This is a genomic window from Leptolyngbya boryana PCC 6306, from assembly GCF_000353285.1.
In the GTDB taxonomy this organism is placed as follows: domain Bacteria; phylum Cyanobacteriota; class Cyanobacteriia; order Leptolyngbyales; family Leptolyngbyaceae; genus Leptolyngbya; species Leptolyngbya boryana.
Window position 1 is genome coordinate 5734727 of record NZ_KB731324.1, and the last position, 57671, is coordinate 5792397.

A 57671-nucleotide genomic window follows, 5' to 3' on the forward strand; every position below is an offset into this window, starting at 1 on the left:
AGTGTCCGGAGGGTTTCATCCACGCTGCGACCGAACGAAAGGTTGTTAATCGTGGAGTGCTGGATTACACCATCTTTGTCGATGATGAACAAGCCGCGCAGTGCAATTCCTTCATTCGGATCAAGCACGTTGTAAGCGGTGCTGATTTCTTTCTTGATGTCCGAAACCAACGGATAGGTCAAATCGCCAACTCCACCCGATTTACGATCGGTTTGAATCCAAGCCAAGTGTGAGAAGGGGCTATCGACCGATACGCCAAGGATTTCAGTGTTGATCGATTTGAATTCTTCGTAGCGATCGCTGAATGCGGTAATTTCAGTCGGGCAAACAAAGGTAAAATCGAGCGGGTAGAAAAACAGCACCACATATTTGCCGCGATAGTCGGACAATTTGATGTCTTTGAATTCCTGGTCGATCACAGCAGTCGCTGCAAAATCAGGAGCCGTTTGACCAACGCGCAAGCATCCTTCTTGGGTCATGGGATTTTTTCTCCTTGCAAGAGTAGCAATTCGTAGTAAAGATTACGAAACAGTTACAACTATATCATAGTCATTACGATTTTGACCTGCGATATGTTTTCCTCTGAAATTGACGCTGCAATTGCGAGACTCGAATCCCAGAAATCCGCTTGGCTAAACGTCGGAACTCAAGCCCGAATCGATTATCTGAAGCGCTGTATGACAGGCATGATGGCAGTCGCAGAGGATTGGGCGATCGCGGCTTGCGAGGCGAAGGGGACAGATTCAGTCGGAGAAGAATGGCTGACGGGATCGGTGACAACGTTAATGACGTTGCGGGCGTTGATCAGAACGTTGGAAGGACGAAAGGCGAAGATTGGGCAGGGAATTGCCAAAGTCTTTCCGGATAATTTGCTCGATCGATTTCTTTGGCTCGGATTTCGGGGAGAAGTTTTGACGGAAAGCAGCCCCCTAAATCCTCCACAATTTGAACCAGGAATTTCTCTGGTCTTAGGAGCCGGAAATGTTGGCTCGACTCCTCCAATGGATTTACTCTATAAGCTATTTGCAGAGAATCAAGTCGTTCTGCTCAAAATGAATCCTGTCAATGAGTATGTCGGGAAATTTTTAGAGCAAGCGTTTGAGCCATTAATTTCAGATGGATTTCTACAAATTGTCTATGGTGGTTCTGATGTCGGAAGTTATCTCTGTCAGCATCCCAAAATTGATTCCATTCATATCACTGGCTCGCATCATACGTATTACGCGATCGCGCAATCTCTCCCCCAACCGAAACCAATCACCTCTGAGCTAGGCTGTGTCACACCAGTTCTCATCGTTCCAGGAGAGTGGTCTGAATCAGATCTCAGATTTCAAGCGCGTCATGTTGCGAGCATGGTGTCTCATAATGCCAGCTTCAATTGTGTCGCTGCGAAATTGTTAGTAACCGCGAAGGGGTGGAAATTGCGCGATCGCTTCCTCACACTGCTCCGCCAAGAATTTGCGAAAATTCCGAGCCGGAAAGCTTACTATCCAGGCGCACAGCAACGATATCAAGCATTTCTCGATCGCTATCCTCAAGCTGAAATTTTCGGAACTCGAACCGAGGAAATTGTCCCTTGGACATTGATTCCAAACGTCGAAGATGACTATGCTCTGAGGATAGAAGCTTTTTGTGGAGTGCTAGCAGAAGTGAGTTTGGACGCGGCAACTGCAACCGAATTTCTCGATCGAGCCGTTCCATTTGTGAATGAGCAAGTCTGGGGCAATTTGTCGTGTGTGATTTTGACGAAAACAAAGGTCGATTCAGCGATCGCAGAGTTGAACTATGGTGCGATCGGAGTCAATGTGTGGACAGGTGTGATCTATGCCTTGCCTGATTTTGCTTGGGGTGCTTATCCCGGCAATACTTCAGATGATATCCAATCGGGTCAGGGCTTTGTCCATAATGGCTATTTTCTTGAGTATCCTCAAAAATCGGTCTTATATGCACCGTTCCGCATTATTCCAACGCCATTTTGGTTTGCCGATCATCGCAATCTAGCAAATTTTGCCAAACGAGCCGCAGAACTCCAACTCACGCCAACCTGGAGTAAATTTGCTCAAGTGATATTTGAAGCGTTACGGGGATAGTTTTCGATAATGATTGCTCAAGTATTGATTATTCTGTTTAGTTTTGTTAGCTTCTTCGTTTCACTTTGGGTTGTTGTTCCTGCTCCAATTTTTTCGCTATTACCATTAAGCGTTGGCGCACCAGAGATTAGTCACTGGTTAATTGTGACGAATGCGATCGCAGCTTTCCTAGTATTTGTTCGCCTCAAATCTCTGCCCATTTTTATCGCAATGTTGTTTGCTTTAAGCTTAAGCTTACTGCCCGCGTTGCAATTTCCCTCTACTGCGGAACGCGCCGAAATTGCAATGCAATCAAAGCTAGGCGACATTCCATCTTCACCCAATTTTCGATCGTCACCCTTCAATGTTTTAGATGCTTTTCAAGGAATTCCCCGCTCTCAAGTCCGTCGCACACTCGATATTCCGGTTGCAAAGCTTGATAATGTGCAACTGACGATGAATGTTTATCGCCCAATTAAAACAGGCAAAAATCCAGCGATCGTCATGATTTATGGAGGAGCCTGGAGATCAGGTAGCCCAAATTCTAATGAACAGTTCAGCCAATATATTGCAGCACAAGGATATACAGTTTTAGCAATCGATTATCGTCACGCTCCAGGATATAAATTTCCGACCCAAATTGAAGATATTAAAACCGCATTAAAATTCATTCAACAACATGCCGATGAATACGAGGTGAATCTCGATCGTATGGCAATCATGGGGCGTTCTGCGGGCGGACATCTAGCGATGTTAACGGCTTTTGCACTCGATGCTTTTCCGTTCCGCGCCGTCGTCAATTACTATAGCCCCGTCGATCTGACCGATGGCTATAACAATCCTCCATTTCCTGACCCAATTGATAGTAGAACTGTTTTACGAAATTTTCTCGGCGGCACACCCCAAGAATTTTCGGATCTCTATCGTCAAGCATCGCCTTATCAAAATGTGCGATCGCATCTCCCCCCGACTTTACTCATTTACGGTGGACGCGATCACATCGTGCAATCAAAATTCGGACGTGCAATGTATGAAAAGTTAAACCAAAATGGCAACATTGCCGTATTCATTGAAATACCCTGGGCAGAACATGCTTTTGATGCAGTTTTCAATGGTATTAGCAATCAATTAGCGCTGTATCACACTGAACGCTTCCTAGCGTCTTGGCTGAAGTAGAAATTCAAGATCAACTTTGGTGAGACGCGATCGCCTTCTAACAATATGCTGAACTCTATGGAAATTGGCGACTGAGATTTGTATTTTGACACCCAATCAATCGGTCAGTAGGGCAAAAGAAGATCGCTTCTGTTGATCTTAATCTACAGACCTCGATCGCTTGGTAAGATCAGCAAACTGCCATTTTTTAAGAAGGGTTTTATGTCTTCTGTGATTCCTGTCTCGCTGCCGCAAAATTCTTATGACATCGCGATCGCATCGATTGCTGAACTCGGAGATCGTATCCAGCCGCTTTCCAAACTGGGTAAAAAAGCGCTGATTGTCTCGAATGCAGCAATTTTTAAGCAGTACGGGCAAACGGTGACAGATTCCCTGACACAAGCAGGTTTTACCGTCAGTTCTTGCTTATTGCCCGCAGGAGAACGGTATAAAACACCCGCCACCTTGCAAAAGATTTATGACGCAGCTCTGGAAAATCGATTAGAGCGATCGTCGGTGATGATTGCCCTCGGCGGTGGCGTGATCGGAGATATGACTGGATTTGCAGCAGCGACTTGGCTAAGAGGAATTAATGTCGTACAAGTGCCGACATCGTTACTCGCAATGGTAGATGCGGCAATTGGTGGCAAAACGGGTGTGAATCATCCTAGAGGGAAGAATCTAATTGGCGCATTTCATCAGCCAAGATTGGTGTTAATCGATCCAGAAGTGCTGAAAACACTGCCTGCCCGGGAATTTCGAGCGGCGATCGCGGAAGTCATCAAATACGGCATCATCTGGGATGCAGAATTGTTTGAAATGCTGGAACAGGCAAAACGATTAGATCAAATCCGTGCCGTTGGAGATGAACTGGTTCGAGAAATGTTAGTGCGATCGGCGAAAGCAAAAGCACATGTCGTTAGCAAAGATGAGAAAGAATCAGGATTACGAGAAATTCTTAACTATGGGCATACGATTGGACATGCGATCGAAAGTCTGACGAATTACAAAGTGATCAATCACGGTGAAGGAGTTGCAATCGGAATGATGGCAGCCGGATTGATTGCGGTAGAAATGGGATTGTGGGATCGAGCAGAATGCGATCGTCAGAAAGCTTTAATCGAAAAAGCAGGATTGCCCACTCAGATTCCAGGAGGATTCGATCGTTCAGAAATTGTGCCGACTTTACAGGCAGATAAGAAAGTAAAAGACGGAAAAGTTCGATTCGTCTTGCCGCGCCAAATCGGGACGGTTATTGTCACAGATCAAGTTGCACCCGATACGATCGAAAAAGTACTGAATTCAATAGACCTTTTGCGTGATCCGTGAAATTAAAAATGAGCACTTCGATGCTCTTCGAGTTTGTGTTGAGGTAGGGCGGCTCTCGCGGCGCAGGTTAACCAACCCTGCCTCAATATTCAGACTATGCGATTGGTTCTTCGCCCACAGCAACCCAGCGATATGATGACTGGATTGCTGTGCAAAAAAAGGTAACAGCTTCCACGTAAAACCAAACCATTCAAGACATTTTGTTCCCCTACAACGAGGTGTTACAGAAAGGCCTGAACGTCTCAATAAACAGGATGACTTAGAAATGGAATGGAATCATAAACAACGGCAGAAGCACGATCGATAATCCCATCCACACAAAATAGCTCTGCGGTTCCTCACTCTCTGCCTCATCTAGCAAAGCATCGATTCGCTCATCCAGACGTGTTCCGCTCAACGCTGCAATCCAAGGTTCAGTCTGCATTTGAGAAGCAGAAACGATAGAGAACAATGCTTCAGCGAGTAACAAACCATCCGTCTGCCGAGCTGCCCAACGATCTGCCCGTAGCTCTCGCAGCAAAATCAATTCTTGCCACAGCGCTTCCGTATTCGGGAGCCATGCGGTTAACCGACGCAATCCACCCAACCAAAAGAACCAAAATGTATCCCGATAATGTCGATGCGCCTGTTCATGAGTCAGCGTGACTTGCAAATGCGATTCGTCTAGCGTTTCTAATAAGCTATCACTCACAACTAACTCAGGATTCCAGAATCCGATCTGAGCAATGTACGGTGTCGAATGCTCTAGTAATCGAACGGGTATTTCTAAAACCGTTTCTTCTGGCATTTGCTTCACTTGCTGAAACGATTTCCGAGCTTGCCAAGCTAACTGAGCAAAGAGAAAAACGGCTACCATGAGAAACCCGATCGCAATTCCATAACTTCCCCATCCTTCGTGCCAGCGCATCATCTGACCGCGCGGTCCCATACACAGAATCGCGATCGCACTTGTAATCAACAACAAAGGCGGAAACAGAAAGGCACCTAGTGTCGTCTGCCAGCGGGTATTCCAGCTTTCCGTTCGAGCGCGCCAAGCCCATCGAACCGCGATCGCCAAACTGAGCGCAACGAGTAGCAACATCAAATGCATTATCGTTCCTCCCGTTTTTGACGAGCCGCTTTCAGCCGTTGTGCGATCGCGTCTAGCTGATCGCAACTCGCTTGATCCAAACTATCCGCAAACGCTGCCACAATATCTGGATTCGTTACGGCTAGAAACTGATTTAATTGTTCCATCGCTTGCAGCGCTTTTGCCTCAGATTGAGACACGATCGCCGTCCAAGTGAACGAGCGATTCTGTTTATTGCAGGCAAGCCAGCCTTTCTTCACTAATCGATTGAGAACGGTTGTCACTGAAGTGTAGGCAAGTTCGCGATCAGGATCGGTCAAAATGCGATCGTGAACATCCTTCACAGTCACCGTTTCAAGTTCCCAAACGATGCGAAGAATCTCAGCTTCTAAAGGACCGAGCGAGAGTTGTTTCGGGCGATAGTCTGGAAGCGAAGCCATCTGTGACAATTCGAGAAGTTCAAAAAGAATCATACCTTGAGATCACGAGATCGAGAAAGCTCTGCCTGCTGTAAGAAACTGGCTTCGACTTTCTGCTAAACGAGTCCCTGACTGATTTACGCGATTTTTTGACAACGGTATTGCATCGGCAAATTGTAAGGTTTGCTTAACCAAGAGTGGGGAGTAGGGAGTGGGGAGAACCCAAACTTAGATTTCTCCCTATCTTCCTATCAGATTCATTGTGGTGAACGAGTACGCGAGACTTAAACCACGATCGCAAACTTTGCTGCTAATTCCCGCATTGCCGAACTTAGTACAGGCTTGTGATTTAACCACTGGTAAAACGCTTCTTGGCTCTTCGCGATCGACACCCCTAAGCCGAGTTGCCCATTCAGCACTACCAACCGTTCTAACCGCCGAATCTGAGGCTCTACCGTTTTCAGATCAGCCTCATTTAGCACCATCCACAACGATCGCTCAATCAAGCGCTGCAAAATCTCGCGGGCTTCCGGTTGCTGCATCTGACACCGTAAATGCGCCGCCTCAGTTGAGATCGCTTCCAACTGCCCCAAATGCATCAGACTGGCATTCCACTCATCCATATCTTGTTCGAGCGATCGCAGGGTTAGCAACAAGCGATGCCCGATCGCAATTTCTGCTGCAACCTGCAACTCTCGTGGCACAGGTAATTCATCGCGATGAAACGCCATGAGCACTCCATAGTTATCGCGATATACCTGTGTGTAAAGCTGATCCAACCGCGTCAGAGTCTCCTGGCTGAGCAACTGCATCATCCGATGCCGCTCCTCTGCAAAAAGATCTTGCAGACTGTAGGCAGCTTCTCCAAATGTCTGATTCATCTTCAGAATCGTCTGAGCCGCACTGCCTTGAGCCAGCGTTTCAAACACCTGCTCTTTCACCTGCGTATAGCTTCGTCGTCCAGTAAACGGCTGAATACAGCAATAAAAATCCCATCCGCAAAGATGCAGCACCGCAAAAATGAAATGCCGACTTTCACGAGTAATTTCTGAAGTTAATTGCAACTGCCCGATCGCTAAAGTCACAGCTCCCATCCGTTGAGCCTGATAATCTAACTGATTCGCCGTATAGCAGTAAACCCGCTCCTCACGTGCATAAGACGTAAACAGTGAACTGATCGCATAGTGTGCCGCCACTTGTTCAAACGAAATCTGGGCTGGAATCACTAACTGTCGATAAACTTCCGCTCCATTTTTGAAACAGTCAACATTACTCGGAGCCGATGTCAACCGCTTGGTAAATCCTTTCTCAAGCTGAACCCCAGACACATCTCCAGCAAGTTCTAACGCGCGCGCCGCATAGCGTAAAATCTGCGTTCCTTCTGGTCGAGAAAGCTCCTCAAAAAACCAACCACAACTGGTATACATCAACAGCGCATGTCGCTGCATTTCGAGTAAGCGGACAGCATCTAATCGCTCACCATTGCCCAATTTCTGAACCTGATGCTTGGCAAGAAATTTAGATAAGTTGCCGCGATCGCGGATCACTTGAATATATTCATCCCGCGCTGCCCAAGGATCATTAAACAGCTTTTTGCCTTCTTCTTCGTAAACTCGAATCAACTGATCCCGCAACCAATCGAGTGAATCTCGTAGCGGTCGTCTCCAGTGTTGATGCCATTCCCCACCCCCACCACAGCCACAATTCTCTTGCCAACGATCGACGCCATGCGCGCAGCTCCAAGCGGTCACAGGCTTCAATTCCACTTCCCAAGTCGGTGGATTAAGACTGAGATAATGTGCGAAATTCGTCACTGTCCAATCTCGACGCGGAAATTCCTCGATAAACGCATACGCTAAACATTTCTCAGTTCCGCCTTTGTGATGTCCAAATGTTTCGCCATCGGTCGCCACTGAGATCAACTGAGTCGGACGATGATCCCCACGCACAGCCTGTCCTAAGCGTCCTGCAAGATGATGCGAACTACTCAGCGCGGTATCAAATCCCATATCGCGAGAAATGGGACCGTCATAAAAGAAGATATCTAAATAAGGAGAACTGTGATCCCCAGGATTGAGAAAACAGCGATAAGGACGGGTCGGATCAATCTGTCCACCCCCAACTTCTTGCCAATCTGCATCGGAGAACGCTCGACATCGTTCTGCCTGAGAGGGAGCGAGAATCGTAAACTTAATTCCCTCTTCAATTAAGGCTTTGACGGTGGGGTAATCGATCGCGGTTTCTGCCAACCACATGCCTTCGGGATCGCGTCCAAAGTGCGATCGAAAATCTGCTTTCCCCCAGCGAATCTGAGTTCGCTTATCGCGCTCATTTGCCAAGGGCAAAATAATGTGGTTATAGACTTGAGCGATCGCATTTCCATGCCCGTTCAATCGCTCACAGCTTTTGCGATCGGCTTCGACAATCCGTTGATACACCTCAACGTCATGCCGCTCAATCCAACTCATCAGCGTCGCGCCAATGTTAAAGCTCAAATACTCAAAATTATTGACGATCCCCAGTAACTCACCAGACTCGTTTAGCACTCTGGCAAATGCATTGGGGCGATAGCATTCGTAGTGAATCCGCTCATTCCAATCGTGAAACGGTGCAGCACTGGGTTGCCGCTCGATCGCATCAAGATAAGGATTCTCGCGGGGGGGCTGATAAAAGTGACCGTGAACCGTGACGTAAACCCCAATTGCAGTTTCTAGGGGATCCGTCGATCCATCAGACAAACGAGTTGAAACATCAAATGAAGTCATTGAATCAATTTCCACATTAAAAGTGCGTTTACGCTGCATCCGAACAAGGGCGTAAACAGAACGGGTCAAACTTAGAAAACTTAGTGAGGTGGAGGCAGCCTTGCATAGAGATTCAGGAATGCGCTCGATCGCAAATTTCCCTGCTTCAACAATAACAAGCCTAAAAAAACACAATCTAACTCATCACCAACGTCTATTCTGACCAAAATGGGTGCTCAGAGCTAGATTGTGATAACGCTGATGTGACAGCGGAACGACAAATCGAATGGCTGCGACCCATCATTCTGCAATCATCTGTATCGATTCAACCGCATTTTGCACTCCATTTCACAATTTTTTAAGATCCCCGCACGGGAGTTAACATCTTCGCGACGAATCTCAACGCTTCGTTACCTCTCCCCATCTCCCTACTCCCCATCTCCCCACTCCCCACCCTCAATTCCTCGATCAAAGAAGAAGAATCGTGAGTATCCTATTGAGAGAAATTTCTCATTCTGGAACCCGAATGTCAGTCAAAAACATCATTTTTACAGTGCTACTGGTGATGATCCCGGTTTCGATCGCAGCCCACTACCTCGAATGGGGATCGCTGATCGTTTTCGCCACTGCTGCTGCTGCAATTTTGCCACTCGCAGCCTGGATGGGGACAGCAACAGAAGAAATCGCTGTTGTGGTCGGTCCCACGTTAGGTGGCTTGATGAATGCCACATTTGGCAATGCTACCGAATTGATTATTGCGCTCGTTGCCCTGAATGCAGGGCTGATCGATGTGGTCAAAGCCAGCCTCACAGGCTCAATTATCGGGAATCTGCTGCTGGTCATGGGTTTATCGATGTTGCTCGGCGGACTCCGTTACAAAGAGCAAGAGTTTCAACCGATCGTCGCTCGCGTGAATGCGTCTTCGATGAATTTGGCTGTGATCGCGATGCTGCTTCCTACTGCGATGAATATTACGTCTGCCGGGATTTCAGGAGATGTTTTACAAAAACTGTCGATCGCAGTCGCGATCGTGCTGATCACGGTCTATGCCCTGACCTTGCTCTTTTCCATGAAGACTCATACTTATCTCTATGATGTCGGCGTTGCTGAGAACGAAGGCGCTGCTGAGGCAGAGTCGCCCCACAAAGAACAGCACGAAAAGCCCAATCTTGTGTTGTGGTCGATCGTGCTTTTGGTCTGTACCGTCCTAGTCGCGATCGAGTCTGAACTGCTTGTCGATAGCTTGGAAGAAGCAACCGCAAAATTAGGATTAACCGCGCTCTTTACTGGGGTCATCTTGCTCCCGATCGTGGGAAATGCCGCAGAACATGCCACAGCAGTCACAGTCGCAATGAAAGACAAAATGGATCTGTCTGTCTCAGTTGCCGTAGGCTCAAGTTTGCAGATTGCGCTATTTGTGGCTCCAGTGCTAGTGATTGCAGGCTGGTTTATGGGTCAGCCGATGGATTTGGACTTTAATCCTTTTGAATTAGTTGCCGTTGCCGTTGCGGTTCTAATTACGAACTCGATTAGTTCGGATGGGCGATCAAATTGGCTCGAAGGCACGTTATTACTGGCAGCGTATTTAGTGCTTGGATTAGCATTCTACTTCCATCCGGTCATAGTTTAGGTGTGATGGCACAACGCATTCGATTGGGCGGATCGATTGAATGCGTTGTAGCAGAACAAAATCTGTCACAGAACAAATTCATCTCTTGAACAATCTCATCCACTCTTTTTTAAGCCTGTATAAATTAACCAGGTTGATCCGGATCACAATCTAGCACCCCGGAAAGAAACCAATAAGTCTGGTAGTAAAAAATATGTGAAGCACACACCGTATTTCTGTATGAAATCCGTGTGAAGTGACTCAAATTACACTGAGCTTTCACGGATTTCGTTACCATAAACCATACTTTGACCTTGCCCCGGTCGAGTTTACTGAAAAATCACATGACGCATTTTGTTCCTGAAAACTGGGGTTGAGGGCTACGGAAGTTATGAATACTGGGTCAATCTATCACGGTCGCAGCATTTCGCAAGAAGAAGAACGACTTTATCATCATCTTTTACACCTTGTTCAAACTGAGCCGCCGCATCGCCTGATTGAAAGATTTCGGCTCTTATTTATCGAAGGCACCGGATATCCTGATCCAGAACTTCAAAAAACCGTCGATCTCTTAATCCAATCTCCAAGCGCAGCGCAAAATTTCCGCTTCGTTCTCAATCGCTGCTGTCACATTTTGATCAACCGGTGGCAATCTCGCCCGCATCAGTACGAAAAAGTGGCGGAACTGATCAGCTTGTTCGAGTCTAAACCGAGCCGCCCGATTGCAGGAGATTTTTCGCGATCGCGCTTAATCAATCGACAACGACAAATCACTCAGGCTTTCCAGCATACCGAGCAATACCTGACCCTGAAACGGCTATCGAGCGTTCTTCTCCCCGAACTGACTCCTGCTGAATCGCAACCTTTCGGAACCCTAATTCGCCGTTACCCATATCTCTACGAGCATTGTCTTGTCACTGAAGGAACCCCAAACGTCCAAAAAGCCTCGATTCGCCAGCTTCAAGCCGAACGCCAGAAGCAGTTTGAACTAGATTTATCCAAATATGTCACGTACCAAGTGCGTCGAGCATCGAGCAACCGCGTGATTCATCCCGTCGAAAATCCAACGTTGTTAGATGATCGATCGCTCAGTTCAGCGTTACATCAATTCACGGGGAAAATTGACGGAAACTATACCTGTAAAGACGTTGCGAAGCGGTTTTCCGTGCACTGTCAGCAAGCCAAATCCTACAAGCATTTCAAAGCTGACCTGTACCACTATCTGACTGATGCAGTCAATCCAGCTTATGGAAATCGTCACTTCAATCAACAACTTGGGCAGTTTCTCAAACAGACCTATTCAGAAAGTGAAAACCAGCCGCTGAGCGATTTTCTGATGACGCGGACTTGTAGCCAATTGCTGAATTTCCTCGTCATTGACAGTCTGCAGCAACCGCAGCATTTTGTCTTCATCGATCTGCTCTCCAATCTGGGCGCAACTGCAACAACTCGTCTGCTGCTGCAAATTGTTTTACTCTGTCAGCGCGTCAAACCTTATCTCGAAAAGCGATTTTCAGTGTTATTCCATCACTATGAAGGCTACAGCCGCGATCGCGTTCAATGGCTGGTCGCGGCAATGGAAAACTTACAATTGGCACTGAGTACGAACTTCAGCGATTTAAATTTATGTCTTGTTCATCAACTCGTGCGCTGAAGACGAGAATTTGTGTTAACCTGCTCAATGGTAGGTAACTCATTCTGTCGGATGCTGTGCATACTCTGGTGTGGACAGTCATTTTTCGTCTGAGTCCGTTCAAAAAAGAACCATCACTTTCAAGAATTATTCTACTGGAGGAACAGCATGACCCAAGTGGTTTTAGGAGAAAACGAAGGCATTGATTCAGCGTTGCGCCGCTTTAAGCGCCAAGTCTCAAAGGCAGGGATCTTAGCAGATCTCAGATCTCACCGTCATTTTGAAACTCCGCTCGAAAAGCGCAAGCGCAAAGCGATCGTGGCTCGCCGTAATCGCCGTTACCGCTAAAGACCGGGGTCGATTCTTGCTTTTGAGAATCGATTTTTAATGGGCAAAGTTCGTTTCTAAACGGCGTTGCTAGGATGGAGAGAAGTGAGGATACTTCTCTGTGAATTTATGACTGACTCCATTTCCGATACGGGCAAATCTTTGGATCAGGAACTAGACGAAGCGATTTCAGGCTTTGATCAGATCCAGACCGAGTTAAATTATCGACAGGCTCAAGCAACGCTACGCGAGTTAGTTGAGAATCTAGATTTAACCGCCCAAGAGCGATCGGGTTTGGAGTCAGAAATTCACGGACTAGAGACGATGCTCGAAAAGCTTGATCGACTCGTCGTTCAAATCGCAGCTTTTGGTATGGTCGGGCGTGGCAAGTCCTCGCTCCTGAATGCTCTACTGGGGCAACAGATTTTTGAAACGGGCGCGATTCATGGTGTGACTCGATCGCAGCAGTCCGCGAATTGGAGTATTGAAAGTGAAGCGATCGCGGGCAGTGATCAAGAGATTCTGCGCGTGACGCTTCCAAGCGTAAATCGCTCTCAGATCGAACTGATTGACACACCCGGCATCGATGAAGTGCAGGGTGAAGCGAGAGAGGCGCTAGCGCGTCAGGCGGCTCAGCAAGCCGATCTTTTGCTGTTTATTGTGTCAGGCGATATTACAAAAGTCGAATTTCAGGCACTTTCTGAACTGCGGAATTTTGGGAAGCCCATGATTTTGGTGTTTAACAAGATCGATCAGTATCCCGATGCCGATCGTATGAGTATTTATCAAAAAATCCGAGATGAGCGCGTCAAAGAATTGCTTTCACCGGATGAGATTGTCATGGCTGCGGCTTCTCCCATGGTCGCTCGTGCGGTGAAACGTCCTGATGGTCGGATGTCGGCACAGATGATCCGACTTGATCCGCAGGTTCAAGATCTCAAACTCAAAATTCTAGAAGTCTTGCATCGAGAGGGGAAATCTCTGGTTGCCTTAAATTCGATGTTATTTGCCGATCAGATCAACGATCGCTTACTCCAACGAAAACTCGACATTCGTGAGCAGACGGCAAATCGCACGATCTGGAATGGCGTCATGACGAAAGCGATCGCCACGGCAGTTAATCCAGTCATGGTTCTCGATTTAATTAGCAGTGCCGCGATCGATGTGGCGATGATTATGAGTTTGTCAAAACTCTATGGGATTAGCATGACGCAGCAAGGCGCGATTAAACTGCTGCAACGAATTGCGATCGCGATGGGTGGCATTACAGCAAGCGAGCTTTTAGCCAATTTAGGACTCAGTTCGCTGAAAAGCCTACTGGGCTTATCGGCTCCCGCAACAGGCGGATTATCTCTCGCGCCTTATCTCTCGGTTGCAGTGACGCAAGGAGCAGTTGCAGGCGTTTCGACTTATGCGATCGGTCAAATCGCCAAAGTTTACCTCGCGAATGATGCCTCATGGGGTGCAGAAAGCCCGAAAGCGGTCGTGACGAAAATTCTCTCCTCATTAGACGAAGATTCGATTCTGAATCGAATTAAAGATGAACTCCGAGCCAAATTAGATCTGTCTGCCCGACAACCTGCAAAGTAGCCAGTGACAGGAACAAGTGAAATCAACGATGACGGGAGTCTCGATCGCTCAGTTACGATGTTCTGAGTTCTTTTTTGATCCTTTGCATGATTCGACTCAATCAAATGATGATGGGTGTTTCCGTCGCTACTGGCTGTCTAATTGTCGGCATGCAAACGACACCTCAACTGTGGCATCAGTTCCAACTCTGGCGCAATCAAGGCGTATCTTGCGAACGATCCACAGACGACGGTAAAGCGACCTTTTACGGGCAAGACTGTCTCTAAATCTCTTGCATGGCTTCTGTCACTTGGCGAGCCACAAACGGCACAATCTCTTCATTATTGCTATGGGCTGTGCCTTCGGTAAAGACGACCAATAAATAAGGCTGCAAGCTTGGAACTTCTACATAAGCAGCATCATGACGCACTCGGCTCATCAAGCCTGCTTTTGACCACACTCCAGCATTTTGAGGCACACCGCCACCAATAAATCCAACGACTTGATTTTCCGGATCAGCTTCGAGATCAGCAGGATTGAGCGATCGCTTCAGCAGATCCATCATTTGTTGCGATCGTTCTGCTGTGACAGCAACACCGCCCACAATACTATGCAACAACCGTGCAGACGCGATCGTCGTTAACATATTCCGATTCTCAAAATTCTCGCCGTAAAAGGCTCTTTCTCGTCCATAAGGACCATCACACCACGTCTTCTGATTCACATTAATCGTCGTGAACTCCGACCAATTCAGCGATTGCAAATAGCGATTAACAATATTGCGCTGATATTTCCAGGTTTCAAAGGGTGCAGCAGGTAATTCAGGACCGCCTGTCGTCCCACTCAGCACATCGACGACTAATCCGGTCGCATCATTGCTGGAATCGACGATCATATCGCGCATGGCTCGATCGAGTTCCGCAGACGATGGGATCATGCCTCGTTCTAACCATTCATGGGCTGCGACTAAGTAGAATAATTTGACGACGCTTGCCGGATAAATATTCTCAACGCCCCGATAGGCAAATCCTCTAGGAGAGCGCTGCCAAAATTCTTCAGGACGAATTGCACCGCCAGTATTGACGAACACAGGCGAGTCATACACAATCCAAGTGATTGCGATCTGGTTGGGAGCAAGCGTCGGAAATGCTGCCCAAGTCGCTTGCAATACGCGATCGCCCAATGTTTCTAACCGTTCGTCTTTGTGGAAGAAAGTCATAGTCAGTGAAATTTTCGTCTTATGCAATATCGCACGATCGCGAATCTCAATCTCTACGATTCACCAGATTTAACGCGTCTGGCAACTCAAGCGGCTCAAGGTCGTTACCTGCAAATTTTGTCGGAATCACCGCTCAAAGTCATGACCTGTGAGGATGAGTATCCAGGGTGGCTCGATCCGAATGATTTACAATTTTTAGAAGCCGTTGAAACGCCCTATCAAGCCCCCGTTTGGACAGAAGGGGAAATCCGAGATTGTATTCCTGAAGTGATTGCCTTTACTCAAGCAGCAATGGCTGTACCCAATGAGTATCTTTGGGGTGGAACTGTTGCTCCAAATTACGATTGTTCAGGATTAATGCAAGCTGCTTTTGCTTCGGTTGGCATTCGCTTACCCAGAGATGCTTATCAACAAGAGGCGTTTCTGCAACCTGTTGAAGATTTGATTCCAGGAGATTTAGTCTTCTTTGGAACGCCTGAGAAAGCGACGCATGTTGGGCTTTACTTGGGTGAGCAGCGCTATATTCACAGTTCTGGTAAAGATCAGGGGCGTAATGGAATTGGAATTGATGTGCTTTCGGCAGAGGGCGATCGAGTGAGCCAGACTTACTTCGCTCAGTATCGAGGTGCAGCCAGAGTGATTCAAAGCTACATTCCCTAAATCAAAAACTCCGGGCTTGGCCAAGCCCGGAGTTGTGAGATCTGGTTAACAGACAAAACGCTTGAATATCATCTTGACTGCGTTTCTGTCCCGCACCGGATTCAAAACCCGGTACTAACTGTGCGAACTCCCTCAAGGGACTCCCGAACCTAGCCAATGGCTCAGAAAGACAGTCTCTTCAGAGACTTTGTCCGACGATCACGGGGTTTCAACTCGTGCGGACTCGTGCAGGCTATTCAGTTTCCGAAATGGCTTCTACTTTCGCTTCTACTTTTTCAGGTTCAGGTAGCGATTCAACAACATCCGGATTCCGTTTGGAAAATCCCCAAGCAAAGACGAGCGCGACGAGTGTAATCATCAACCATTCCGGTGGGACAAGCTGATCGTTCACCACCCGCAGAAGCAAGCGAATGCCCACAAACGAAACTGTGATATAGCCTGCATCTTCCAAATGCGTGAATTCTTCCAGCCAACCAATAAACAAGCCTGCCATAAATCGCAGTGCCACAATCCCGATCGTGCCACCGAGCAGAATCAGCCAAGTCTCTTGAGAAACCGCGATCGCAGTAGTCACACTGTCAAGCGAAAAGGCTAAATCCGTCAACGCAATCAACGGAATCGCCTGCCAAAGTGAAGTAAAGCGCGGCCCATGATGCGCGTGTTCCTCATCTTCTTGAGACGTGAAATACTGAAATACCAACCACAACAGATAGAGCGCTCCCGCCAACTCAAACTGCCAGTAGCCAATCACCCAAGACGCAGCCAAAATCAGCGACATCCGCAAAACATAGGCAAAGACCAAGCCAATGTTTAAAGCTTGACGCTCCAACTTGAGATTTTGCAATCCCTGAGTCAAGGCTGCAAGTGCGATCGCATTATCAGCCGAAAGCACACATTCCAAAGCTACTAAAACGAGCAGCACCAGAAATGTTTGCGGGCTAAGTTGATCCGGAAAGTTCAGGTCTATCATGTCGAGAATTTCGTGCCAAATTGGCAAAGTAGACACTTCATTATCTACTTAAGTGTTTCAGTTTGCGACGATTCTGAGAGGTACGGAAGTCCGATCTAGGTGGAGAGTGGGGAAGTTCTTCTGCAAGTGCCCAAAAAAGCAATACAACTCTCTTTACTCCCTACTCCCCACTCCTCACCTCAATCAACCGCCATATTGCCAACCCGTATCCGCCAAATTCAAAGCCGCTCCCTCTCGATGCACCCCGGCTGCGATCACTTCGCCCACAAAAACGGTGTGATCTCCATGATCAACGGTTCCGACAACCCGGCATTCCACATAGCCGAGAGAGTCAGAAATAATCGGACACCCCGTTTCGCCGAGATAAAATTCCACATCTTCAAATTTGTTGCCCACTCGGCGCTGTGGCTTGAAAAACTTCTGCGCGAGATCTTTCTGCCCGGCTTCTAGGAAGCTCAACGCAAACACACCACTCTTGCGGATCATCTGGTTCGAGCCAGAATCACTTTTGACGCAATTCACCACTAAAGGGGGCTTAAACGAACCTTGCATCACCCAACTTGCGGTAAACCCATTCACTTCGTCTCCATCTTTCACGCCACAGACATAGAGTCCATGTGGAATTTTCAGGAGCATTGCTTTTTTCGCTTGTTCGTCGAGCATTCAATCACCGTTGATTTCATCGATCGATAAGCTTAGCAAGGAACGCATAACAAAACCGACCCTCCTAGTAAAAGAAGGGTCGGCTGCAAACTGTGGGCAAAAATTCAGTCTACTTAGCCAAGAAACCTTTCACTTGTTGTAAAGCATACGGAAGAATCCGCGTTACTGCCCAACCGCCAGCCAAGATAATCGGAAATAACACGATCAGGATGCGAAGGTCCATAGTATTGCTCTCGCGTAATCAAATGTTTCAATATTGTTATATGTAAATTTTTAGCGCATTTAGTCCAGCTTTCAAAGCAGTTCTCTCAGGTAATTTACATTTGTTCATAAAAACCGAGATCTGTGCCCCGATTTGCGTGAACATAGGCGAGTTTTTCGTACTTCTGAGCATGTTCGATTAGGTGTTCGACTTCTTGATCGCTCAGCTCGCGAATCGGTTTTCCGGGCACGCCTACTACAAGCGATCGCGGAGGAATATCCTTGGTTACAACTGATCCCGCTCCGATGATACTTCCTGCTCCGACTCGAACCCCATCCAGTACGATCGCGCCAATGCCGATCAAACAGCCTCGCTCAATGTGGGCACTGTGAATCACTGCCCGATGTCCAACAGTGACAAACTCTTCTAAAAGGGTGATCTGACCGGGATCACCATGCAAAATCGCGCCATCTTGAATATTTGTACTCGCGCCCAAGCTGATCCGCTCGATATCCGCACGCACAACTGCGTTATACCAAATGCTTACGCCTGTAGCGATTTCGACATTGCCCAGGACTGTCGCATTGGGAGCCACAAACGCAGCCAGCGACAGATCAGGGGGATTCCAGAAATTTGGGGTAAAAAGAAATGACATTTCCAGCGAATTCACGGTGATAATGATTCTATAAACGTGCAAACAACGTGCAATCAACGCCAGTTATAATAATTTCACGATCGCGCCTCGCAAATACGAAATGATTTGAGTGCCCGTACTTCATGATTAATCCCAGTTTTCAATATCCAATTTTCGGCCCTGAAATTCAGTGTCCCCACTGCCGCCAAACGATTCCGGCTCTGACACTGACTGATACCTACCTGTGTCCGCGACATGGCGCATTTGAAGCAAATCCGAAGACGGGTGAGTTAATCCATTTGCAGTCCGGGCGGCATTGGCGACTTTGGAACGAAGAATGGTATCGCCAGCATACGCATCCCGATGGCATCCGGTTTGAGATTCACGAAGCGCTCGATCGACTCTATACGCAGGGCTATCGCGCGACTCGCGTGATTATTGCTCAGCGATACAAAGAATTGATTAGCACCTATCTAGAACGCAGTACACCTTGGCGGGGACAAGCTGATTCGCCAAAACCTCGACTCTATGGGCTTCCAGTCGAATTTAGTCCTGATCCAAAAGATGATCCCTGTTGGGACGTGATTAACTTTGATTTGGAAAAAGAACCTGGCGCACCTGTCCGGTATCCTTATTTCCGCCTGTTTGAATAACACTTTGTCTCATGAGTAACATCATGAGTAACACTTTGTCTCATGCATCACGTTTCGATTAGAACGGCTGACATTTTTCGCGCGATCGCGTTTTATGAGCAGCTTGGGTTCACTGTTGCTGAACGGTTCCAGACCGGCTTCACGTTGGCGTGTTGGATGGAAGGTTTGGGTGGAAGGATTGAGCTACTGCAAATTCCAGAGCCGAAACCTGCGCCTGATGCGTTTCATGACGAGCATTACACGGGATATTATCATCTGTCATTTGAAGTGACTGAACTGGCAGATGATCTGCCGCAGTGGATTGAGGCGTTAACAGAAAAGTTAGCCGAGCAAGATCAAGCATTGAATGTGCTCTTGGAGCCGACTCAGCAAATGATTGGCGATCGCGTTTACGAAGTGGCATTTATTTCTGATACGGATGGACTCGCGATCGAATTTTTGCATCGCCTCAAGTGAAGTAGAGTACGATCACGGCACTCGATGGCTGTGATGTTTCATGCGTGCTGAACCTTTTCTTGATAATTGGGCGTATCTCAAAGTTGAATTAAATTGGCTAGAACGATTGCTTTTAACCGCAGTCGCACGACAACGCAAAGACACAAAAACGATTGAGCGCATCTCGCAGACGAAAGCAGATCGCGTCACGAGTCATTGGTGGAAAGGAGTTGTAAATTTTGAGGAAGTCATCGCTTCTGACTCTCCAGCAGACCGACGCAAATCTGCACCCACTGCAAGCTATCAACAACAATTAGACGCGAGAATTCAAGCGAGTTGGCAAAAAGGAATCGGGTTAGCTTTACCGATATTATGCGATCGCTTAGAACTCAATCCGTTTGAAAAGAATGCGATTTTGATTGCGCTTGCCCCAGAAGTGCATCGTCGATACGCGCAAATGTATGGGTATTTGCAGACAGGAGAAGATACACCAGAACGACCAACGATCGATTTAGTGTTGCGCCTACTTTGTCGAACGGATGCCGAGTGGCGAATTGCGCGATCGAGCTTTCTCAGTTCCAGTCGGCTGATCCAATCGGGATTGATGACGGTCGAAGAACCCGATCAACTTTTTTTAATGCGATCTCTGAAGCTCTCAGAAGCGTGCGTCAATTACTTGCTGTCAGACGCAGCAGATTTTATGGAATTAGAAGAGTTATTAGAGCCTCAAGTCTCTGATGTCTTTGCGCGATCCGTGCCTCGCACGCCGATCGATTTAGTGCTTCCCGATCCAGTTTTAGAACAGTTGCAGCAAATCTGTAATCAAATTCAGTTCACGCCGCAGTTAAAGGCTTGGGGATTTCGACAATTGCCGGGTGTCAATGCTTTATTCATTGGTGCACCTGGAACGGGTAAAACGCTCTCGGTACAGTGGATCGCTCAGCAATTAGAAATGCCACTCACTGAAATTGATTTAGCGATCGTGGATCACCCTGCTGCGCTGATTGAGGATTTAATCGCTGAACCACCGATGGTGTTATTAATTAAATCGGCTGAGCGTTGGCTGAAGCGCTCTGCTCCAATCGAGAAAGTAATTGAATTAATCAATTCTCGTCGAACTTTTACCTGCTTTAGTGTCAGGCATCGGATCGCGGTGCCAATTGCATTGCGATCGCGCTTTCAATTCACGATCGAATTGCCGAAACCTGATGCGATGGCTCGTGTGCAATTGTGGAAACAAGCATTTCCGGCAGAAACGCCGCTGTCAGAATTCGATTGGCAAACTTTAGCAAAGCAGCATCGTTTGACGGGCGGAGAGATTCAAGCCATCGCCAAAGCTGCTGCAATTCAAGCGTTATCACAGGAGGCTTCGGAGATAACGCTTGATCATATTCTTCAGGTCTTGCGTTAGAGCGGTGTTTGAGTCGGAATCCCGATCGCTCTTGGAAATTCTCTCGGAGTTGGCTCGGTTTTGCGAATATATAAACAATGTCGAACGCCTTGAGTCAAAGGTGTTTCAAAGCGATCACACTCTTCCACTGCTCCACCCAATTGCTGCACCGCCTGATCGAGCGCGATCGCTTCTTCTTCTGTCCATTGACCTCGATAAAGCACTGCCAAGCCACCGACTTTCAACAGAGGCAACGCATATTCTGCACAGACAGGAGCGGCTGCCACTGCGCGAATGGTTGCGAGTTGGTAAGCTTCCCGATGTCCAGCAGATTGTCCAATCTGTTCTACTCGATCGCTGAGCAATCGCACATTGGTTAATCCTAAGGAGCGACTCGCATCCTGGAGAAAATTGATCTTTTTGCGGGTGGAATCAAGCAAGGTAACATTCCAACTCGGACGAGCGATCGCCATCGGAATGCCTGGAAATCCGGCTCCTGTCCCAATATCGATCGCGCTTAAACGCGATTGCGTCACTTTCGGGAAAACGCCTCTCAGTGAATCCCAAAGATGCTTTTCCCAAAAGTCAGACGGCTCTGTGATGCGAGTCAGGTTTTGCTGTTGATTGCCCTGAAGAATTAATTCATAAAAGGCTTGGAACTGCGATCGCTCCTGCTCACTCGGACACCAATTCAAAGTCGATTGCCACAGATCAGCGAACTCTGGCAGCGTTGCAACTAACATCCCACCCGCTCCAATTTCTGATCAACGAGATCCTGCGGCGAAACTTCTTTCAGTTCCCCGTGTTTCAATGTCCAACAGCGATCGGCAATTTCTAGCATATCGCCAGCATCATGCGAAACCACAAGCAAACTCCAATGCGTTTTGAGCTTTGCTAATAATCGCACCAACTGTCGCCGAATCGACCAATCGAGTCCCGCAGTCGGTTCGTCGAGTAACAAAATACTCGGCTGACGAATCAGTTGTACCGCCAAGGCAAGCCTGCGCTGTTGTCCACCGCTCAACGCATGAGGAGCCGTCGAAAGGGGAAGATGATCTAAGCTGACTTCTTGCAGAGCTTCGTGAATGCGATCGGAACTCAATTCCGGATGTCCCAACCGCAATTCTTCTAAAATCGTGCCGCCGCAAAAATGGCGCTCTGGAAACTGAAACACCAGTCCACAGAGTTGTTGCATATTCAGAAAATTCAATTCTTGTTCACGCCAGACAATTTCTCCGCTCGTATGCTCTGCCAATCCTGCCAAAATCTCTAGCAGCGTACTTTTTCCAGAACCGCTTGGACCAACAATCAAACTGCATTGCTGAGGCGCAACTTCTAGATTGATCGATTTCAAAATCGGTTCGGGAGTAGCCGTCGGATGATAAGACAAGTCGCGCAGATAAAGCATGAATTCAGACAGTTAAGGGGCAAGGCTCTCCGCATAGTTTACCCAAGTTCAGGGTTTTCCGGATGGCTGTCTCTATTGTGGCAAATCAGTGAAAGGACAAGCGCCTAAACTACGCAGTTGTGGAATGCTACCTGTGGAACTTGCGTGGAACTTGCGATCGCATAAGATCGTCAGTTAAAGCTCTGATTGCATCGAGAAATCAAACATATGGTTATGGTGAAGTGGGTATCGAGTCGGCTGGCTCAAAGTCTAAGTGCAGCAGCATTAATGATGGGAATGTTAGCGAGTCCGTCGCTCGCGAAAGATCCGTTTAGAACAACCAATCCCCGCGCCATTAGCACGCAAACAGAATCGGCGTTTCGGGCAATGTTTGAGAAAGGCAATTACACCGAAGCACAGAAAATTCTCAGTCAGGCAGATGCAAATGAGCCGCTTGCTTTCGCAATGAAAGCGATGATTGCGTACATGAATTTTCAAGGCGAATCGAATGCGGGACGTAAACAAGCTTTGCTCAGTGAATTTAAGGCAAATGCAGATCAAACTCGCACCGTTGCACAGGCATTACTGAAATCTGACCCGCTGCGAGGCAATCTCTACATGGCAGCAGGCACAATTCTAGATGGCGGTTATATTGCTGCAACAGAAGGCACAGTCAACGGTGTTCCGAGAATTCTGGGTAGTCTTCAGCAGGCATTTGGGTATTTAGACGCAGCAGAACGCATTGATGCCAAAGATCCTGAGTTAAATCTGGTCAAAGGCATGATCGATTTGGCACTAGCAACGAATTTGAGTTTGCCGTTATCCAGTCCAAAAGATGCGATCGCTCGACTCGAACAAACTGCCCAACCGCGTTATGTTGCCGATCGCGGTTTAGCAGTGGGATATCGAGATCTCAAGCAGTTTGATAAGGCAATGCAGGCGATCGATCGTGCGATCGCAGCGGCTCCGGATAATCCTGAATTGAGCTATCTGAAAGCGCAAATTTTTGTGCGGCAGGAGCGCTTAAATGAAAGCGTGCCTTTATTCCAGAAAGCCTTGAATAAAAAGGCTCAGCTTCCGCCAGCCACGGCAAACCAGATTCAGCGAGAATTCAACCGAGTTCAACAACGCCTGAGCGGACGCTAGAATGAATTTTGGCATTCAGGCAGTTCAACTTTTACCCTGCCTGAATTCTGAATCTTTTATGCGTGTTGAGTTTCGAGAATTTGATCCGTTTAACGTCTGGATCTGGATTGAGTTTAATACTGTGCCTTCTGAAATGGAGAAGCAGTATGTAGAAGAGACGTTTAGTTCCTGGTTTTTCCTCGGAAAACTGGGCGGTTTTAATGCGGAAAATCTGCAAGTCCAAGATGTCGGGCTAGAAGTCAGCTATATGCCCTACGACGAAAGTATTGCAGATAACAGCATGATGGCAGTCATGCACAATATGAGCGATTTTGAATATGAGGGCAATTGGGGACGCTGCTGGTTTGATCTCGGAACCAGTGATGCGATCGCGATAGACATTTTGCTCAATTCTCTCCGCCAACTGAGCAAGGATTTCGTCACCCTTGATCGAGTGATTGTCGGTGGAGAGAATGAAGACTGGCGCGTTCCAGGCAGTGGTGCAGGATTCGTAATGGAAGACAATCAGCGCAATTAGTCACGTTGCAATCTGCAATTCATAGCAGCATTGTGTCAGGTTTTGCTGAATTTGCTGCTCATCTAGGAATGCCTAAAATTTTGATTTAGCAAAGTTGTTTTACTGCTGCCTAGGAATTCCGTAATCATCGTGACGGGCATTCCTTGCTTTTTCAGGTTTAGCATGTGGTTTAGCAATCCTTCAGTTCAGGAGTTTGATTCAAAATCTGACTGCGAATTGAGGTGAATTCTGCATAGGCAGTCGCTGTATCGCGATCGCGGCGAAACACAGCCAAGTTGTGACAGTTTTGAAAGGCAAGCTTGATATTGAAATGCGATTCGACTGCGCCCCGAATTGCATCCCCTCCGACCATGCGTAACAATTGTCCTCGCGCCTGCTCGTTGGGCGGCGCGATCGCATGATTTGACCAGCCTAGGTTTTCTGCTTCGATCTCCTTGACCAGTGTTTCAACGATTCCCCAAGCGTAGGGCAATGACTGACGAATCGTTTCAACAAAAGCAGATTCGTCGATCGTATCCATTTCCGCCTGTTGCACCAATTCTGCACTCACATCTAGGGACATCTATTTTCTCCTTTCGCTAAAAGCTAGGTGATTCTAACACAGAGAATGAGAACAATTATCATTACAAAAATACGAGACGTGATTTAAACGCAACAAAAGCTTCTGAGTCACTCAGAAGCTTCTAACTTGCAAAAGCGGGCACCGGGAATCGAACCCGGATATCCTGCTTGGAAGGCAGGTGTTTTACCACTAAACTATGCCCGCGCGTTTCGGCGCTTAATTAGAATAGCATCTCTTCTTAGCAATTTCAACAACAATCTTTTCAAATTTCTTTTCAGATTTCAGACTTTTGTTGCTCAAGGAAGTGCACCTCTTACTCGACAGTATATTGCAATGCATTGAGTCTAGACTTTCAATATCATAAGAAATTTAAATTGTTCAAGATGGAACTGGCTATCCCCCTTTTATCTAGAGGGATTGAGGGATTCGTCTAGGCTGTGACCGACCTGCTTTGATCGTTTTACTGAGCCAAAAGCTCAGCTGCACGAAGACTCAATTTAGTAGAAACAGACACTTTGTTAATACTATGGACGAGGAAATTACAATCTTGTTATGATCCCCAATAATTAGATTCCTCATTTCATTGAGCTTCGCTGTCAACAGATTGGGGTTTCACATTATCAGGGTATGCCAGTCTACCAGGGGCAAGCATTCACACCTAGGGCATACGCAAGTTTTTAATCAATTCACGTTCGCAAAGAAGTCTCCTATCGTTTTGGATGAGGAGCAGTCTCATGTGTGTATCGTGCAGATTTGTGAGAGCGCTCAGTGTGATGTGCAGCCTGGAAACCATCCTTGAATTGACCTGCCCACATAAGATATGCAAAGTTTGACTGTAGCCGATTCATCGACCCAAGTTTCATCTGGGTATCCGCTCTCGCAGCAGCAACAAGGACTCTGGTTTCTGTACCAACTCGCTCCTGAAAGCAGTGCGTACAACATTTATCAAACCGTTCGCATTCGAGGCGAGTTTGATTTCAATGCTTGGCAACAGGCTTGGCAGCAGCTTTTTGAGGCACATGCAATTTTGCGATCGCGCTACCTCGACCTTAAAGGGCAACCCCTACGTATCATTGCTCCAGGCAGAATTCCTCTACGGTACATCCAGGCTTCTGACTGGAGAGCGTCCACCTTAAAGCGCCAGATCTTAGCTGAAACTACAAAATCCTTTCGACTCGAAACAGAACCCGCGATTCGAGTCAGCCTGTTTGAATGCAGCCCGCAAGAACAGATTCAAGTGATCACGATGCACCACATTGCAGGAGACATGTGGACATTTGATCTGTTGATTCAGGAATGGCAGCAACTTTATCATGCGCAACCTTTGCAGAAGCAACAGTTTGATTATGCTGACTATGTTCAGTGGCAGACGGAACTGCTGAGAAGCGATCGCGCAAAAGACTTACTTGACTTCTGGCAACATCAACTTGCAGGCGATCGACCTCAACTTGATCTGCCGAGTAAGCCCCGTATTCTACAGACTGAGCAAAGCGGCATTCAGTCGTTTCCGATGCCTCAGCAACTCGTTCAAGCCCTGAAATCTCTGGCTCAGGCTCAAGGGTATAGCCTCTATCGAGTTGTATTGACTGCTTTTCTAGTGCTGCTTTATCGCTATACAGAGCTAACTGATTTAACGATCGGGACTGCGATGGCAGGACGTTGGGGCGAGGAGCAATTTCGAGGGATGATCGGGTACTTCTCAAATATGCTTCCTTTGAGAGTGCCCATACAAGGAAAACTATCATTTGACAGGCTTTTGCAGCAGGTACATCAACGTGTCACCGAGGTACAAGCTCATCAGGATATGCCGTTTCAAGAGCTCGTCAAACAGCAGCGGGAAGAGTTGTTCTCGGTGACGTTTACTTGGCAGAAGCATCGTTGGTTGAATCAACTCGGTGAGGGGTTGCACCTCGAACCGTATTTACTAGAGCATCAAGGTGGAGCAACCTTTGATCTCGATTTGCAAGTGGTCGAGGCAGGCGATCGCTTTAATGTTGTTTGGCAATACAATGCCAATCGGTTTGAGGACAGCACGATCGCGCGCATGGCTCAGCAGTTTGAGACATTGCTCGAAAGCATCATTCACAATCCCCAAGAACGGATTTCTCACCTTGCAATCTTGCCCGTGCAGGAACAGCATCGACTGCTTGTAGAGTGGAATGCAACGGCACAGTCTTTTCCATCAGGTTGTGTGCATGAATTCATCTCAGTTCAGGCTGCAAAGACACCGAATGCGATCGCGATCGAGTTTGGTCAAGACCAGATAACTTATCAGGAACTCGAACAGAGATCGAATCAGCTTGCCCGTTACTTACAAGCAAAAGGTGTTCAGTCTGAAAGTTTAGTTGGCATTTGTATGCCGCGATCGATTGACTTTATTGTGGGAATTCTCGCCATTCTCAAAGCAGGCGGGGCGTTTGTTCCACTTGATCCAACCTATCCGAAAGAGCGTTTAGCCTTACTGATTTCAGATGCTCAAGTGACACTGCTCTTAACGCAGCAAAATTCAATGACTGAAATCGATTCGCCTGTCATTGATGTCGAGATTGCACAGGACGAAATTCGATCGTTCAGTTCAGAAACAATTCCGAGCAACGTCAAGCCCAACAATTTAGCTTATATTATTTACACTTCAGGCTCGACCGGAAGACCGAAAGGCGTAATGATTGAGCATCAGAGTATGATCAACCATCATTTCGCAGTGATCCAAGAATATGAGTTGAGGGAAACCGATCGAGTTTTACAAGCTTCTGCGTTGAGTTTTGATATTGCGATCGAAGAAATCTTTCCCACCTTAATGTGCGGTGCAAGGTTAGTTCTCAGATCTCCTGATTGTCTGCTTTCGACCCAACAGTTTCTGCAATTCATTGAAACTTATCAAATTACTGTCCTCAATCTCCCGACTGCACTGTGGCATCAAATTGTCTATGCGCTGGCAGAACTGAATTTGCACTTAACGTCTACCGTTCGATTAGTCGTTGTCGGTGGAGAGAAAGCCTCACGATCGACGTATCTGACTTGGCTCGAAAAAGTTGGGCAGCATCCCCGCTGGATCAATACCTATGGACCAACGGAAGCAACGGTGATTGCCACACTTTACGATCCAATTCGATCCGGATTCGACCAAGCGGAACTCTCGATCGGTAGTGCGATCGCGAATACTCAAACTTATGTTTTAGATGCGCAGATGCAGCCCGTTCCCATCGGAGTCACTGGAGAACTGTGGATTGGAGGAGTAGGCGTTGGGCGTGGCTATCTGCGTCGTCCTGAACAGACCAGAGAAAGATTTATCGAACATCAGTTTCCCGGACTGCCGAAAACTCGACTGTATCGAACAGGCGACTTAGTTCGATACCGCGAAGACGGCAAGCTTGAATATTTAGGCAGAAATGATGATCAGATCAAGATTCGAGGATTTCGGATTGAGCTAGGAGAAGTCGAATTTCAACTCACGCAACATCCTGCAATCACCACTGCGATCGTGCTTGCCCAAAATCAGCAACTCATCGCTTATGTGATTCCTCAAGCCTGTGTTGAACCTACGCAATTGCAGCAGTTCTTAAAGCAAAGACTTCCGAGCTACATGATTCCGAGTGCGTTTGTGGAATTAGAAACTTTTCCAATGACCCCAAACGGGAAAGTCGATCGCAAAGCACTGCTAAAAATTGCACCGTCAGTGCCGACCAGAGAGATTGCTCTACCAGAAACGAAACTAGAGCGTCAACTGGCTCAAATTTGGCAAGAGGCGTTGCAGGTTGAACCGATTGGATTAGATGATGACTTCTTTGATCTAGGCGGACATTCGCTCTTGATGCTGCGGTTGGCAGCAAAAATCGAGCAGGTTGTAGGCAAATCCGTATCAATGTCACTGCTCTATCAAGCACCGACGATTCGGCAATTAGCAACCGCGATCGCAGGTGAACCTCCTGATTTGTCAACCGATCTGATTCGATTTCAGGCAGGAGAACCAGGGCGATCGCCATTATTTTGCATTCCAGGAGCACTGGGAACCTTTCGAGTATGTGAGGGCTTACGGGCACAGCTCGATCCGCGCGTGCCCATTTATGGCATTCAAGAAATAGCCATGACTCGAAAAACAACACTCGAACAGATGGCAAGCCATGCAATTCGAGAAATGCAGACATTACAACCCGAAGGCCCATATTACCTTTTGGGCTACTCGATGGGCGCGATCGTCGCCTATGAAATTGCTCAACAACTTCATGCTCAAGGGCAATCGGTCGCCCTACTTGGCTTGATTGGGCCTGGCAATTTAGTGACGCTGCCCAAGTGGTTGTCTGTGCTCCACAACTTTCCCCAATTGCAGTTGCTGCTTGAACTCCTGACACGCTGGAATGCTTATGGGATAGAGATACGATCGCTAAATTTTGTCGATCGAGCTTGGCTTTTCTTCAAAAAAGCGAGTTGGAGCATCAAATTAGTCTTGAGAAGAATTCTGTTTGGGATACTGGAAACGGTGACACAAAGCATTGACTCGCGCTATCCCCAGTACGATCGCATCGCTCAGCGCTACCGTCCCCGCCCCAGTGCATTTCCCGTGCAATTATTTCTGTCGGAAGATGAGCTTGATCCGCCCGATCGCTGGGTCAGTTGGCGAATGCTGGCAGAAGACAAATTAACGGTACATATTTTGCCGGGAGATCATGTCACCTGTATCGACAGATCTGCGATCGCGCAACTCGTCAAAAAAATTGCTCATCTGCTGCCGCCCCCAAAAGCTGTATGATCCAATTTGCCTGCTCTCCGGTACAATGGAATATTTGTGCGGAAACAGTTGAAAACTGAGAACAAATTATTATGGCGAAGCGGATTCAGCTCGTCCTGACGCAGGACGTAAGCAAATTAGGACGGATGGGAGACTTAGTCGAAGTCGCGCCGGGATATGCAAGAAACTATCTCGTACCCCAAGGAAAAGCAACGAACGTCAACCCTGGAATTCTCAAGCAGGTCGCACGTCGTCGTGAGTTGGAAGAACAACGTTTGGCTGAATTGAAACAGCAAGCGCTCAAAATCTCGGCAGCGATCGAAGCTGCTGGCGGATTTGATATTGCGAAACAAGTCGGTGAAAACGATGCGATCTTCGGAACCGTAACGAACCAAGATGTCGCAGATGCAATCCAAGCAAAGACCAATCAAGAGGTCGATCGCCGCACGATTACACTGCCGGAAATTCACAAGATTGGAGAATACACCGCTCACGTGAAATTGCACCCCGACGTGACTTCTGCAGTCGTGATTCGAGTTGTTGCAAGCTAGTACTTAAATACTAAAAACTTGCTAAGATTAGAAATGCCTGTATATTGGGGGGTTGAATCCGCAGTTTTTGATTGGATTCAACCCCTCAATACATTCGCGCTCCTTCTACCCGCCCCCGCATCATGGTTCAAGAGTTTAGTTTTCAACCTGCAAACGATCGGATTCCGCCCCAAAATTTAGAAGCTGAAGAGTCAATTTTAGGCGGAATTTTGCTTGATCCTGAAGCGATTACGCGCGTGCTGGATATTCTGAAAACCGAGATGTTTTACAGTAGTGCGCATCAGGAGATTTATCGAGCATGTGTCGCACTGCATCAGCAGGGATCGCCGACCGATTTGATGAGTGTGACGACTTGGTTAATCGATCGAGAATTTTTAGACAAAGTGGGCGGGCAGTCAAAACTGGTGCAACTCGTCGATCGCACCGTGAGTGCCGTCAATATCGATCAATATGCACAGTTAGTGATTGATAAATATTTGCGGCGGAGACTGATCAGTGCTGGACATCAGATTTCACATTTAGGGCATGAAACCTCGAAAGAGTTAGAAAAAATTCTCGATGAAGCTGAACAAAAGGTGTTTAGCATTACCCAAGTCAGACCGAATCAAGGGTTAGTTCCGACTTCGGATATTTTGACAAAGACATTCTCAGAAATTGAAGAACGATCGGCAGGCATGGCTCTACCGGGACTCGCTTCTGGTTTCTATGATCTCGATGGCAAAACTCAAGGCTTTCAGCGATCGGATTTGATCATCGTTGCAGGTCGCCCGTCAATGGGAAAATGCCTTGCTCACGACGCAGAATTAGTGTTAGCAGATGGCTCTATCTCAACGATCGCAGAAATCTATCAAAATCGCCAAGCCCAATTACTCACCCTCAATGACAATTGGAAGTTTTCGATCACTGAACCTTCTGCCTTTGTCGATGACGGAATTAAGCCTGTTTTCCGAGTCACAACTCGCTTAGGTAGAACCGTCGAAACAACGCTAAGTCACCCCTATTTGACTTTAGATGGATGGTTGCCTTTAGCTCATGTGAAAGTGGGCGATCGCATAGCAGTTCCACGCATCATTGACGTTTTTGGGACACAAACCCTTCGAGCTTGTGAAATTAAGCTGTTGGGCTACTTGATTGGAGATGGGTGTCTGACGAAAGGTTCGCCAGAGTTTACTAACATCAATCCATTGATTCAAGCAGATTTCGTTGAAGCGGTATCTGAATTGGGTGATCTACGCGTTCAGAAAACCGATTCTAATGGCACACGAACCCCGTCTTTCCGAATTGCTTCAGCATCGGGTGGCGGTCATGGAAGTAACGCACTCACGAACTGGCTGAGAACACTGAATCTTTACGGCAAATCAGCACACGAAAAAACGATCCCAGAGCCAATTTTCCAATTAACGCGATCGCACATTGCACTTTTCCTGAATCGGCTTTTTGCAACAGACGGTTGGGCAAGTGTTTTGGCAAGTGGACAGTCTCAACTCGGCTACGCAACAGTTAGCGAGAAATTAGCTCGCCAGATTCAACACTTACTGCTGCGATTTGGCATTATTGCAAGACTGAAATTGAGAAGGGTGAAATATCAGGGCGAGCGGCGGTTAGCTTGGCAACTTGATATTACCGATGCTCGATCGATTCAAACATTCATCACAGAGATCGGCATTTTTGGCAAAGAAGCGGCATTACTTCAGGTTGAAGCTGCGATCGCGGTTCGGAAATACCAAACCAATCGTGACTTAATTCCGATCGAAGTTTGGCAACAGCTTGAAGTCGCGCGGCAGGGCGAACCTTGGAGCCAGCTTGCACAACGGGCAGGAATCGCAGGATCTTCCAATATTCATGTTGGAAAACGCGCCCCGACGCGCGATCGCCTCATGACTTTAGCGACTGCGCTTCAGCATCCTCAACTTCAAGAACTTGCCGACAGTGATGTTTATTGGGATGAGATTGTCTCAATTGAATCAGTTGGCGAAAAGCAAGTCTACGATTTGACGATTCCAACAACCCATAACTTTGTCGCAAATGACATCTGTGTGCATAACACTGCCTTTTGTCTCGGTTTAGGGCGGAATATTGCGGCTCAATACAAGCTTCCTGTCGCTGTCTTTAGCTTAGAAATGTCGAAAGAGCAGATCGTGCAGCGCTTACTCGCAAGTGAGGCAAGAATTGAGAGTGGAAGATTGAGATCGGGAAGAATTGCTCAACACGATTGGGAGCCTTTGAGCAATGCGATCGGGCAACTTTCCAATTTAAGAATTTTCATTGACGATACCCCCAATATCAGCGTTGTCGAAATGCGATCGCGCGCTCGTAAACTGCAAGCTGAGCAAGGCGGCGCACTCGGAATGATTCTCATTGACTACCTGCAACTGATGGAAGGGAATGGCAGTGAAAATCGCGTTCAAGAACTGTCTCGAATTACACGCGCCTTAAAAGGTCTTGCTCGTGAGTTGAACGTGCCCGTCATTGCGCTCTCGCAATTAAGTAGAAGTGTAGAAGCTCGCGCTGATAAACGCCCAATGATGTCAGATCTGCGCGAAAGTGGTTCGATCGAGCAAGATGCCGACCTTGTGATGATGCTTTACCGCGACGAATACTACAATCCAGACACCCCCGATCGCGGCATTGCAGAAGTGCTGATTACTAAACATCGCAATGGACCCACTGGAACGATCAAACTGCTCTTTGAGCCACAATTTACTAAGTTCTTGAATCTTGCGGTCTCGAATCGATCGACCTACGAATAAAACCCGCCAACTTACTGATTCAAATCCGTGAGAATCCAGTAAGATAAGTGACAGATTCGGAATCGCTATCACGCCTACCAATGGTTGAGTCAAGACTGATTACTGGTCAGCTTGTGGAACTCCCCAAGTATCGAGTTCGAGAAAGCATTAAAGCAAAACACGTCAGCCTAAAAATGACGGTGCAGGGCGGCTTAGAAGTCATCATCCCTCGCGGATTTGACCAAAGCCGTATCCCGGAAATTTTGCATACCAAACAAAGTTGGATCGAGCGCACGATTGGGCGGCTCGAAGCCCAACGGCAGCAATTGTCGATCGACCCCTGCCCGCCTTTGCCAGAGCAAATGATCCTCAGAGCGATCGACCAAACTTGGGAGATTGACTATCAGCCAACTGGCTTCTCGCGGGTCACTCTGACTGAAAAGGGCAAATCCCGCCTGATCTTGCGCGGCAGTACTCACAACGAAGACCTCTGCAAAGCACTACTCCAACAGTGGCTCGCCCATAAAGCGTATCAGCGGCTCGTGCCCTGGCTCTGGTCAGTCAGCCAAGAGCTAGAACTTCCGTTTCACAAAGCCTCGATTCGCGGACAAAAAACTCTTTGGGCAAGCTGCTCGCAACAATACAACATCAGCTTGAACTACAAACTATTATTTTTGCCCCCGGCACTTGTGCGATATGTCTTTGTGCATGAGCTATGTCACACCATCCATCTCAATCACTCGCCGCGATTCTGGGCACTTGTACAGGAAAAAGATCCCACCTATAAAGCGATCGACCAAGAACTCCGACGCTCGAGTCACTATGTCCCCGGATGGTTAGAACCGAGTGGAATCAAGGAATAAGTCGCTCTTTTGATAGGGGATGAAACCGACTCAAACTTTATAAGATGCGAAGGTTTTTCATCCCCGTCATTGAATATGACCGAACCCACTGAACGTCTGCCCAGTCCAACGAACGACACCCCTCCAAAGAAACAGAAGATTGTCAATCCCGATGATCTCGTTTATCGGGGTGGCACAGATGCCGATCCCAGAGAACTCGTTGAAAACCCCGCCGTCACGCCGGAAATGTTGAATGAACCCGGTGATCTTAGAGATGATTTGCTGGAAGAAGATTAACGCAACCATGACTTTAGACCTAGGTTTTGACAAAAAGTGATCTCTATCACAGGAAGGATGAATCAAGCTTCATGATAAATTTACAGTTGGCTTCAGCCCGTAATTTTGCCGTGCTAGTTCATTTCGTGACGATCGCGCATTCATGCTAAGTAGAGATGTTCGCTCGTCTCCGCTTGGCAGTATTGTTCCACGATCAACACTTTGAACTTCTGAATGCGCTGGCTCCTCAGATTGCTTGTTGTCTTATCTGGCGTGTAATGAAAGTAGCCCTAGTTCATGACTATCTAACGCAAAAAGGTGGTGCAGAGCGGGTCTTTGAGATGCTGTGCAAGCGCTATCCGGATGCAGATATCTTTACATCGCTATATGAGCCGGAAGCGTCGATCGACTTTGGCGATCGCGAAGTTTTCACAACCTATTTGCAAAAAATCCCCCAAGCCTCTCGCTACTTCAAACTGCTTGCCCCCCTTTATTACTCTGCATTTCGGGCACTCGATTTGCGCGAATATGACTTAATTATCAGCAGCACAACCAGCTTTGCAAAAGGTGTCAGAAAGCGCCCCGATGCAAAGCACATTTGTTTTTGTCATAACATCACGCGATTTCTCTGGGACACGAAGACCTATCTGCGCGAATACACCGCTTATCGCCGCTTTATGCCCGTCATTGAACAAATCTTTCGGGCAATGCGCAAGACCGACTTGACCTATGCACAAGAGCCGGATGTTTACATTGCCAACTCTCGAACTGTGGCACAGCGCATCGAGCAAATCTATCAGAAGCCAGCGCAAGTGATCAATTGCCCGATCGATACACAAAAGTTTGCGTTTTCTAGTCAGAAAGAAGACTTTTACCTCGCTTCGGCACGATTAGTCAGCTACAAACGCCTAGATGTTGTCGTTGAAGCTTTTAACTGGTTGGGGTGGAATTTATTGATTACGGGAGATGGACCTGAACGCGATACGCTAGAAGCACGTGCAATGCAGAATGTTCAATTTTTGGGGCATGTCAGTGATGCAGAACGCAGGCGGCTTTTATCTAAATCTCGATCGGTGATTGTCATGGCATTGGAAGACTACGGACTCGTTCCCGTCGAAGCCAATGCGAGTGGAACTCCCGTCATTGCTTACGGGGAAGGCGGTGTGCTCGATACCCAAATCCCTGGGATCACCGGAGTCTTTTTCAATTCACAGACTCCTCACGCGTTGCATCGAGCGCTTTTGCAAGCTCGATCGATGGAATGGAACTATCAAACGATCCGAGACCATGCTGTGAGTCGGTTCTCAGAAGATGTTTTCTTTCAATCGGTCGATCAACTCATCTTAGACGTCTGTGGCACTGGGTAAGTCGGATCTGAGCGGTTTTTCTAGAGTTTGGAGTTTCCTGAGTTTTTGAATTTAATGGAGTACCGTAATCGTGGCGCAAAGCAATATCACCCTCTTCAATGCTTCTCCGCACGCTCAAGAACCTGATCCGGGGTATGGACAGCTGTTTGGCGTACTGCTCCGGCGAAAACTTTGGTTTCTCGGTGCATTAGCTGGAACTTTAGCATTGGCAGCAGGCGTGACTGCCGTCTTACCGCCGACGTACCGCAGCACGATGCAATTGATGGTGGAGTCGAACTATCGCGAGCGGCGATCGCCTAATGATACTCGTCCTTCTTTTGCAGATCCCAACGTGGAAACCGATGCCGCAACTCAAGTGAACTTGATGCGGAGCGGTCAACTTTTACAGCGCGCAGTCGATCAGTTGAAACCTCGGTACAGCGATATTGATGTCGATCGGTTACGAAAACGTCTCAACATTGCCCAAGTTCAGGAACTACGCGGAAATGAGCGTGTGACGACAAATTTGGTCGAAGTCACTTACATCGACCACGATCGCATTAAGACGCGCGAAGTTCTCAAAGCTTTAGAGAAGGTTTATCAAGACTACAACCTTGAACAGCAGCGCAATCGATTGACCAAGGGGTTGTCTTTTATCGATCGCCAGATTCCAGAGGTTCAAGCCAAAGTCAACCAAGCAGAGTCAAATCTCGAACGATTCCGCAGCACCTCGAATTTAGTTGATCCCGAAGTGCAAGCAAAGTCGCTCGTTGATTCGTTGAAAGAACTCCAGCAAAATCAGCAAGAAAATCGAGGTCTGCTTGCGAGTTCACGGGCGAAATTTATTGCATTACAGCAGCAGTTACAGCGATCGCCCGGACAAGCAACCGTTGCTGCCCGACTGAGTCAATCGAAGCAGTATCAAGCACTTCTGGCTGAGATTCAGAAGACTGAAGTGGAATTAGCTCAGATGCAAACCAAGTTTACTAGCAATACTCCACAAGTACAGCAACTTGCCGAACAGCGACAGCGACAAGTGTCTTTGCTGCAACAAGAAGCCCAACGAATTTTAGGTTCAGAAGCAGGCGCAGCATCGAGTGAAAGCCTGTTTGCAACCGGGCAGTTAGGCGAGAACGATTTGAAGTTTGCCAGTGACTTAACCGATGCCCAGGTTGAATTCTTTGGCGCCCGAGCGCGCGATCAAGAACTGGCGCGAACCGAGCAGCAGCTTCGAGGACAGCTTCAGCGATTCCCATCCTTGCTTGCTGAATACAATCGCTTGCAGCCGCTTGTGACCTTGAATCGCGACACCTTGGATGAATTACAAAAAGCGCGCCAGGACTTGAGCTTGGAGATCGCGCGAGGTGGTTTTGATTGGCAAATGGTCGAACAACCGAAGTTGGGCAGGCAAGTCGGTCCAAGCTGGATGAGAAATCTACTGATTGGCGCGGCGGGGGGCTTGATGCTCGGCTGTGTCGCAGCCTTCTTACGCGAGTCAGCTGATAAGTCGATTCGGACTTCTGAGGATCTCACCAAAGAAGCTTCGATTCCATTAATTGGCATGGTTCCAGAGCTACCTATGTCTGAACTGATGCCGACGACCCCCAATTTTGCCTTTAGTCGCAATGCGTTTGAAGAGAATTCTTCAATGCTGCAAGTTCTGCATTGGGCACCGTTTAGAGAATCATTAGATTTAATTTACAAGAATCTGCAATTGATGACTGATGGCGATCCGCTCAAGTCTTTGGTGGTTACTTCAGCGTTAGCGGGTGAAGGAAAGTCAACGGTGGCATTGGGTTTAGCGATTAGTGCAGCACGTCTGCATCAGCGAGTATTGCTGATCGATGCAGATTTGCGTCGCCCCGGATTGCATAAACAGTTGCAGTTGCCGAACGATCATGGATTATCCACTTTATTGACAAGCGATCGCGCAATCACTCAAGGTGCGATTCAGCCTGCAAGTACTTATAGTGATTTGCCGATTTCAGTGCTCACGGCGGGATCATCGCCTTCAGATTCCGTCAAGTTACTGAGTTCTAAGCGGATGCGTGACTTAATGACTCTGTTTGAGCAACATTACGATTTAGTGATCTTAGATGCGCCGCCTGTTCTCGGCATTGTCGATGCACTCCTTGCCTCTTCTTGTAGTGACGGAGTACTGCTGGTCGGGCGCATGGGGCATGTTCAGAAATCTGAAATTGCACAAGCTGTCGGAATGTTAAATCGTCTCAATCTTGTAGGGGTCGTCGCAAATTGTGCAGAAAGTGGCAATAGTTACTATTATCGATCGAGCACAGCTTCAGTCTAATGAGACGTAAAAAACTAAGAACATTGAGTATTTTTTGAAGTGCTCAATGTTCTTTTTTTAATCTTGATTTTGTGACAGTCCAATTGGAATATGCCTTTGGTCATAGCCCGAAATCATTTAATTTGTTCTGAATAAATGGCATTCAGAACAATCAATAAATACAGAGATAAAAATGTAATTAATGCATCAATTCATCTCTGAGAAGCCAATCGGAAAAAGCATTTTAGTCAATTCAGGTATAGAAAATCACTAATAAGCTGATAGAGCAAATTCAAAAGTTGCTGAGAGAAATCTGCATAAATAAGATGAATTTAGACTGGTAATTTTTAGGAATCAGAAAACATAATGAATCATCCCTAAAGTAGATAAAACTCTCCCAAAACCTACTAAGATATAATGTGATTAATTATCTGAGTAGTAGAGGAAATGGCAGAGAAATTCTGAACGTTTCTGAGGGATTAATCGAATTGATACTAGATTGGCTTTCAAAGATTTGATCTGCATATCGCGAGTTTACCGGATGGCTCATGACAACTTTTGATCCGCTATTTTTGCAAGAAACGCAAAGCTCTACTTGGGAAAAGTCAGAGCTAGAAACCCTGCGGTGTTCTCTGTACTGGCGGCAACAGCAACTTTTAGTCTTGCAGCCTCCTGTATCAAAAGCTGGACAGAGCAGCGATCGCACTCAGCGCGCTTCCTCAATTCGCCCACTTCGTGATCCAAACTGGCTTTCAGAATGCCTCAAGCGATCAACCGTACAACTTGTGCGAGCTGATCTCGACCTGGGAGAGCCTGCTCTTAAATCTTGGGCAGAAGCCTGTGAATCTTCTGGCAAAGCCCTGTATTTGCGACTTCCGAGTGCTGCGTATCTTCCCCACAAACACAGAGGCTGGCGTTGGGGTTGTAAGCGCGTTGCAGATTGGATATTAGCAGGAGTGGGTCTGATAGTGCTCAGTCCGATCTTGCTTGTCATTGCACTCGCGATCGCGCTAACCTCTCCCGGCTCGATTTTCTTTAGCCAGTGGCGAGTCGGAAAGCGAGGCAAGTTATTTCGAGTGCTGAAATTCCGTACCATGACGATGAATGCAGATCAGCAGCACCATCGAGTCATGGCAGATCAATCGATTCACTGTCTGCACAAGCGAGAAGACGATCCGAGAATTACCGTGATCGGGAAATGGCTGAGACGCTATAGCCTTGATGAGTTACCTCAGTTGATCAATGTACTCCGGGGTGAGATGAGTTTAGTTGGACCAAGACCTTGGGCGCTTTATGATGCAGTGCGGCTCAGTGCTGATATGCAATTGCGTTTGAATGCTCTCCCTGGAATGACTGGAGCTTGGCAAGTGAGTGGGCGATCGACTCAATTAGATCTAGAAACCGTGAGCCAACAGGACTTAGACTATCTGCACAATTGGTCATTTCGCGGTGATATTCAAATCTTATTGCGGACACTTCCGAAGGTATTGTCTGGATTCGGAGCTTTTTAGAGGCTGTTTGCACTGTATCGCAAGTTTTCTGACCCGTGTTAGATCTTTTATGAGGCTTATCCTGAATGCCTTGGGTTCCGCATTATCTCAGACGAGGCGTAAGACAATGGTTTGGGGCGACTCGGTTTTGGCAAGAAAATGAGTTTTTTATCCGAGAATTTCGTCACTTTCCCAACATCGCGATCGCTGCTATTTTGTTTGCACTTGGTTCAGCCGCGTTTGAGGGATTTGGATTTGGGTTTCTCCTCGCATTTTTGCAAAGCCTAGTTAGTCCAACGCTCGAACCGTTTCAAACCGGGATGCATTGGTTCGATGTTTGGATTTTGGGCATCGATCGCGATGCGACCGAACGGCTGCTGCGGGTTTCGGGTCTGATTTTATGTTCAGCTTGGATTCGGGCTGGATTTAATTATCTGACTCAGATTTACACTGAACTGACGCAGCAAACTTTAGTCGATCGCTTACGCACGCAAATTTTCGAGCAGCTACAGTCGTTGAGTCTAAGCTATTTCAATCGTGTTTCGTCCGGTGATTTGGTCAATACATTAACGAATGAGATTGGCAGACTCAATTTTGCATTTACGCTCATCGCTTTTATTATCACAAAAGGATTAACTTTAACCGTCTACGCCGTGTTGCTTTTTACGATCTCATGGCAGTTGACGCTGACATCACTCGTCTTATTCACACTCGTCGCCGTCTGTTTGTCGAATGTGAATGAGCGTGTCCGCAACAGTAGTGTTGATGTTTCGCGCGCGAATGCCCAATTTACTGCAACGGCACTGGAATTTATCACAGGTATTCGCACCGTACAAGCGTTTGCGACCCAAGAGTATGAGCGTGATCGCTTCTATGAAGCTAGCTCCAACATTGTTAAAGCGGGCATGAAAGCGATTCGCCAATTTGCGATTGTGCGTCCCCTCGCTGAAGGATTAGCAACGACCGTTTTGATCAGCATGATTGTTTTAGCAATCACGATTTTTGTGAAGCAGGGGAGTTTACAAACTGCCTCTTTACTGACTTTTTTGTTTATCTTGTTTCGGCTCGTTCCAGCCATATATGAGATGAATACGAGCCGAGTGCAACTATTGTCAGCGACGGGCGCGATTCGGAATGTGCGGGAACTGTTAGCGCGAGAAGATAAACCGTATTTGCAAGAGGGAGATCGCATTTTTACAGGGTTGCATCAGTCGATCGAGTTCTTCACGGTTGATTTCGGATATGACGCAAATCATATCGTCCTTCGAGATGTCTCCCTCTCGATTCCGAAGGGAAAAGTGACGGCGATCGTGGGCGGATCGGGAGCCGGAAAAACAACGCTCGTCGATTTGATTCCCAGGTTTTACGATCCGAGTGCTGGCTATGTCTTGTTTGATGGCAAAGATGCGCGATCGTTTACTGTGAAATCGTTGCGGCAGAAGATTGCGATCGTCAGTCAAGATACCTTTATTTTCAATACGACCGTTCGGGAGAACATTGCTTATGGGTTAACCAACATGACTGACGAACAGATTTGGCAGGCTGCGGTGCAGGCGAATGCACTGGCATTTATCTTAGAAATGCCGGAGAAATTTGAGACGATTTTGGGCGATCGCGGCGTGCGATTATCTGGAGGACAGCGGCAAAGATTAGCGATCGCGCGGGCATTGCTCCGTGATCCAGAAATTTTGATCTTAGATGAAGCAACCAGTGCATTAGATTCTGAATCAGAGCGATTGATTCAACAGTCTCTAGAGCAATTGTCGAAAGGCAGAACCGTAATTACGATCGCGCATCGGTTATCGACGATTATGCGCGCGGATCAAGTAGTGGTGATGGAGCAGGGGCGGTTAGTCGAGCAAGGTCGATATCAAGAGTTGCTAGAGCGACAAGGGCGGCTTTGGCACTATCACCAAATTCAGCATGAAATGCGATCGAGTGAAAAGGCGTAGGGAGTGGAGAGAAAACATCATTAGGTTGCAAAACGGATGCATTTGATTGTTCTTGAAAATCACACAACGACTCAACGCGGCGGGCAGGAATTAAATCTACTCGAAATCTGTCGAGGGCTATTCCAACGCGGGCATCGGATTACTTTGCTTTATCTCAAACCGGGTGATCTACTTCCGCAGTATGCTTCATTTTGCGATCGCACCATTCCCATCTCTGCTTATGGTTTCGATTGGCGAAGCTTGAAGAGTATTCTGAAATTTCTTCCTAGCCTGATCCAACTTTGGCAAATTCCGAAGGCTAAAAATTCATTGATTTTTTGCAATGACTATCATTTTTCGTTATTTGCTTATGCTCTTTCTTCTTTTCGGCACATTCCTTATGTGTGCTATTTACAACTACCGCCGCTGAATCTCAATCATCAGCGAAAATTTGGATTGCGAGACGTCGATCGTTTTATTGCAGTTTCAGAACAAACCAAGCAAGATTGGGTCAAGTTTGGCATCAAAAGCGATCTAATTCATGTGGTCTACAATGGTGTCGATCTGAATCGATTTCAACCTGCTGAAAATTATATTTCTATCCAACAAAAACTAGGTATCACCGACAACACTAAAATCATCTCTTATATCGGTAGAATTGACCGTGAAAAAGGGCTAGAAACTCTGATCAAAGCAACAGCAGCTTTAATCAAGAAAGGAAAAAGAATTCAGACATTGATTGCAGGAAAACCTGTAACCCACTACAGTTTTTCCAAAGGGCACGAGTGTGAGGATGAAGGGATGAATTACCTCAGATCCCTGATCGAGTTAGCCGAAACATTCGGAATCCGCGATCGCGTGAAATTCCTGGGACATCTCACCGATCCTGTATCGCTTTATCAAGCCAGCGATGTGAATGTTTTACCGAGCATTTGGAACGAACCCTGTAGCTTAGGATTGTTTGAATCCTTAGCCTGTGGCGTTCCAAAAGTTGCCAGTCGAATTGGCGGAAATCCAGAAATTCTCACTCATGAATTTGCAGACTTATTATTTGAGCCAGGGAACGAGCAAGATTTAGCAGAAAAGCTCGATCGCATTTTAGATTGGCGAACCGAAGATCCGTCTTTAGGGAGTAGATGTCGGCAACATATCTCACAGTATTTTACGCATGAAAACATGGTGAACGGTATCGAAAAAAGCCTATTCGATCTAACAAGCTGATCTAACAAACCCATGAGAACATTATTCACATTTCACTATCCCGCTGATCCAAACGCGGGAGGCCCAGGAGTTACTTGGCGATTGGGGCGAGAATATGAAAAATTAGGGCATGAAGTCGAGTTTTACTCGCTCGACGATTTACCCAAAAAATTACCACCTTTAGCGCGATTTATTTTATTTCCAGAATTCACTGCTGCAAAAATTCTCCACTCTCATCGCCATGCTGCGATCGATGTGATTGATGCGTCCACAGCAGATGCTTGGATCTGGGGACTCGGTTTACAAAAACTGCAAAAACAGCGCCCCCTTTTAGTGGCACGCTGCCACGGGTTAGAACACATAGAACACTTAGAATATCTCGAAGAATCGCAGCGAGGACATCTCAAACTTGAGTGGAAATATCCTTTATATCGAGGCAGTATTCGCCTTTGGGAAGTCGCGACTTCGATGCGACAGTCTGACCTCGTTTTATTGCTCAATCAACGCGATCGCGATTTCGTCGTCGAACAGTTAGGAGTTCATCCCGATCGGGCGCATATCGTCGCCAATGGCATTCCCGAAACGATGCTCAATCTACCCTTTGAGCCGACTCCAGCCGAGCCTGAACCGATCCGAATTGCCCAAGTCAGTAGCTACATCGTGCGGAAAGGCATTCAATACGGAACCCCTGCTCTCAATGCACTTCTCAAACGCTATCCCAAAATAGAAGTCAGCTTATTCGGAACAGAATGCTCAGCCGATCAAGTTTATGCCGACTTTGATCCAGAGGTGCGCGATCGCGTCACGGTCATTCCCTACTACGAAAACCACAAACTGCCAGAACTGCTCAAAGGACATCACATTAAAGTTCTCCCAACGATTTCCGAAGGCTTTGGTGTTGCGCTTGTCGAAGCGATGGCATGTGGACTCGCACCCGTCACAACCACGGCTCCAGGTCCATTAGAAATCGTGCGCGATAGAGAAACCGGAATGATTGTACCCTGTCGCGATTGTGAAGCCTTTGAGCAAGCGATTGAAACCTTAATTCTCGATCGGGCTTTCCTCGATCGCTTACGACACAACGCTTATCGATCGGCACAGCGATACAGTTGGCAAAACATTGCTCAGGATAATCTAAACTTCTATGAAATGGCGCAACGCATGAGGGCTTAGCTAATGTACACCGCTCAACCCCAACCTAAAACTCCGCAAGTCTCAGAGCCTTGGCTGATGATTGGTGCCCTTGTTGCCTTGACTGTACTATGTCTCGCTGCCAATGTTGGTTCAGTCCTTCGTTTTATTTTTCCTACTGGCAGCTTAGTTGTCGGAGCATTACTGTTCTTTCGATACCCGCTCTTTTATGTTGGGTTTACCTGGTGGTTGTGGTTCCTCACACCCTTGGTGCGGCGGATGATCGATTGGCAAGCGGGCTGGCTTGACCCCAATCCAGTGTTACTGGCACCCTTTCTCGTGTCATTTCTCGCGAGTTTGACCTTGCTCACTCAATTGCCAAAAGCAATTCGTGGGAATGGGTTACCGTTTGTACTTTCGGCGATCGCAGTTCTGTACGGAGCGTTTATCGGCTTGCTCAGTTTTCAACCGCAAACGGTGATTATCGCGCTGTTAAATTGGCTCACCCCAATTGTTTTTGGATACCATCTCTTTTCAAAGTGGCGACAATTTCCAGAACTCAAGCGAGTGACTGAGCGTACCTTTCTCTGGGGAACGATCGTGATGGGGAGCTATGGAATTATTCAGTTTTTGTTTGCGCCTCTGTGGGATCAGTTTTGGCTGCAAAATCTGATTGCAATCATGAAGATCTACTCGTTTGGAACTCCCGATCCGTTACGCATTCGAGTTTGGAGCACAATGCATTCGCCCCAACCCTTTGCCTGTATACTCGTTGCCTGCGTGCTGTTACTGTTTGCAATCAAAAATCCGCTCAAAATTGCGGCATCCGCTGTAGGCTATCTGACCTTACTTTTAACCTTGGCAAGAACAGCTTGGTTAAGTTGGTTTATCGGCTTAGTTGTGTTTATTCCATCCTTGAAACCGCGATTGCAGATGCGATTGATCGTCACCTTAATGGTGATGTCGCTGGTCATCTTGCCCTTAACGGCGATCGAGCCTTTCTCCACTGTGATCAGTTCACGGGTACAAACCTTGTTTCAAGGACAGCAAGACGGCAGCTTTGTCGATCGTAGTATTGGCTATACGAATTTGCTCAATGATGCACTCGTTGAAGTAGAAGGGCGCGGCATTGGCTATGTGATTCGAGACGCAAATATTGGGGGGAATGACAGTGGAATTCTCACCTTGCTTTTGAATCTCGGTTGGTTTGGCACGATTCCTTATGTTGCTGGATTAGTATTACTGATTTTTAGCATGATGCAAGGACGGGAAGCCGCGATCGATCCGTTTGTGGGAGCTTGCCGAGCGATCGTACTCGCGACCGTTTCGCAAATTAGCTTGAATACCGTCATGCTGGCTCCATTCGGATTAGTACTTTGGGGCTTTATTGGCTTAGCAGCAGCAGCTCGGCTCTACTATCTGCAACCCGTTCCTGCAACCGATCCTGAGCCGTCTATTCCTCAGTAAAGTACTTCTGTAACAGGAATTCCAAGCGTGTTTTCGCCGCTGCTGAAACCTGATCTTTTGGCGTTAAAATGGCATACTTCAATGCCGAATGTGCGTCAGACACAGGCGGATTTTTGCTCAATCGCCGCACCGTTTCTAAAATCACTTTTTGAGCATTCACTGCATTGCGTTGCAAATTCCCAATCACCATTTCGACGGTGACACTATCATGATCGGGATGCCAACAATCGTAATCGGTGACTAAAGCCAGCGTCGCATAAGCAATCTCCGCTTCGCGTGCTAATTTTGCTTCGGGTAAATTCGTCATGCCAATCACCGAAGCATCCCAACTCCGATGTAAATTCGATTCTGCTTTTGTTGAAAAGGCTGGTCCTTCCATGCACACATAAGTTCCCCCTCGATGCAGCGTTACGCCTTCAAGCTGCAAACTCTCAACTGCATCGCCTAACACTTTTGCCAACTGAAGACAGACTGGATCGCCAAAAGCAACGTGAGCGACAATGCCGTCTCCAAAGAATGTCCCCATTCGCCCAAAGGTACGATCGATAAACTGATCCGGAATGACCATATCCAACGGCTTCATTTCTGCTTGCAACGACCCAACCGCTGAAGCTGAAATCAGATACTCAACGCCCAGACTCTTCATCGCATAAATATTGGCGCGAAACGGTAATTCAGATGGCAATAAATGATGATTACGTCCATGCCGAGCTAGAAAAGCCACGCGGGTTCCTTCTAAAGTTCCCACAATGAGCGCATCCGACGGAGAGCCGAATGGCGTTTCGATCTGGATTTCTTCGATATCTTTGAGTGCCTCCATTTTGTAAAGACCACTGCCGCCGAGAATGCCGATTTTGACTTGAGACATATAACTTGTGCCGAAATTTTTTACTCAGACTATGCGATCGCTCAACCCGCAGAAATAACGCAAAATAGTGGCGAACCCCCTAATTTTCCTGATTTTTTTAATGCAAACCCAAACAACTGCACTTACAATCTTCTTGTAAATTTGTGCAAAACAGATTATGTGGGATGTGTTGCCCCTGCGCGCGATCTTATATCAACTGCTCTTTATCGTCTTAGCGATCGCAGTCGAAGCCCTCGTGCTGCAGAAATATCTTGGAATTGGGAAAAAGTCCAGCATTCAGTATGCCGCAACTGCAAACTTGCTTTCGACAGTCGCGGGCTGGTTTCTGTTTTTCGTCGTTGAGCCTTGGCTTCCTCCCACTTGGCGACAGCAATTAATTAACTATATTTTCTTTGATCTGACCAGCACTCCGCCTGTGCTGATTGGCTTAGCGTTCTTGACCTTTTTAGGCACATTTGTTGTAAAACTCCAAAGCCTCGATTGGCTCGACTTAATCTTGGAAAATAAAAAGCCAGTCGAAATCGAAGTCTGCGATCGTACCAAATTTCAAGGCAGAAAAGCTCAGCGTCAGGCATTCTCAGAAATCCCAAATCGTGCCCTAGCGGTGCTTTGGGCAAATGCCGCCAGTTTTAGCGCCATCACCTTGATCATCGCGATTCGGACATTTTCTGAACCGCCTAGTAATTTTTAATCGCATCCACGTATGGCATTCATCACCGATATTGTTAAAGAAATTCGTAAACTCTTGCAGCCCCCTCAGTGGGCATCCTGGCAAACGCTAATATTTTTGAGTATCTTTAGCGCAGTCGTGGCTGCGCTCACCACGTCCCCAGCGCCACAAATTGCCCAACGGATCATTTCATCCTTTGGCTGGCTGTTCCTGGTTTTAGGCGTTTGGTGGTTTGTCTACGAACCGAATGTCAAAAAGAAACTCACGTTTTTTAACTTATTTCTCGGACCTTGGATTGTCGGCGCGCTGATTTGTATTTGGTTTTTCGGCACGATCGAAGGCAGAACGATTCCGACTCAAGCCGCATTCATCAGTTGGCCTCCGATTTCGTCGATTGTTTGGGCAGCCCCAAAATTTGTCAAATCCGATCCCAAAACCAAAAGCCCCATCTACACGAATCCCAACAAAGGACACCGCCAAGACATCATTCTGCTGATGCTCTCGAATTTAGTCCTCAGCTGTTGGTTTCAGTTTTACTTCCAAATCAATACTTGGATGACGCAATATCCTTCACTCCGAGCCGATAACCTCAGCCGGAGCGCTTTTGTCTGGCGACCTCAGGAATTTGACAAGGCGGCAGCGTTATCGAGAGGTGCAGATATCTTGAACCTTGCCGCTCAAAGAGTTCGTTCCGACCTTGAAGGAAAACCTTGGTCAGAAGTAGAACGCTGGCTAGAACAACTCGATCGACAAGTTCCAGAATTGCAGCAGCAGGTGAAATCGCAACTGCCCAAAGTCGCCGAAGCAGAGTTATGGAATCTCAATGCTAATGTGATTTCAGATGCGTATGATTTGCAACTCAGAGCGACTTGGACAGGACCGACCTCTCGTCGCGGCGGATATGAGTTGAGCCGAATCTGCCGCATTGCCCAAGCTCGAAGACAAGGACCCGCGACCCAGTTCAATTTCGATAATGCTTCTCCGCCTGCAACCGCTCCGACGACGCCAAAACTGGTTGGGACGGTTCAGTGTGGAGCCATCACCCAACCGAAACAAATCGAACAAGCCAAACTGTGATTCTTCGGGCAAAATGAGGAATCTGATTTTCCCATGGAGCAAGGAGAAAGCAATGAGTGAGGCAGTCTTGACGATTGGTAGCACCTTCAATCGGATTGGTGCGATCGCATCGAATGTGTTTCGAGAAGTGATGCGCGATCGCATTCTTTATCTCGTCATGTTTTATGCAGGCGCACTCATCCTCGCCAATTATCTCCTGCCCGAAATCGCGGCTACGACTGAGAAAAAAATTCTGCTCGATCTCGCCCTTGCCACGATGCCAGTGATTGGACTGATCGTGGCAATTTTCATCGGCACAGGCTTAGTGAATAAAGAAATTGAGAAACGCACCGTCTTCGTGCTGATTGCGAAACCTGTGAGCCGCGCCGAGTTCATCATTGGTAAACATTTGGGACTGTCTGCAGTCTTGGCTGTTTTGATTGCAGCTATGAGTCTGATTGCAGTCGGCATTTTATTGGTGGAAAAAATTCCGTTTTCTCTGCCCAATTTGCTGATCTCATCGGGGTTTCTGCTGCTGCAATTGTCGTTGATTAGTGCGATCGCCATTCTCTTCGGTGTTTTTACAAGTTCACTGCTGGCGATGATGTTGAGCTTCGGGATATACCTGATGGGACAACTCAGCCCAGACATTGTGAAGTTTGGCAAACTGACTAAAAATCCTGTGATCGAAACCGTTACTCAAGGACTGTACTTAGTCTTGCCTGACCTGACACGGTTGGATTTGAAGAATCAAGCGGTCTATAACCTGATTCCGGCTCCACAGATTTTATTAGGCAACGCACTCTATGCATTTCTTTATATTGCGTTTGTTCTGACGATCGCGTCGCTAATTTTTTCACGGCGGGAATTCTAAGCTTCATACTTCCGTACCCAATCTTAAGGCTTTAGTTAAGTGCCCACCCTGCCCGTTCTAAGTCATCCGTAGATCTCGGTACGATAGTTGGTGAACCTAATTCACAATCTCATCTCACCCCCAGAGTTATCAGATTGCCGTTTCAGACCTTCACCCGTTCAATGATTGAGACTGCGGCATGACTACGCAACTGCATCTACATCAAACGATTCGAGGCAATGCGATCAGCGCCTCACTGCGCCAAGTTTTCACGCAATCTGATTCCTGCGCGACCAATCAACTTGCAGCCGAACTTTGGATTGAGCGCTTCTTAAATCATTTAAATGCTCGTCTCCAAGACAGTTTAAATTCGGAGCCGACGGAAGCGAAACTCTGGCAAATGCTCGCGGACGAACTCGGTCACGCCTTATCGGGTGAAATCGTAGCAATTGCCCTGCCGATGGAAGCTGACCAAGCTGATCAAGCTGACCAATTTGAGATTCAGCATTTAGCCGGATCAATGGTGCAACTTAGCCCTTCGATTTGCATCGCCCGTCATGCGATCGAACTCGAACTCGGTCGCACCTTTGAACTCGCTGCTCTACAGAACCTCCGGCAATTAGAATGGCAAAACGCTTGGGAATTGTGCGATCGCAAAACGACTTACGGCTGGCTCGTAACCGTTTCTTCTCCGATTTCTTCAACAGCGATCGATCCGATATTGATTCAACTGCGCGATCAATGCGTCAGTCGCGCGATTTCCCAAACGGTGCAAGTGATTCGCCACGGCAAAAAGACCGAAGCATTAATCGAGCAATGCCAAGCCCTAAAAGCACAAAACCAAGAACTCAGCCAAATTAGCAAACTCAAAAGCGAATTTCTCGCCAACACCAGCCACGAGATCCGTACTCCCCTCAGTTCAATTCTCGGTTTCACTCACCTGCTCAGAGAGCAAGGCTACAATCCCTCTAACTTACGCCACCAGGAATACCTAAAAATCATTCTCAGCAGTGGTCAGCATCTTCTCGCTCTGATTAATGACATTCTCGATCTGTCCAAAATCGAAGCCAATCAGCTTACTCTCCAGCAAGAAACGATCGACGTCATCGAAGTCTGCAAACTTGCACTCAAACTCGTCCAGGAAAAAGCAAACGATAAAGGGCTACCCCTCAAACTCGTCGTCGCACCCGAAATCACAACCATTGCAGCCGATCCACTCCGGCTGAAGCAAATGCTATTCAACTTGCTCTCCAATGCCCTGAAATTTACCGAGCGTGGGTCGGTCGGCTTAGAAGTTAAAGCGATCGATGATTTCATGCACTTCATCGTCTGGGATACAGGCACAGGCATCTCGCCCGAACAACAGCAACTCCTCTTCCGCCCCTACACCCAACTGAAAAACGCGACCCCCGGTGAAGGCACAGGTTTAGGTCTAACACTCACCCAAAAACTTGCCGAACTACACGGTGGATGGGTACGCCTCGACTCAGAACTCGGCGTTGGTTCTCGCTTCACGATCGCGCTCCCACTCACCATGCCCATCAATACCGATCCCACCTCCCCCCCCAACCAACTCTGCCTCTCCCCCACTCCCCATCTCCCCACTCCTCCACTCCCCCACTCCCCCACTCCCCTTAACCCCACCCGCTCCAACCACATCCTCCTCGTCGAAGACAACGCCCACAACGCCCGCTTGATCATCACTTATCTATGCAAACTCGGCTATGAAGTCACCTGGTCAAAAGATAGTAAAGAAATGTGGCAATCTCTCAAGCAATCGATTCCTGCCGTGATTTTGATGGACATTCATCTACCTGAAGTGAATGGTTTAACGCTGACCCAGCAGTTACGATCGAGAAAACGCTATCGCTCCATTCCGGTGATCGTCCAAACCGCAATGGCAATGAAAGGCGATCGTGAAAAATGTCTCGAAGCCGGAGCTGTTGATTACGTCTCAAAGCCGATTGATCTCAATGCTTTAGCGCAAACTGTTGCAAGGTACAGCCAAAAACGCTGAAATTCTAGGTTTCCTTTATATACTGGTTAGGCTGAGCTACCCGTTTATATTTTTGAGTTATGCAAGACGTTCCCGCCTGGTTATCTTCAATCGTTTGGGCAGATTACCGTTTGGCAGTCTTGTTCACTGTCATCTTGCCACTCGCTCTCCTGATTTGGGCGACCGTACAACAGGTTGAAGCCCTACAAAGATTGCTCTTGATTTATTGGCGCGTTTCTAGCTTGTTGGCGATTACCCTCTATTTACTGATTGGTGTATTGCCGATCGGGTTTTTCTCTGGTTGGCTTGCGAGAATTCTGATTCCGATCGGGCTTTGGTATTGGGCAGATTTGAATGAAGAAATTCGCGATTCGCCGTCGAGTTCGCTGAAATTGGCGCTGGTGTCTTGGCGCTGGGCAGTTTCAGTCTATTGTGCGATCGGGGTGATTGGACAAATCCCAGTCTTACGCTGTGCAACCTTGGCGAGTCAGCAGATTTTAGGAGATGCAGCTTGCCGAGTTTGGCTAGATCCACCGTTCTTGTTTAGAGAATATCTTCACTCTGGAGTCAGACCCTTTGTTCTGGGATTTTTTGGCATTGTCGGACTGGTCATCTACGTTCTCTATTTAGGCTACTTCGTCTTTTTCCGTCTCGGGAAGCGGAAACGCTCTGCGATGGAAAATTAGTCCTTGTGTTTATCTCTTCATCAGTTTTCCCATGAGTCATTCAATTGGACAGCGTTTAGAGCAGTACACCATTAAGTGCCCCAATGAAGTCTTATTGGTGTCGATCGAGGCAGAAGGACAGCCTGATCAAATTGCGATTTTTAAGGGATTCTCCAGTTCGCTGATGAATCCAACCTCATTCGATCCGGATATGCCTGTGCTGCCGGATGATGCGATCGTGCAATCTGTCGATCGCTTGGAGAGTCCTTATAATCCCAATCATCCACGATTTGTCGAGCAGGGATTGAGTTGGCTGGAGTTCCAACGGCTGTTAGATGCAGCTGGGGTGTAGTCTAAATACCTAGAGATACGCCTCAGTGTGAGATAGACTGCAAGGGTGCAACGGTTTAACCACAGTTATTTTGTGTGAGGATGTGATTTATCTATGGTGTCATTGCCATCAAAGGCTGAATCGCTCAGCCGCTTTTCTTCCCGTTCCCAACACTGGGAAGCGTTACCTTTGCCAGAGTCTGCTTTGTTTGGAACGGATGGGATTCGAGGAAAGGCTGGAGACTTGCTGACGGCTCCCTTGGCGATGCAGATCGGATATTGGGCTGGACAGGTTTTAGGCTCCGGAAATCGCGCCCCGATCGTCATTGGTCAAGATTCGCGCAATTCAAGCAATATGCTGGCAATGGCACTTTCTGCAGGATTGACCGCAGCAGGCTTAGAAGTGTGGGATTTAGGATTGTGTCCGACTCCAGTAGTAGCGCATTTAACGCACTACAGTGAGGCGATCGGCGGCGTGATGATTTCTGCTAGTCACAACCCGCCTGAAGATAATGGCATCAAGTTTTTTAATTCAGATGGCTCGAAACTCGCGTCAGAACTTCAAAAGCAAATTGAAGCTTGTCTGCGAGGAGAAAGAAAAATTGCGTCCATTTCCTCGCAATGGGGACAGCATTTCCATCGCTCGGAATTGATTGAGCAATATATTCAAGCAATTCAGCAACCGTTGATGGCTGAATCGGCTGAACCCTTTGCTGGATTGAAAGTTGTTTTAGATTTGGCATGGGGTGCTGCAACTCGCTCTGCTGCAGATGTTTTCCGGTCTTTGGGTGCAGATGTGACTGTGTTGCATGGTCAGCCCGATGGCGATCGCATTAATGTCAATTGTGGTTCGACGCATTTGAATTTGCTGAAAGCTGCGGTGAAAGAGCAGGGAGCCGATGTTGGATTTGCGTTTGATGGAGATGCAGATCGCGTCTTAGCGGTCGATAGCCAAGGTCGGACAGTCGATGGAGACTACATTCTCTACCTTTGGGGCAAGCACCTTTTAGCAGCAGGACAGCTTCCAGGTGCAACAATCGTTGCAACGGTGATGTCGAATCTTGGCTTTGAGCGGGCTTGGGAAAAGTTAGGCGGTCAGTTAATCCGAGCTTCGGTTGGCGATCAGTATGTTCATGCCGACATGATCAAGCATGGGGCTGCTTTGGGCGGTGAACAGTCTGGACATATTTTGTGTCCACAACACAGCGTCAGTGGAGACGGATTGTTAACGGCGTTGCACTTAGCAAGCTTGATTCAGCGATCGGGTGGAAACTTGGCAGAATTAGTCGATCGCAGTTTCAAGACCTATCCTCAACTGCTTCGCAATGTGCGGGTCGAAGATCGGACTCAGCGCTTGAACTGGCATCACAACGCAGCCGTTCAAGACGCAATTTCTGAAGCTGAAGCGGCAATGGGCGATCGTGGACGCATCTTAGTCCGTGCATCCGGAACAGAGCCAGTAATCCGAGTCATGGTTGAGGCGGAAAGTTCTGATCTGGTAGAACATTGGACAGAGCGCTTAGTTGCGACTGTTCAGCAACATCTGACCTAAAGATGCGGTAGGGTGAGTGCTGTTGTTTCTCACCCTGACTGTACTTATGTTTCAAATTCGTGCTGCACTCCCGGCTGATGTTCCAGCAATTTTCTCGCTGATTCAGGCATTAGCAGAGTACGAAAAACTCTCGCATCAGGTTACAGGCTCGATCGAGCAGCTTCACACACATCTCTTCGGCGAAAAGCCTGTGATTGAAGCGATCGTGGCAACCGTCCATGAACAAGCGATCGGGTTTGCATTATATTTTTATAACTATTCAACTTTCCTTACAAAGCCAGGAATCTATCTGGAAGACCTGTTTGTTTTACCAGAATATCGGGGTCAAGGGATTGGAAAAGCACTCCTGACTCAGTTGGCTCAAATTGCCTTAGAGCAAGACTGTGGGCGCTTAGAATGGAGCGTTCTGGACTGGAATGAGAGTGCGATCGGGTTCTATGAACGGATGGGTGCAACAGTGCTTCCAGACTGGCGAATTTGTCGCGTTACAGGCGAGGCTTTGTTACAAATGTCAGCTTTCTAACCGAAATAAATATGTCAAAATTTTCTGTAGGATTCTAGAGGATACGACCATGACAATTTGGGTAAATGAACAAGTTGATCCATCTGGACTGATGTATGCCTGCATTGCCTGCTGCGATGAAACGCAAGCAAATGAATGCCATCAATCCTTTGAAGAGAACCTCACCGCAGATCAAAAAGCAGACGGTTGGGTTGCTCGGATGCGAGAAGTCAATTCTTGGGACGAAGTTCCCGTCAATTCGTTGAAGCTCGATTAGCTGCCAATTCTTTCACCTTGCTCTAAGCTATAAGCGGAGCTTGCAGGAGAGAAGTTTATGTACGTGTTAATCGGGGGCGCAGGTCTGATTGGGGTGAGTTTGGCTCAACGTCTGATCGATCTAGGGCACACGGTTGCAGTGATTGATGTGAATCCTGCGGCTTGTCGATATGCTCGTGAGCAGTTGGGAGTGATTGCTTTTGAAGGCAGTGCGGTGAGCACAGAAGTTTTGCTCGAAGCGGGCATTCGCAAGGCAGATGCGATCGCAGCAGTTCTGAGAAGTGATGCTTTAAATCTGGCAATGGCGACTTTGGCAAAGCATTATGGTGTGCCAAATATTTTGGTGAGAATGCGGCACAAGGATTTTGCTGAGCCTTATCGCCTTGCCGGAGCAACGCATGTGGTCAATGCGATCGAGCTTGCGGTTTCGACGATGGTGAATGTCATCGAATACCCCGAAGTAGAATCGATGATGCACTTCGAGCAAGGTCAGATTGAAGTCTTTAAGCTGGCAATTCCTGCGAATTGTAATGTAGTCGGACGCAGTGTGGCTGAAGTTGCACAAGATTCTCGATTTCCAAAGGGATCATTGATCATTGGCTATCAGCCTCATGCACATATGGATCTGGCGATTCCGAATGGCAGCACGATTTTGGAGCCGGGTTCGACCGTTTTAATGGTTACTAAACCCGGATTTATGCACGAGGTCATTGATTTCATGCAAAAGTGCGCTGAGTAGAAGTTTTGAGAAGGTAGAGTTTAGTGCATTTCCCCCTTCCCCGATCGAACAAGGTAAGGGGATTTTTTTTCACGGTTCAAACCTGCAAAAGGCAGTTCTACTCATCTAACTGCCAAAGCTCGGTTGTATAAGCTTCGTCTAGGACTTTCTTGGGGCGCATGACGAGAATGACTCGCCCTAATAAGTTGATCGTCGGTTCTTCTTCAAACCATTGCAGTTCTAATTGTTCTCCTTCAGCGATCGCAAAGTAACTGTCTGCGTCCCAGTCTCGTTGCGCTCGATCGATGACAATGATCACTTCTTCCGCATCACCTTCTAATGGAACAGGTAAGCGATCGCTTTGTCCTAAAATCGCGACTGGATCTTCTGCACTGCGGATCACTTGCCAACCCGGAACCGTCATCACTGCGCCGATGCCGGAAAATTGCACGATCGCAAAGATTCCCGTTTCTTCTAACATCGGGACAGCATGAAGATCAGCAACTTTGAGCGGCAGTTTGCCTGCAACGGGTAAAATGCGCGGCAGTTGCTCATCACTGTCAACGCGATAGAGCGGAAGGCGAGGGGCAGGACGCTTGGGGGTAACAGTGAAATCGGTTAAGAGTGCTTCGATCGTTTTTCGAGCTGTTTCGGTGTGCGCGAATTTTAGACCTCTGGCAATGTAGCGCGATCGCTCTTGGAAATCGGATTTTTCTTTCGCTGTCTTCCAAGCATAGAACGCAACAACATCGCCTGGATGAGCCGTAAAGTTTTCTGGGATTTTGCTAAGACGAGAAAATTCTTTGAGCGATCGTACAACTTCGTGCACTTCGTCCGTGTCTAAGTTCTTTGCAAAGACTAATTCAGCGGCAGCGGCACGTTCTTCCTGCTTGAGAACTCGCAATTCGTACAGAATATCGCTAGCTCTTTGTCCAAAATGGTTTTTGACCGCATCCGAAACTCCGACTTTCAGCATGGTGTCATAGACTTGTGCAGCAACAATGATCTGGTTTTGCTGAATTGGCTCGAATCCAGAGGCTTCAAAGATCGCTTGTGGCGTATATCCTGCTTTCTGCAAGGTTTGACAAGTATGTCCCCACTCGACCCAAGATCCCTGTTTGCGGCGGAGTGAGAGCAGGAGTTCGTCAGCATTTGGGAGGTCTTGAGGTGTCTCGGTCATAGCAGGTTCTTTGTCGGATCTGGATTGGACTAATTCTAGATGATAGTTGATTCTGAAACGCGACCCATCATCAGAGGCAGTCCTTTCACCGAATAAATTGCCTAAAGTCAACCTAGCTACAAGACTTGCAAAAGCTTTCTGGGTTCGCCAAATCAATTCACTAAAAAACGAGGGTCTAGTTTCGCAACTAAACCCTCGTCTTCATCAACCAAACTATTCACTATGCTTCGGGCAACCTTGCACTGGCGTAGGCATCAGCTACGACAAAAGCGGGAACACGTGTAGAGTAATCGATTTCATTTCCAGTCAAAGAGCGTGCCAGCTTTTCAAAAGAAACCGATCGCCAGTTGCGCTCATGAATCGGCTTCGATTGCTCACCCAAGAAATAAGTCATCGAACCCAATAGAGCAACTGCGACCCAACCGACAACAAATAGGCTAATCAAGATTACCATCGCAACCTCCTGTGAAGTTCTGTTTCTTTATGTAAACTAATGTAACAGAGATTATTCAGAAAAGGCAATCTACTCGTCAGGTGTGATAACCGAACTCGGTCAATTATGAGAATTTTGATGAGAATTTTGAGGATTAGATGAGAAAGAGGGGACAATTTGCTCTTCTTGTAACCGCTGGCTGAGCAAGGTATATCGGCGCTTGTCTCGACATTGTGAAATTGCCTGCCGTAAAGCTTGAGGTTGTCCGACTAAGATCGCTAACTGTTTCGCACGGGTCAGCGTTGTGTAAAGCCAAGGACGGCTGAGCATTACGGTGTTTTGCATGAATAAAGGCACGATCGTGACTGGAAATTCAGACCCTTGCGCCTTATGTCCGGTAATGCTGTACGCCAGAGTCATCTGATCCCATTCTGTGCGCTGATATTCGACCCAATGTTCCTCAAACTGAACACCTAAAATTTGTCTCTGAGCATCGTAGGTTTCAATAATGCCTAATTCGCCGTTCATGACTTCGCGATCGTAATCATTTTCCAGTTGAATTACGCGATCGCCGATTCTAAATTTGCGCTCCTCAGCCTGAACCTCGAAGCCATCAGCCTGCGGTGGATTGAGCAACGCTTGTACAACGGCATTAATCGCTTTCGTGCCAATGTCTCCTTTGATCATCGGACAAAGAATCTGCACATCATTAAATGCGTTAAATCCAAGCCGAGGAATCGTTTCAGTAATCAATTGCTGAATACATTGAATGCCATGTTGAGGAGAATGTGAGGGCATCCATAAGCAATCCGATCGAGGAGTCGTTGAAAAGCGTTCAATCTCTGGCACTTCACCTCGATTCAGCGCGTGAGCATGACAGATAATCGCCGAGCTTTGAGCTTGCCGCCAAACTTGAGTTAACCGGATTACAGGCACTTGTTCAGACTCAATTAAATCTCGCAACACTGCACCCGCTCCAACACTCGGCAACTGATCAACATCGCCAACGATCAAGAGTTGGGATTGCAGCGAAACCGCTTTGATCAATGCGTTCGCAAGAAACACATCGGTCATGGAAAACTCATCCACAACAATGCAGTCTGCTTTGAGCGGTCGAGTGTGATCGCGCTGAAAGTATCCACTACCGCGGTCATATTCCAAGAGCCGATGCAGAGTAGACGCGTCTCTTTGCGTTAATTCCGAAAGTCTGCGCGCGGCTCGCCCAGTTGGAGAAGCTAAAGCAACTTGTTTGCCCATTGCTTCCCAGAGTTCAACGATCGCGCGAGTTGTATGCGATTTTCCAACCCCTGGCCCGCCCGTCAAAATTACCACTCGCTGCGTTGCGGCTAAAATCACGGCTTGCCTTTGTTCTTGAGAAAGCAGCAGATCTGAAGACTCGCAGTACTGCTGCATCCAAGTTTCGACAAAATGATGATCAATTTCTAATGGCTCAAGAAGCAATAATTTCAGCCGAGTCGCGATCGACATTTCCGCGTAATAAAACGCAGGCAAGTAGTACCCCAACCGTCCCGGATACCGACGACTTTCTTCGACAACCAGTTCTTGAGTCGCAACCAGATAGACAATTTGATCCTCGATTTGTTCAGTTTGCGCTGCATAATCTGGACGAGCCAGCAATCGAGCGGTTCGCTCTACCAGAGTAGATTGCGGCAAAAAACAATGTCCATCTCGTCCAGCTTCTCGTAAAGTGTGCAAAATTGCACTGCGATAACGAGCTTCAGAATCCGGTTTGATTCCCAGTTGAGTCGCGATCCCATCGGCTGAGTGAAATCCAATGCCTCGAATATCTGCCGCAAGCTGGTAAGGATTTTGCGAAACAATCTCGATCGCGTCTTCTCCATAGCGCTTAAAGACTTTCACCGCTTGACTTCGACCAATGCCGTAAGTCTGTAGAAACATCATGATGCTATGAGTCTGTTTCTGCTCCAGCCAAGAGGACTGAATTATCGCAATTTTCGATTGAGCGATGCCTTTGACTTCAATCAGTCGATCGATGTCAGATTCGAGAATGGTCAGAGTCTCTAACCCAAAGCGATCGACAATTCGTTTCGCCATCGCTGAGCCGATGCCCCGAATTGCACCACTACTTAAATAAGCTTCGAGACTCGCGATCGTATTCGGTAGTGCTTCGCGATAATTTTCAACCTGAAATTGCAACCCGTACCGAGAATGAGTGCGCCAAGTTCCACTGAGAATTAGGGACTGTCCTAAATT

General features: G+C 47.4%; 51 protein-coding genes and 1 tRNA gene (2 of these 52 running past the window's edge). 35 read left to right on the top strand and 17 right to left on the bottom strand.

The genetic code is table 11. From position 1 onward, the window contains the following. Positions 1-479, bottom strand: partial view of a peroxiredoxin gene (locus LEPBO_RS0128605; protein WP_017291026.1) — the 5' portion only. The gene continues 121 nt to the left of window position 1, outside the view; only the first 479 of its 600 coding nucleotides appear in the window; the start codon lies at positions 477-479; its stop codon lies off the left edge, out of view. 93 nt (positions 480-572) lie between these two features. Between LEPBO_RS0128605 and LEPBO_RS0128610 the strand changes: the two genes are divergently transcribed. The 3 genes from LEPBO_RS0128610 (at position 573) to aroB (ending at position 4553) form a co-directional block, all read left to right on the top strand. Beyond that, positions 573-2090: an aldehyde dehydrogenase family protein gene (locus LEPBO_RS0128610; protein ID WP_017291027.1), complete on the top strand. Its 1518-nt coding sequence runs from the start codon at positions 573-575 to the stop codon at positions 2088-2090. A 9-nt stretch (positions 2091-2099) separates the two neighbouring features. Continuing rightward, positions 2100-3245 carry an alpha/beta hydrolase gene (locus tag LEPBO_RS0128615; RefSeq protein ID WP_017291028.1) on the top strand — a complete coding sequence of 382 codons (1146 nt, stop codon included), beginning with the start codon at positions 2100-2102 and terminating at the stop codon, positions 3243-3245. A gap of 201 nt (positions 3246-3446) precedes the next feature. Then, positions 3447-4553 (top strand): 3-dehydroquinate synthase, encoded by a 1107-nt coding sequence (gene aroB / locus LEPBO_RS0128620; RefSeq protein WP_017291029.1) that lies wholly within the window; start codon positions 3447-3449, stop codon positions 4551-4553. A gap of 259 nt (positions 4554-4812) precedes the next feature. Here the strand turns inward: aroB and LEPBO_RS0128625 are convergent, their stop codons facing one another. The 3 genes from LEPBO_RS0128625 to LEPBO_RS0128635 form a co-directional block, all read right to left on the bottom strand. Beyond that, on the bottom strand, positions 4813-5643 hold the full coding sequence (locus tag LEPBO_RS0128625; RefSeq protein ID WP_017291030.1) for a M56 family metallopeptidase: 831 nt from the start codon (positions 5641-5643) through the stop codon (positions 4813-4815). Further along, positions 5643-6095, bottom strand: coding sequence for a BlaI/MecI/CopY family transcriptional regulator (locus tag LEPBO_RS0128630; protein WP_017291031.1), 453 nt, complete (start codon positions 6093-6095; stop codon positions 5643-5645). Before LEPBO_RS0128630 ends, LEPBO_RS0128625 begins: the two co-directional genes overlap by 1 nt. 230 nt (positions 6096-6325) lie before the next feature. Continuing rightward, positions 6326-8806 carry a DUF3536 domain-containing protein gene (locus tag LEPBO_RS0128635; RefSeq protein WP_144056288.1) on the bottom strand — a complete coding sequence of 827 codons (2481 nt, stop codon included), beginning with the start codon at positions 8804-8806 and terminating at the stop codon, positions 6326-6328. Between the two features lie 505 nt (positions 8807-9311). Between LEPBO_RS0128635 and cax the strand changes: the two genes are divergently transcribed. The 4 genes from cax to LEPBO_RS0128655 all read left to right on the top strand — a co-directional run bounded on the left by cax (position 9312) and on the right by LEPBO_RS0128655 (position 13944). Beyond that, the gene (cax, locus tag LEPBO_RS0128640) at positions 9312-10415 is read left to right on the top strand and encodes a calcium/proton exchanger (RefSeq protein ID WP_017291033.1); all 1104 of its coding nucleotides are present in this window, start codon (positions 9312-9314) and stop codon (positions 10413-10415) included. Positions 10416-10785: 370 nt separating this feature from the next. Further along, on the top strand, positions 10786-12048 hold the full coding sequence (locus LEPBO_RS0128645; protein WP_017291034.1) for a hypothetical protein: 1263 nt from the start codon (positions 10786-10788) through the stop codon (positions 12046-12048). A 147-nt stretch (positions 12049-12195) separates the two neighbouring features. After that, complete coding sequence (gene rpsU, locus LEPBO_RS0128650; RefSeq protein ID WP_017291035.1) at positions 12196-12375, top strand: 30S ribosomal protein S21; 180 nt, start codon at positions 12196-12198, stop codon at positions 12373-12375. A 108-nt stretch (positions 12376-12483) separates the two neighbouring features. After that, the gene (locus tag LEPBO_RS0128655; protein WP_017291036.1) at positions 12484-13944 is read left to right on the top strand and encodes a GTP-binding protein; all 1461 of its coding nucleotides are present in this window, start codon (positions 12484-12486) and stop codon (positions 13942-13944) included. 262 nt (positions 13945-14206) lie between these two features. Here LEPBO_RS0128655 and LEPBO_RS0128665 read toward each other — a convergent pair whose 3' ends face one another. Next, complete coding sequence (locus LEPBO_RS0128665) at positions 14207-15142, bottom strand: serine hydrolase (protein ID WP_017291038.1); 936 nt, start codon at positions 15140-15142, stop codon at positions 14207-14209. Positions 15143-15163: 21 nt separating this feature from the next. On the opposite strand from LEPBO_RS0128665, the gene LEPBO_RS0128670 reads away from it, so the two are divergent. After that, on the top strand, positions 15164-15802 hold the full coding sequence (locus LEPBO_RS0128670; RefSeq protein ID WP_017291039.1) for a C40 family peptidase: 639 nt from the start codon (positions 15164-15166) through the stop codon (positions 15800-15802). Positions 15803-16034: 232 nt separating this feature from the next. On the opposite strand, the gene LEPBO_RS0128675 is transcribed toward LEPBO_RS0128670, so the two are convergent. From LEPBO_RS0128675 to LEPBO_RS0128690, 4 genes are all read right to left on the bottom strand, one after another. Beyond that, positions 16035-16808 (bottom strand): TerC family protein, encoded by a 774-nt coding sequence (locus LEPBO_RS0128675; protein ID WP_017291040.1) that lies wholly within the window; start codon positions 16806-16808, stop codon positions 16035-16037. A 147-nt stretch (positions 16809-16955) separates the two neighbouring features. Beyond that, on the bottom strand, positions 16956-17435 hold the full coding sequence (locus LEPBO_RS0128680) for a flavin reductase family protein (RefSeq protein WP_017291041.1): 480 nt from the start codon (positions 17433-17435) through the stop codon (positions 16956-16958). A gap of 109 nt (positions 17436-17544) precedes the next feature. Then, positions 17545-17658, bottom strand: coding sequence for a photosystem II protein Y (locus LEPBO_RS0128685; protein ID WP_017291042.1), 114 nt, complete (start codon positions 17656-17658; stop codon positions 17545-17547). A 94-nt stretch (positions 17659-17752) separates the two neighbouring features. Further along, positions 17753-18292, bottom strand: coding sequence for a gamma carbonic anhydrase family protein (locus LEPBO_RS0128690; protein ID WP_017291043.1), 540 nt, complete (start codon positions 18290-18292; stop codon positions 17753-17755). Positions 18293-18414: 122 nt separating this feature from the next. Between LEPBO_RS0128690 and LEPBO_RS0128695 the strand changes: the two genes are divergently transcribed. From LEPBO_RS0128695 to LEPBO_RS40445, 3 genes are read left to right on the top strand one after another with little or no spacing between them, the layout of a single operon-like run. Beyond that, positions 18415-18924, top strand: a complete 510-nt coding sequence (locus LEPBO_RS0128695; protein WP_017291044.1) for a TIGR02652 family protein — start codon at positions 18415-18417, stop codon at positions 18922-18924. Positions 18925-18966: 42 nt separating this feature from the next. Then, complete coding sequence (locus tag LEPBO_RS0128700) at positions 18967-19380, top strand: VOC family protein (RefSeq protein ID WP_017291045.1); 414 nt, start codon at positions 18967-18969, stop codon at positions 19378-19380. Between the two features lie 40 nt (positions 19381-19420). Further along, positions 19421-20770: an AAA family ATPase gene (locus tag LEPBO_RS40445; RefSeq protein WP_017291046.1), complete on the top strand. Its 1350-nt coding sequence runs from the start codon at positions 19421-19423 to the stop codon at positions 20768-20770. Here the strand turns inward: LEPBO_RS40445 and rsmG are convergent. Next, positions 20767-21492 (bottom strand): 16S rRNA (guanine(527)-N(7))-methyltransferase RsmG, encoded by a 726-nt coding sequence (rsmG, locus tag LEPBO_RS0128710; RefSeq protein ID WP_017291047.1) that lies wholly within the window; start codon positions 21490-21492, stop codon positions 20767-20769. The two genes, LEPBO_RS40445 and rsmG, sit on opposite strands and share 4 nt — an antisense overlap. Further along, positions 21486-22157 (bottom strand): ABC transporter ATP-binding protein, encoded by a 672-nt coding sequence (locus LEPBO_RS0128715; protein WP_017291048.1) that lies wholly within the window; start codon positions 22155-22157, stop codon positions 21486-21488. Before LEPBO_RS0128715 ends, rsmG begins: the two co-directional genes overlap by 7 nt. Before the next feature lie 207 nt (positions 22158-22364). On the opposite strand from LEPBO_RS0128715, the gene LEPBO_RS0128720 reads away from it, so the two are divergent. Both LEPBO_RS0128720 and LEPBO_RS38570 read left to right on the top strand, forming a co-directional pair. Further along, positions 22365-23282 (top strand): Sll0314/Alr1548 family TPR repeat-containing protein, encoded by a 918-nt coding sequence (locus LEPBO_RS0128720; protein WP_036044956.1) that lies wholly within the window; start codon positions 22365-22367, stop codon positions 23280-23282. A 1-nt stretch (position 23283) separates the two neighbouring features. Continuing rightward, entirely contained in the window at positions 23284-23799 is a 516-nt protein-coding gene (locus LEPBO_RS38570; RefSeq protein WP_017291050.1) for a DUF3531 family protein, read from the top strand. A 169-nt stretch (positions 23800-23968) separates the two neighbouring features. Here LEPBO_RS38570 and LEPBO_RS0128730 read toward each other — a convergent pair whose 3' ends face one another. After that, positions 23969-24361, bottom strand: a complete 393-nt coding sequence (locus LEPBO_RS0128730; RefSeq protein ID WP_017291051.1) for an SCO5389 family protein — start codon at positions 24359-24361, stop codon at positions 23969-23971. A gap of 133 nt (positions 24362-24494) precedes the next feature. Further along, positions 24495-24565 (bottom strand) — tRNA-Gly (locus LEPBO_RS0128735). Between the two features lie 616 nt (positions 24566-25181). Between LEPBO_RS0128735 and LEPBO_RS38575 the strand changes: the two genes are divergently transcribed. The 12 genes from LEPBO_RS38575 (at position 25182) to LEPBO_RS0128795 (ending at position 44337) form a co-directional block, all read left to right on the top strand. After that, positions 25182-29108: a non-ribosomal peptide synthetase gene (locus LEPBO_RS38575; RefSeq protein WP_017291052.1), complete on the top strand. Its 3927-nt coding sequence runs from the start codon at positions 25182-25184 to the stop codon at positions 29106-29108. A 71-nt stretch (positions 29109-29179) separates the two neighbouring features. Beyond that, positions 29180-29638, top strand: coding sequence for a 50S ribosomal protein L9 (gene rplI, locus LEPBO_RS0128745; RefSeq protein ID WP_017291053.1), 459 nt, complete (start codon positions 29180-29182; stop codon positions 29636-29638). 71 nt (positions 29639-29709) lie between these two features. Continuing rightward, entirely contained in the window at positions 29710-32388 is a 2679-nt protein-coding gene (dnaB, locus tag LEPBO_RS0128750) for a replicative DNA helicase (RefSeq protein ID WP_317135200.1), read from the top strand. An 80-nt stretch (positions 32389-32468) separates the two neighbouring features. Continuing rightward, complete coding sequence (locus LEPBO_RS0128755; RefSeq protein ID WP_017291055.1) at positions 32469-33230, top strand: M48 family metallopeptidase; 762 nt, start codon at positions 32469-32471, stop codon at positions 33228-33230. 75 nt (positions 33231-33305) lie between these two features. Then, the gene (locus LEPBO_RS0128760; protein WP_017291056.1) at positions 33306-33506 is read left to right on the top strand and encodes a hypothetical protein; all 201 of its coding nucleotides are present in this window, start codon (positions 33306-33308) and stop codon (positions 33504-33506) included. Between the two features lie 155 nt (positions 33507-33661). After that, positions 33662-34852: a glycosyltransferase gene (locus LEPBO_RS0128765; protein ID WP_017291057.1), complete on the top strand. Its 1191-nt coding sequence runs from the start codon at positions 33662-33664 to the stop codon at positions 34850-34852. Positions 34853-34922: 70 nt separating this feature from the next. Continuing rightward, complete coding sequence (locus tag LEPBO_RS0128770; RefSeq protein WP_017291058.1) at positions 34923-37139, top strand: GumC family protein; 2217 nt, start codon at positions 34923-34925, stop codon at positions 37137-37139. A gap of 527 nt (positions 37140-37666) precedes the next feature. Continuing rightward, the gene (gene hepC, locus LEPBO_RS0128775; protein WP_017291059.1) at positions 37667-38629 is read left to right on the top strand and encodes a heterocyst development glycosyltransferase HepC; all 963 of its coding nucleotides are present in this window, start codon (positions 37667-37669) and stop codon (positions 38627-38629) included. 65 nt (positions 38630-38694) lie between these two features. After that, the gene (hepA, locus tag LEPBO_RS0128780) at positions 38695-40560 is read left to right on the top strand and encodes a heterocyst formation ABC transporter subunit HepA (RefSeq protein WP_017291060.1); all 1866 of its coding nucleotides are present in this window, start codon (positions 38695-38697) and stop codon (positions 40558-40560) included. A 36-nt stretch (positions 40561-40596) separates the two neighbouring features. Then, complete coding sequence (locus LEPBO_RS0128785; RefSeq protein ID WP_017291061.1) at positions 40597-41760, top strand: glycosyltransferase family 4 protein; 1164 nt, start codon at positions 40597-40599, stop codon at positions 41758-41760. A 12-nt stretch (positions 41761-41772) separates the two neighbouring features. Then, a complete protein-coding gene (locus LEPBO_RS0128790) occupies positions 41773-42912 on the top strand; it encodes a glycosyltransferase family 4 protein (protein WP_017291062.1) in 1140 nt (379 codons plus the stop codon). A gap of 3 nt (positions 42913-42915) precedes the next feature. Next, positions 42916-44337, top strand: coding sequence for a hypothetical protein (locus LEPBO_RS0128795; RefSeq protein ID WP_017291063.1), 1422 nt, complete (start codon positions 42916-42918; stop codon positions 44335-44337). Here LEPBO_RS0128795 and LEPBO_RS0128800 read toward each other — a convergent pair. Next, positions 44324-45205 (bottom strand): S-methyl-5'-thioadenosine phosphorylase, encoded by an 882-nt coding sequence (locus LEPBO_RS0128800; RefSeq protein ID WP_017291064.1) that lies wholly within the window; start codon positions 45203-45205, stop codon positions 44324-44326. The two genes, LEPBO_RS0128795 and LEPBO_RS0128800, sit on opposite strands and share 14 nt — an antisense overlap. A gap of 157 nt (positions 45206-45362) precedes the next feature. Between LEPBO_RS0128800 and fraC the strand changes: the two genes are divergently transcribed. From fraC to LEPBO_RS0128850, 10 genes are all read left to right on the top strand, one after another. Next, a complete protein-coding gene (gene fraC / locus LEPBO_RS0128805; protein ID WP_017291065.1) occupies positions 45363-45896 on the top strand; it encodes a filament integrity protein FraC in 534 nt (177 codons plus the stop codon). A 12-nt stretch (positions 45897-45908) separates the two neighbouring features. Continuing rightward, positions 45909-46952: a DUF5357 family protein gene (locus LEPBO_RS0128810; RefSeq protein WP_017291066.1), complete on the top strand. Its 1044-nt coding sequence runs from the start codon at positions 45909-45911 to the stop codon at positions 46950-46952. Positions 46953-47004: 52 nt separating this feature from the next. After that, a complete protein-coding gene (locus LEPBO_RS0128815) occupies positions 47005-47805 on the top strand; it encodes an ABC transporter permease (protein WP_017291067.1) in 801 nt (266 codons plus the stop codon). Positions 47806-47983: 178 nt separating this feature from the next. Beyond that, positions 47984-49801: an ATP-binding protein gene (locus LEPBO_RS0128820; RefSeq protein WP_017291068.1), complete on the top strand. Its 1818-nt coding sequence runs from the start codon at positions 47984-47986 to the stop codon at positions 49799-49801. A gap of 59 nt (positions 49802-49860) precedes the next feature. Beyond that, entirely contained in the window at positions 49861-50466 is a 606-nt protein-coding gene (locus tag LEPBO_RS0128825; RefSeq protein ID WP_017291069.1) for a DUF3177 family protein, read from the top strand. A gap of 31 nt (positions 50467-50497) precedes the next feature. Beyond that, a complete protein-coding gene (locus tag LEPBO_RS0128830; RefSeq protein ID WP_017291070.1) occupies positions 50498-50797 on the top strand; it encodes a DUF7734 family protein in 300 nt (99 codons plus the stop codon). A gap of 93 nt (positions 50798-50890) precedes the next feature. After that, complete coding sequence (glmM, locus tag LEPBO_RS0128835; RefSeq protein WP_017291071.1) at positions 50891-52327, top strand: phosphoglucosamine mutase; 1437 nt, start codon at positions 50891-50893, stop codon at positions 52325-52327. Between the two features lie 46 nt (positions 52328-52373). Next, a complete protein-coding gene (locus LEPBO_RS0128840) occupies positions 52374-52850 on the top strand; it encodes a GNAT family N-acetyltransferase (protein ID WP_017291072.1) in 477 nt (158 codons plus the stop codon). A gap of 49 nt (positions 52851-52899) precedes the next feature. Beyond that, positions 52900-53106, top strand: coding sequence for a hypothetical protein (locus LEPBO_RS0128845; protein WP_017291073.1), 207 nt, complete (start codon positions 52900-52902; stop codon positions 53104-53106). 57 nt (positions 53107-53163) lie between these two features. Further along, complete coding sequence (locus LEPBO_RS0128850; protein WP_017291074.1) at positions 53164-53844, top strand: potassium channel family protein; 681 nt, start codon at positions 53164-53166, stop codon at positions 53842-53844. 97 nt (positions 53845-53941) lie between these two features. Here the strand turns inward: LEPBO_RS0128850 and LEPBO_RS0128855 are convergent, their stop codons facing one another. The 3 genes from LEPBO_RS0128855 to recD2 all read right to left on the bottom strand — a co-directional run. After that, positions 53942-55003: a RuBisCO accumulation factor 1 gene (locus LEPBO_RS0128855; RefSeq protein ID WP_017291075.1), complete on the bottom strand. Its 1062-nt coding sequence runs from the start codon at positions 55001-55003 to the stop codon at positions 53942-53944. A gap of 220 nt (positions 55004-55223) precedes the next feature. After that, positions 55224-55457 (bottom strand): photosystem II protein, Psb35-related, encoded by a 234-nt coding sequence (locus LEPBO_RS0128860; protein WP_017291076.1) that lies wholly within the window; start codon positions 55455-55457, stop codon positions 55224-55226. 99 nt (positions 55458-55556) lie between these two features. Further along, on the bottom strand, positions 55557-57671 hold the 3' portion of the coding sequence (recD2, locus tag LEPBO_RS0128865) for an SF1B family DNA helicase RecD2 (RefSeq protein WP_017291077.1). The gene runs 132 nt beyond the window's last position; 2115 of the gene's 2247 nt are visible here — the last part of the coding sequence; its start codon lies beyond the right edge, outside the window; it ends in the stop codon at positions 55557-55559.

Coding starts and splice junctions, on each gene's coding strand:
- LEPBO_RS0128610 (WP_017291027.1), top strand. CDS start 573: ATGTTTTCCTCTGAAATTGACGCTGCAATTGCGAGACTCGAATCCCAG.
- LEPBO_RS0128615 (WP_017291028.1), top strand. CDS start 2,100: ATGATTGCTCAAGTATTGATTATTCTGTTTAGTTTTGTTAGCTTCTTC.
- aroB (WP_017291029.1), top strand. CDS start 3,447: ATGTCTTCTGTGATTCCTGTCTCGCTGCCGCAAAATTCTTATGACATC.
- LEPBO_RS0128625 (WP_017291030.1), bottom strand. CDS start 5,643: ATGCATTTGATGTTGCTACTCGTTGCGCTCAGTTTGGCGATCGCGGTT.
- LEPBO_RS0128630 (WP_017291031.1), bottom strand. CDS start 6,095: ATGATTCTTTTTGAACTTCTCGAATTGTCACAGATGGCTTCGCTTCCA.
- LEPBO_RS0128635 (WP_144056288.1), bottom strand. CDS start 8,806: ATGACTTCATTTGATGTTTCAACTCGTTTGTCTGATGGATCGACGGAT.
- cax (WP_017291033.1), top strand. CDS start 9,312: ATGTCAGTCAAAAACATCATTTTTACAGTGCTACTGGTGATGATCCCG.
- LEPBO_RS0128645 (WP_017291034.1), top strand. CDS start 10,786: ATGAATACTGGGTCAATCTATCACGGTCGCAGCATTTCGCAAGAAGAA.
- rpsU (WP_017291035.1), top strand. CDS start 12,196: ATGACCCAAGTGGTTTTAGGAGAAAACGAAGGCATTGATTCAGCGTTG.
- LEPBO_RS0128655 (WP_017291036.1), top strand. CDS start 12,484: ATGACTGACTCCATTTCCGATACGGGCAAATCTTTGGATCAGGAACTA.
- LEPBO_RS0128665 (WP_017291038.1), bottom strand. CDS start 15,142: ATGACTTTCTTCCACAAAGACGAACGGTTAGAAACATTGGGCGATCGC.
- LEPBO_RS0128670 (WP_017291039.1), top strand. CDS start 15,164: ATGCAATATCGCACGATCGCGAATCTCAATCTCTACGATTCACCAGAT.
- LEPBO_RS0128680 (WP_017291041.1), bottom strand. CDS start 17,435: ATGCTCGACGAACAAGCGAAAAAAGCAATGCTCCTGAAAATTCCACAT.
- LEPBO_RS0128685 (WP_017291042.1), bottom strand. CDS start 17,658: ATGGACCTTCGCATCCTGATCGTGTTATTTCCGATTATCTTGGCTGGC.
- LEPBO_RS0128690 (WP_017291043.1), bottom strand. CDS start 18,292: ATGTCATTTCTTTTTACCCCAAATTTCTGGAATCCCCCTGATCTGTCG.
- LEPBO_RS0128695 (WP_017291044.1), top strand. CDS start 18,415: ATGATTAATCCCAGTTTTCAATATCCAATTTTCGGCCCTGAAATTCAG.
- LEPBO_RS0128700 (WP_017291045.1), top strand. CDS start 18,967: ATGCATCACGTTTCGATTAGAACGGCTGACATTTTTCGCGCGATCGCG.
- LEPBO_RS40445 (WP_017291046.1), top strand. CDS start 19,421: ATGCGTGCTGAACCTTTTCTTGATAATTGGGCGTATCTCAAAGTTGAA.
- rsmG (WP_017291047.1), bottom strand. CDS start 21,492: ATGTTAGTTGCAACGCTGCCAGAGTTCGCTGATCTGTGGCAATCGACT.
- LEPBO_RS0128715 (WP_017291048.1), bottom strand. CDS start 22,157: ATGCTTTATCTGCGCGACTTGTCTTATCATCCGACGGCTACTCCCGAA.
- LEPBO_RS0128720 (WP_036044956.1), top strand. CDS start 22,365: ATGGTTATGGTGAAGTGGGTATCGAGTCGGCTGGCTCAAAGTCTAAGT.
- LEPBO_RS38570 (WP_017291050.1), top strand. CDS start 23,284: ATGAATTTTGGCATTCAGGCAGTTCAACTTTTACCCTGCCTGAATTCT.
- LEPBO_RS0128730 (WP_017291051.1), bottom strand. CDS start 24,361: ATGTCCCTAGATGTGAGTGCAGAATTGGTGCAACAGGCGGAAATGGAT.
- LEPBO_RS38575 (WP_017291052.1), top strand. CDS start 25,182: ATGCAAAGTTTGACTGTAGCCGATTCATCGACCCAAGTTTCATCTGGG.
- rplI (WP_017291053.1), top strand. CDS start 29,180: ATGGCGAAGCGGATTCAGCTCGTCCTGACGCAGGACGTAAGCAAATTA.
- LEPBO_RS0128755 (WP_017291055.1), top strand. CDS start 32,469: ATGGTTGAGTCAAGACTGATTACTGGTCAGCTTGTGGAACTCCCCAAG.
- LEPBO_RS0128760 (WP_017291056.1), top strand. CDS start 33,306: ATGACCGAACCCACTGAACGTCTGCCCAGTCCAACGAACGACACCCCT.
- LEPBO_RS0128765 (WP_017291057.1), top strand. CDS start 33,662: ATGTTCGCTCGTCTCCGCTTGGCAGTATTGTTCCACGATCAACACTTT.
- hepC (WP_017291059.1), top strand. CDS start 37,667: ATGACAACTTTTGATCCGCTATTTTTGCAAGAAACGCAAAGCTCTACT.
- hepA (WP_017291060.1), top strand. CDS start 38,695: ATGCCTTGGGTTCCGCATTATCTCAGACGAGGCGTAAGACAATGGTTT.
- LEPBO_RS0128785 (WP_017291061.1), top strand. CDS start 40,597: ATGCATTTGATTGTTCTTGAAAATCACACAACGACTCAACGCGGCGGG.
- LEPBO_RS0128790 (WP_017291062.1), top strand. CDS start 41,773: ATGAGAACATTATTCACATTTCACTATCCCGCTGATCCAAACGCGGGA.
- LEPBO_RS0128795 (WP_017291063.1), top strand. CDS start 42,916: ATGTACACCGCTCAACCCCAACCTAAAACTCCGCAAGTCTCAGAGCCT.
- LEPBO_RS0128800 (WP_017291064.1), bottom strand. CDS start 45,205: ATGTCTCAAGTCAAAATCGGCATTCTCGGCGGCAGTGGTCTTTACAAA.
- fraC (WP_017291065.1), top strand. CDS start 45,363: ATGTGGGATGTGTTGCCCCTGCGCGCGATCTTATATCAACTGCTCTTT.
- LEPBO_RS0128810 (WP_017291066.1), top strand. CDS start 45,909: ATGGCATTCATCACCGATATTGTTAAAGAAATTCGTAAACTCTTGCAG.
- LEPBO_RS0128815 (WP_017291067.1), top strand. CDS start 47,005: ATGAGTGAGGCAGTCTTGACGATTGGTAGCACCTTCAATCGGATTGGT.
- LEPBO_RS0128820 (WP_017291068.1), top strand. CDS start 47,984: ATGACTACGCAACTGCATCTACATCAAACGATTCGAGGCAATGCGATC.
- LEPBO_RS0128825 (WP_017291069.1), top strand. CDS start 49,861: ATGCAAGACGTTCCCGCCTGGTTATCTTCAATCGTTTGGGCAGATTAC.
- LEPBO_RS0128830 (WP_017291070.1), top strand. CDS start 50,498: ATGAGTCATTCAATTGGACAGCGTTTAGAGCAGTACACCATTAAGTGC.
- glmM (WP_017291071.1), top strand. CDS start 50,891: ATGGTGTCATTGCCATCAAAGGCTGAATCGCTCAGCCGCTTTTCTTCC.
- LEPBO_RS0128840 (WP_017291072.1), top strand. CDS start 52,374: ATGTTTCAAATTCGTGCTGCACTCCCGGCTGATGTTCCAGCAATTTTC.
- LEPBO_RS0128845 (WP_017291073.1), top strand. CDS start 52,900: ATGACAATTTGGGTAAATGAACAAGTTGATCCATCTGGACTGATGTAT.
- LEPBO_RS0128850 (WP_017291074.1), top strand. CDS start 53,164: ATGTACGTGTTAATCGGGGGCGCAGGTCTGATTGGGGTGAGTTTGGCT.
- LEPBO_RS0128855 (WP_017291075.1), bottom strand. CDS start 55,003: ATGACCGAGACACCTCAAGACCTCCCAAATGCTGACGAACTCCTGCTC.
- LEPBO_RS0128860 (WP_017291076.1), bottom strand. CDS start 55,457: ATGGTAATCTTGATTAGCCTATTTGTTGTCGGTTGGGTCGCAGTTGCT.